The 56,863-nt window shown below is 48.8% G+C and carries 58 protein-coding genes, 1 other RNA gene and 1 riboswitch (1 of these 60 running past the window's edge); of the genes, 17 read left to right on the top strand and 42 right to left on the bottom strand.

Features of this window, described 5'->3' with window-relative positions; all coding sequences use genetic code 11:
* Positions 1–24: the final stretch of an iron-hydroxamate ABC transporter substrate-binding protein gene (locus tag AC1RRX_RS02325; protein ID WP_007410038.1), read on the top strand. Its footprint begins 915 nt before the window's first position; the window shows 24 of its 939 coding nt (coding positions 916–939); the start codon falls outside the window, past its left edge; it ends in the stop codon at positions 22–24.
* A 174-nt stretch (positions 25–198) separates the two neighbouring features.
* Here the strand turns inward: AC1RRX_RS02325 and AC1RRX_RS02320 are convergent, their stop codons facing one another.
* Together AC1RRX_RS02320 and sspJ are read right to left on the bottom strand one after the other, a co-directional pair.
* Positions 199–1,611, bottom strand: a complete 1,413-nt coding sequence (locus AC1RRX_RS02320) for an amino acid permease (protein ID WP_007613722.1) — start codon at positions 1,609–1,611, stop codon at positions 199–201.
* A gap of 110 nt (positions 1,612–1,721) precedes the next feature.
* A riboswitch (Lysine riboswitch) is annotated at positions 1,722–1,902 on the bottom strand.
* 122 nt (positions 1,903–2,024) lie between these two features.
* Positions 2,025–2,165, bottom strand: a complete 141-nt coding sequence (sspJ, locus tag AC1RRX_RS02315) for a small acid-soluble spore protein SspJ (RefSeq protein ID WP_007410034.1) — start codon at positions 2,163–2,165, stop codon at positions 2,025–2,027.
* Positions 2,166–2,348: 183 nt separating this feature from the next.
* Between sspJ and AC1RRX_RS02310 the strand changes: the two genes are divergently transcribed.
* A complete protein-coding gene (locus AC1RRX_RS02310; protein ID WP_003151759.1) occupies positions 2,349–2,831 on the top strand; it encodes a metal-dependent hydrolase in 483 nt (160 codons plus the stop codon).
* Positions 2,832–2,872: 41 nt separating this feature from the next.
* Entirely contained in the window at positions 2,873–4,729 is a 1,857-nt protein-coding gene (locus AC1RRX_RS02305; protein ID WP_144463913.1) for an LTA synthase family protein, read from the top strand.
* Positions 4,730–4,759: 30 nt separating this feature from the next.
* On the opposite strand, the gene AC1RRX_RS02300 is transcribed toward AC1RRX_RS02305, so the two are convergent.
* Positions 4,760–5,686, bottom strand: a complete 927-nt coding sequence (locus tag AC1RRX_RS02300; RefSeq protein ID WP_061862558.1) for a substrate-binding domain-containing protein — start codon at positions 5,684–5,686, stop codon at positions 4,760–4,762.
* Positions 5,687–5,803: 117 nt separating this feature from the next.
* Between AC1RRX_RS02300 and modA the strand changes: the two genes are divergently transcribed.
* The 7 genes from modA (at position 5,804) to AC1RRX_RS02265 (ending at position 12,436) form a co-directional block, all read left to right on the top strand.
* Positions 5,804–6,601: a molybdate ABC transporter substrate-binding protein gene (gene modA, locus AC1RRX_RS02295; RefSeq protein ID WP_040238895.1), complete on the top strand. Its 798-nt coding sequence runs from the start codon at positions 5,804–5,806 to the stop codon at positions 6,599–6,601.
* Positions 6,582–7,265 carry a molybdate ABC transporter permease subunit gene (gene modB, locus AC1RRX_RS02290; protein ID WP_014305804.1) on the top strand — a complete coding sequence of 228 codons (684 nt, stop codon included), beginning with the start codon at positions 6,582–6,584 and terminating at the stop codon, positions 7,263–7,265. The genes modA and modB overlap by 20 nt, the downstream gene beginning before the upstream one ends.
* Before the next feature lie 94 nt (positions 7,266–7,359).
* Positions 7,360–8,007, top strand: coding sequence for a response regulator transcription factor (locus AC1RRX_RS02285; RefSeq protein WP_007410028.1), 648 nt, complete (start codon positions 7,360–7,362; stop codon positions 8,005–8,007).
* 5 nt (positions 8,008–8,012) lie between these two features.
* Positions 8,013–9,116: a sensor histidine kinase gene (locus AC1RRX_RS02280; protein ID WP_186302949.1), complete on the top strand. Its 1,104-nt coding sequence runs from the start codon at positions 8,013–8,015 to the stop codon at positions 9,114–9,116.
* Positions 9,117–9,235: 119 nt separating this feature from the next.
* Positions 9,236–10,171 (top strand): ABC transporter ATP-binding protein, encoded by a 936-nt coding sequence (locus AC1RRX_RS02275; RefSeq protein ID WP_020956334.1) that lies wholly within the window; start codon positions 9,236–9,238, stop codon positions 10,169–10,171.
* 23 nt (positions 10,172–10,194) lie between these two features.
* Positions 10,195–11,289 carry an ABC transporter permease gene (locus tag AC1RRX_RS02270; protein ID WP_039253870.1) on the top strand — a complete coding sequence of 365 codons (1,095 nt, stop codon included), beginning with the start codon at positions 10,195–10,197 and terminating at the stop codon, positions 11,287–11,289.
* Between the two features lies 1 nt (position 11,290).
* Positions 11,291–12,436 (top strand): ABC transporter permease, encoded by a 1,146-nt coding sequence (locus AC1RRX_RS02265; RefSeq protein ID WP_144463911.1) that lies wholly within the window; start codon positions 11,291–11,293, stop codon positions 12,434–12,436.
* A gap of 32 nt (positions 12,437–12,468) precedes the next feature.
* On the opposite strand, the gene AC1RRX_RS02260 is transcribed toward AC1RRX_RS02265, so the two are convergent.
* Positions 12,469–13,299 (bottom strand): aldo/keto reductase, encoded by an 831-nt coding sequence (locus tag AC1RRX_RS02260; protein WP_031378350.1) that lies wholly within the window; start codon positions 13,297–13,299, stop codon positions 12,469–12,471.
* 221 nt (positions 13,300–13,520) lie between these two features.
* On the opposite strand from AC1RRX_RS02260, the gene AC1RRX_RS02255 reads away from it, so the two are divergent.
* Entirely contained in the window at positions 13,521–14,006 is a 486-nt protein-coding gene (locus AC1RRX_RS02255) for a stress protein (protein ID WP_144463910.1), read from the top strand.
* Positions 14,007–14,045: 39 nt separating this feature from the next.
* On the opposite strand, the gene AC1RRX_RS02250 is transcribed toward AC1RRX_RS02255, so the two are convergent.
* From AC1RRX_RS02250 to AC1RRX_RS02230, 5 genes are all read right to left on the bottom strand, one after another.
* On the bottom strand, positions 14,046–16,061 hold the full coding sequence (locus tag AC1RRX_RS02250) for a Na+/H+ antiporter (protein WP_039253862.1): 2,016 nt from the start codon (positions 16,059–16,061) through the stop codon (positions 14,046–14,048).
* Between the two features lie 348 nt (positions 16,062–16,409).
* Positions 16,410–18,125, bottom strand: a complete 1,716-nt coding sequence (gene cysI, locus AC1RRX_RS02245; protein WP_144463909.1) for an assimilatory sulfite reductase (NADPH) hemoprotein subunit — start codon at positions 18,123–18,125, stop codon at positions 16,410–16,412.
* A 27-nt stretch (positions 18,126–18,152) separates the two neighbouring features.
* Complete coding sequence (locus AC1RRX_RS02240; RefSeq protein WP_144463908.1) at positions 18,153–19,961, bottom strand: assimilatory sulfite reductase (NADPH) flavoprotein subunit; 1,809 nt, start codon at positions 19,959–19,961, stop codon at positions 18,153–18,155.
* 174 nt (positions 19,962–20,135) lie between these two features.
* Positions 20,136–22,451, bottom strand: a complete 2,316-nt coding sequence (helD, locus tag AC1RRX_RS02235) for an RNA polymerase recycling motor HelD (protein WP_144463907.1) — start codon at positions 22,449–22,451, stop codon at positions 20,136–20,138.
* 170 nt (positions 22,452–22,621) lie between these two features.
* Positions 22,622–23,230 carry a trimeric intracellular cation channel family protein gene (locus AC1RRX_RS02230; RefSeq protein WP_007410017.1) on the bottom strand — a complete coding sequence of 203 codons (609 nt, stop codon included), beginning with the start codon at positions 23,228–23,230 and terminating at the stop codon, positions 22,622–22,624.
* A 222-nt stretch (positions 23,231–23,452) separates the two neighbouring features.
* On the opposite strand from AC1RRX_RS02230, the gene AC1RRX_RS02225 reads away from it, so the two are divergent.
* Positions 23,453–24,253 carry a zinc-dependent metalloprotease gene (locus AC1RRX_RS02225; RefSeq protein ID WP_007410016.1) on the top strand — a complete coding sequence of 267 codons (801 nt, stop codon included), beginning with the start codon at positions 23,453–23,455 and terminating at the stop codon, positions 24,251–24,253.
* A 33-nt stretch (positions 24,254–24,286) separates the two neighbouring features.
* On the opposite strand, the gene AC1RRX_RS02220 is transcribed toward AC1RRX_RS02225, so the two are convergent.
* The 6 genes from AC1RRX_RS02220 to csoR form a co-directional block, all read right to left on the bottom strand.
* Entirely contained in the window at positions 24,287–24,706 is a 420-nt protein-coding gene (locus tag AC1RRX_RS02220) for a disulfide oxidoreductase (protein WP_007410015.1), read from the bottom strand.
* On the bottom strand, positions 24,696–25,367 hold the full coding sequence (gene bdbD / locus AC1RRX_RS02215; protein WP_032867964.1) for a disulfide bond formation protein BdbD: 672 nt from the start codon (positions 25,365–25,367) through the stop codon (positions 24,696–24,698). The genes AC1RRX_RS02220 and bdbD overlap by 11 nt, the downstream gene beginning before the upstream one ends.
* A gap of 117 nt (positions 25,368–25,484) precedes the next feature.
* On the bottom strand, positions 25,485–27,596 hold the full coding sequence (locus tag AC1RRX_RS02210) for a heavy metal translocating P-type ATPase (RefSeq protein ID WP_144463906.1): 2,112 nt from the start codon (positions 27,594–27,596) through the stop codon (positions 25,485–25,487).
* A gap of 149 nt (positions 27,597–27,745) precedes the next feature.
* Positions 27,746–30,175, bottom strand: a complete 2,430-nt coding sequence (locus AC1RRX_RS02205; RefSeq protein ID WP_136803290.1) for a heavy metal translocating P-type ATPase — start codon at positions 30,173–30,175, stop codon at positions 27,746–27,748.
* Between the two features lie 83 nt (positions 30,176–30,258).
* On the bottom strand, positions 30,259–30,465 hold the full coding sequence (gene copZ, locus AC1RRX_RS02200) for a copper chaperone CopZ (RefSeq protein WP_015240581.1): 207 nt from the start codon (positions 30,463–30,465) through the stop codon (positions 30,259–30,261).
* 75 nt (positions 30,466–30,540) lie between these two features.
* A complete protein-coding gene (gene csoR, locus AC1RRX_RS02195; protein ID WP_003151723.1) occupies positions 30,541–30,846 on the bottom strand; it encodes a copper-sensing transcriptional repressor CsoR in 306 nt (101 codons plus the stop codon).
* Positions 30,847–30,984: 138 nt separating this feature from the next.
* On the opposite strand from csoR, the gene AC1RRX_RS02190 reads away from it, so the two are divergent.
* Entirely contained in the window at positions 30,985–32,025 is a 1,041-nt protein-coding gene (locus AC1RRX_RS02190) for an oxidoreductase (RefSeq protein ID WP_144463905.1), read from the top strand.
* Positions 32,026–32,069: 44 nt separating this feature from the next.
* Here the strand turns inward: AC1RRX_RS02190 and AC1RRX_RS02185 are convergent, their stop codons facing one another.
* From AC1RRX_RS02185 to AC1RRX_RS02140, 10 genes are all read right to left on the bottom strand, one after another.
* Positions 32,070–32,705, bottom strand: coding sequence for an FMN-dependent NADH-azoreductase (locus tag AC1RRX_RS02185; RefSeq protein WP_015240584.1), 636 nt, complete (start codon positions 32,703–32,705; stop codon positions 32,070–32,072).
* A 194-nt stretch (positions 32,706–32,899) separates the two neighbouring features.
* The gene (locus AC1RRX_RS02180) at positions 32,900–34,228 is read right to left on the bottom strand and encodes an LLM class flavin-dependent oxidoreductase (protein WP_144463904.1); all 1,329 of its coding nucleotides are present in this window, start codon (positions 34,226–34,228) and stop codon (positions 32,900–32,902) included.
* Positions 34,225–34,512, bottom strand: coding sequence for a glutaredoxin family protein (locus AC1RRX_RS02175; RefSeq protein ID WP_031378341.1), 288 nt, complete (start codon positions 34,510–34,512; stop codon positions 34,225–34,227). Before AC1RRX_RS02175 ends, AC1RRX_RS02180 begins: the two co-directional genes overlap by 4 nt.
* A gap of 11 nt (positions 34,513–34,523) precedes the next feature.
* Positions 34,524–35,531: an LLM class flavin-dependent oxidoreductase gene (locus AC1RRX_RS02170; protein ID WP_021494132.1), complete on the bottom strand. Its 1,008-nt coding sequence runs from the start codon at positions 35,529–35,531 to the stop codon at positions 34,524–34,526.
* Positions 35,528–36,307: an amino acid ABC transporter ATP-binding protein gene (locus AC1RRX_RS02165; protein WP_015418222.1), complete on the bottom strand. Its 780-nt coding sequence runs from the start codon at positions 36,305–36,307 to the stop codon at positions 35,528–35,530. The genes AC1RRX_RS02170 and AC1RRX_RS02165 overlap by 4 nt, the downstream gene beginning before the upstream one ends.
* Positions 36,304–36,969 carry an amino acid ABC transporter permease gene (locus tag AC1RRX_RS02160; protein ID WP_179960768.1) on the bottom strand — a complete coding sequence of 222 codons (666 nt, stop codon included), beginning with the start codon at positions 36,967–36,969 and terminating at the stop codon, positions 36,304–36,306. Before AC1RRX_RS02160 ends, AC1RRX_RS02165 begins: the two co-directional genes overlap by 4 nt.
* 57 nt (positions 36,970–37,026) lie before the next feature.
* Complete coding sequence (locus AC1RRX_RS02155) at positions 37,027–37,749, bottom strand: amino acid ABC transporter permease (RefSeq protein ID WP_007409997.1); 723 nt, start codon at positions 37,747–37,749, stop codon at positions 37,027–37,029.
* Positions 37,750–37,771: 22 nt separating this feature from the next.
* Entirely contained in the window at positions 37,772–38,584 is an 813-nt protein-coding gene (locus AC1RRX_RS02150) for an amino acid ABC transporter substrate-binding protein (protein WP_144463902.1), read from the bottom strand.
* A gap of 25 nt (positions 38,585–38,609) precedes the next feature.
* Entirely contained in the window at positions 38,610–39,422 is an 813-nt protein-coding gene (locus AC1RRX_RS02145) for an amino acid ABC transporter substrate-binding protein (RefSeq protein ID WP_144463901.1), read from the bottom strand.
* Entirely contained in the window at positions 39,419–39,958 is a 540-nt protein-coding gene (locus AC1RRX_RS02140; protein ID WP_003151702.1) for a GNAT family N-acetyltransferase, read from the bottom strand. The genes AC1RRX_RS02145 and AC1RRX_RS02140 overlap by 4 nt, the downstream gene beginning before the upstream one ends.
* Before the next feature lie 151 nt (positions 39,959–40,109).
* Between AC1RRX_RS02140 and AC1RRX_RS02135 the strand changes: the two genes are divergently transcribed.
* The gene (locus AC1RRX_RS02135) at positions 40,110–41,000 is read left to right on the top strand and encodes a LysR family transcriptional regulator (protein WP_032867938.1); all 891 of its coding nucleotides are present in this window, start codon (positions 40,110–40,112) and stop codon (positions 40,998–41,000) included.
* Between the two features lie 38 nt (positions 41,001–41,038).
* On the opposite strand, the gene AC1RRX_RS02130 is transcribed toward AC1RRX_RS02135, so the two are convergent.
* From AC1RRX_RS02130 to AC1RRX_RS02095, 8 genes are all read right to left on the bottom strand, one after another.
* Positions 41,039–41,833 carry an SDR family NAD(P)-dependent oxidoreductase gene (locus AC1RRX_RS02130; protein ID WP_085342326.1) on the bottom strand — a complete coding sequence of 265 codons (795 nt, stop codon included), beginning with the start codon at positions 41,831–41,833 and terminating at the stop codon, positions 41,039–41,041.
* Between the two features lie 114 nt (positions 41,834–41,947).
* Positions 41,948–42,253, bottom strand: coding sequence for a barstar family protein (locus tag AC1RRX_RS02125; protein ID WP_144463900.1), 306 nt, complete (start codon positions 42,251–42,253; stop codon positions 41,948–41,950).
* Between the two features lie 75 nt (positions 42,254–42,328).
* Positions 42,329–42,691: a transfer-messenger RNA gene (gene ssrA, locus AC1RRX_RS02120) on the bottom strand.
* A gap of 167 nt (positions 42,692–42,858) precedes the next feature.
* Positions 42,859–43,329, bottom strand: a complete 471-nt coding sequence (gene smpB, locus AC1RRX_RS02115) for an SsrA-binding protein (protein ID WP_003151688.1) — start codon at positions 43,327–43,329, stop codon at positions 42,859–42,861.
* Between the two features lie 139 nt (positions 43,330–43,468).
* Positions 43,469–45,802: a ribonuclease R gene (rnr, locus tag AC1RRX_RS02110; RefSeq protein ID WP_012118465.1), complete on the bottom strand. Its 2,334-nt coding sequence runs from the start codon at positions 45,800–45,802 to the stop codon at positions 43,469–43,471.
* An 18-nt stretch (positions 45,803–45,820) separates the two neighbouring features.
* Complete coding sequence (locus AC1RRX_RS02105) at positions 45,821–46,561, bottom strand: alpha/beta hydrolase (RefSeq protein WP_007409986.1); 741 nt, start codon at positions 46,559–46,561, stop codon at positions 45,821–45,823.
* A 118-nt stretch (positions 46,562–46,679) separates the two neighbouring features.
* Positions 46,680–46,910, bottom strand: coding sequence for a preprotein translocase subunit SecG (gene secG / locus AC1RRX_RS02100; RefSeq protein ID WP_003151681.1), 231 nt, complete (start codon positions 46,908–46,910; stop codon positions 46,680–46,682).
* Positions 46,911–47,033: 123 nt separating this feature from the next.
* Complete coding sequence (locus AC1RRX_RS02095; protein ID WP_087920807.1) at positions 47,034–47,219, bottom strand: helix-turn-helix domain-containing protein; 186 nt, start codon at positions 47,217–47,219, stop codon at positions 47,034–47,036.
* 195 nt (positions 47,220–47,414) lie between these two features.
* On the opposite strand from AC1RRX_RS02095, the gene rghR reads away from it, so the two are divergent.
* The 3 genes from rghR to catR all read left to right on the top strand — a co-directional run bounded on the left by rghR (position 47,415) and on the right by catR (position 48,680).
* Positions 47,415–47,825, top strand: coding sequence for a transcriptional repressor RghR (gene rghR, locus AC1RRX_RS02090; RefSeq protein ID WP_039253821.1), 411 nt, complete (start codon positions 47,415–47,417; stop codon positions 47,823–47,825).
* A 24-nt stretch (positions 47,826–47,849) separates the two neighbouring features.
* A complete protein-coding gene (locus AC1RRX_RS02085) occupies positions 47,850–48,281 on the top strand; it encodes a helix-turn-helix domain-containing protein (RefSeq protein ID WP_003151674.1) in 432 nt (143 codons plus the stop codon).
* Between the two features lie 81 nt (positions 48,282–48,362).
* A complete protein-coding gene (gene catR / locus AC1RRX_RS02080; RefSeq protein WP_003151672.1) occupies positions 48,363–48,680 on the top strand; it encodes a catDE operon transcriptional regulator CatR in 318 nt (105 codons plus the stop codon).
* Positions 48,681–48,764: 84 nt separating this feature from the next.
* Here the strand turns inward: catR and AC1RRX_RS02075 are convergent, their stop codons facing one another.
* From AC1RRX_RS02075 to AC1RRX_RS02035, 9 genes are all read right to left on the bottom strand, one after another.
* Positions 48,765–50,168 carry a sensor histidine kinase gene (locus AC1RRX_RS02075; RefSeq protein WP_039253819.1) on the bottom strand — a complete coding sequence of 468 codons (1,404 nt, stop codon included), beginning with the start codon at positions 50,166–50,168 and terminating at the stop codon, positions 48,765–48,767.
* Positions 50,159–50,821 carry a response regulator transcription factor gene (locus tag AC1RRX_RS02070; RefSeq protein WP_039253817.1) on the bottom strand — a complete coding sequence of 221 codons (663 nt, stop codon included), beginning with the start codon at positions 50,819–50,821 and terminating at the stop codon, positions 50,159–50,161. Before AC1RRX_RS02070 ends, AC1RRX_RS02075 begins: the two co-directional genes overlap by 10 nt.
* A 21-nt stretch (positions 50,822–50,842) precedes the next feature.
* Positions 50,843–51,613 (bottom strand): lantibiotic immunity ABC transporter MutG family permease subunit, encoded by a 771-nt coding sequence (locus tag AC1RRX_RS02065; RefSeq protein WP_020956353.1) that lies wholly within the window; start codon positions 51,611–51,613, stop codon positions 50,843–50,845.
* The gene (locus AC1RRX_RS02060) at positions 51,610–52,344 is read right to left on the bottom strand and encodes a lantibiotic immunity ABC transporter MutE/EpiE family permease subunit (RefSeq protein ID WP_015240599.1); all 735 of its coding nucleotides are present in this window, start codon (positions 52,342–52,344) and stop codon (positions 51,610–51,612) included. The genes AC1RRX_RS02065 and AC1RRX_RS02060 overlap by 4 nt, the downstream gene beginning before the upstream one ends.
* Positions 52,341–53,054, bottom strand: coding sequence for a lantibiotic protection ABC transporter ATP-binding protein (locus AC1RRX_RS02055; protein WP_007409980.1), 714 nt, complete (start codon positions 53,052–53,054; stop codon positions 52,341–52,343). The genes AC1RRX_RS02060 and AC1RRX_RS02055 overlap by 4 nt, the downstream gene beginning before the upstream one ends.
* A 111-nt stretch (positions 53,055–53,165) precedes the next feature.
* Positions 53,166–53,843 carry an ABC transporter permease gene (locus AC1RRX_RS02050; protein WP_015240601.1) on the bottom strand — a complete coding sequence of 226 codons (678 nt, stop codon included), beginning with the start codon at positions 53,841–53,843 and terminating at the stop codon, positions 53,166–53,168.
* 18 nt (positions 53,844–53,861) lie between these two features.
* Positions 53,862–54,779: an osmoprotectant ABC transporter substrate-binding protein gene (locus AC1RRX_RS02045; protein ID WP_144463899.1), complete on the bottom strand. Its 918-nt coding sequence runs from the start codon at positions 54,777–54,779 to the stop codon at positions 53,862–53,864.
* Between the two features lie 14 nt (positions 54,780–54,793).
* Positions 54,794–55,447: an ABC transporter permease gene (locus tag AC1RRX_RS02040; protein ID WP_061047073.1), complete on the bottom strand. Its 654-nt coding sequence runs from the start codon at positions 55,445–55,447 to the stop codon at positions 54,794–54,796.
* A 16-nt stretch (positions 55,448–55,463) separates the two neighbouring features.
* A complete protein-coding gene (locus AC1RRX_RS02035) occupies positions 55,464–56,609 on the bottom strand; it encodes a betaine/proline/choline family ABC transporter ATP-binding protein (protein WP_144463898.1) in 1,146 nt (381 codons plus the stop codon).
* Positions 56,610–56,863 lie beyond the last annotated feature (254 nt).

Here is a 56,863-nt window from a genome sequence, read left to right as displayed (position 1 = left end):
ATCACAAAAAGCTTAACGAAGTAATCCCGAAGCCGCTGTCACAGCGGCTTTTTATTACGCTTTACACTTGACCGTTTTTTCAGCGGACGCACTGACCATTTAACCGCATTCGAGACCATTCATTATATACACGCCGTCAAAACGTAACCCGCCGCCGCAAATAAAAAAGACATCTCACAGACGTGAGATGTCTTTTTGTCATACCGATTGTCTGTTGTTTGCAAATTTCTTTGAGACGAAAGGATATAACAGCAAACCGACGAAGAACAGCCCGATACCGAGAATAAAGGTCGTTAAATCGGCCGTTCCGGTAATAATGACATAAAAAGAATAAATGCAGGCAAGGATGGCGATGATACCGTCTCTTACTCTTGAACCCTTTATCTCGTCATACGTTTCACCCGTAAAAATGAGCTTCAGGCTGTAAAACGCTGACACGAGATACGGAATCAGATAAGCGAGCGTCGCCGCCGTCGTTAAAAACGTAAACGCGTCACTGATCGTCCGGGAAATAACCGAAAAGATAAAGATCTGTGACATCACGTTCGTTACGATTAACGACACAACCGGGCTTCCCTGTTTATTCGTTTTTGCAAAAGCAGCCGGAAAGTCTCCTGATTTCGCCGCTTGATACGGAACTTCAGAGCCGAGAAGAATCCAGCCGAGCATCGTTCCGAACAGACACAAAATCGCCAGAATCGCCATGATGACGCTTCCCGCATTGCCGACGATCGCGTACAATACGTCAACAAACGGTTTTTCCGAGCCGACAAGCTTACCATGCGGAAGCACGCCCATCGTAATCAATGTCACGATGATATAGATGCCAAGCGCGATCAATAATCCGGTAATGGTGGCGCGTTTCACATCGCGCTGCGAACGGGCGCGCCCGGATAAAATGACTGCCGATTCAATTCCGACGAACGCCCATAATGTTGAAATCGCCGCATTGTGGATCTGTCCGCCGATTCCCTCAACTGTGTGAGGACCTGTTTGAACCGGAAAATAAAAATGATCGAAAAACGACGTTTGAAACACAAATAAACCTGCAATGATAAAGAAAATAAATCCTAATACTTTTGAAAACGTCGTGACAAAATTTAATTTACTCGCACCGTTAATGCTGGTGACGAGAATCGTGTGAGTGCCCCATAATAAAACCGTACATACGGCAAACGTCAGCAGCTGGCCGAGCGTAACAGCCTGACCGCCGATCGAAAACATTTCACGCTTATCCGTTAAAATCGGGAAAAATGATGTTAAATATCCGGCAAGGCTCGTGATGATCGCCACGTTGCTGATCCAGCTCGCCACCCAGTAGCCCCACACCATCGTGAAGCCCGCTGCATTCCCTTTTTTCCGATCGCTGAACAGCGCACGCGCATAGCTTTGCGGCCCCGCCGTCAGCTCAGGCTTGCGGATGGATAAGTGGCCGAAGACCAGCGCGATCATTAACACACCGGCTCCCGTTAAAAGCCATGCCGATGTGGCGCCGAACGGGCTCGCGATTTTTGCGAGCGAACTCGGAAGCGAAAAGATGCCCGAGCCTACCATATTTCCTACGACAAACGCCGTTAATAACCAAAAACCCCATTTTTTCGTCTGTTCCATTCCTGTACCTCCTGGTTGTTCATTCGTACGGACCAGACCCCGAGACCATATTTACACGCAAAAAAAGCCTGAACAAAAGTCCATGCTTAAAGAAACACACACACCCTTGATCTCCGGATAGCCCTCCGCGAAAAAGCACGCGGCAGTCCTGCACTTATTCAGATACAGTCCCAGCATAAAGAAGGATCGGCTTTCTTTACACTTCGGCGCTGATGCCTTTAACACATGTTTTGCGGCCCCTATCAGCCTGGCATGTGCGACTCATCATCAAGCGCAACCTCTACCTCACCGAGAAAGAGTGAGGATTTTTATCATTCAATTCTACTCAGAGGTTATCAGAGATAAAAAGATCTGTCAAAGGGAAAAATTAGATGGAAAACGGATAGAGCGTTCGCCCTACCCGTCTTATATGGTCAGCGGTTATTTTTTTTCTTTTGAACAGCTTCTTGAAGCGGATCGTCTTTCAGAGCTGCACCGGCGTCTTCAAGCGCGCCTTGAATGACGTTTTTGTTTTTATCGCTGTTTTTTCCTTTTTCTTTGTTAAAGAAAGCCATCTGTATCACCTCTTTATCAAATATAGGTACACCTATAATGTGTCTTTTTCCGCGGCAGAATATGCGGAATCCGCGTCTCCTTCCTTTTGGCGGAACAGGTAAAGTTTGTTGATCAAACATGCATTCTCTTGATATATTTGTAATTCAGGGGATTTTGGCAAAAATAAAAAGGAGAAGCGAAAAATGACAGGAAAAACACACATCATGGGAGGCATCGCTTCTTGTTCCGCAATTGCGTATTATTACGGGTATGATCCGGTCCTTATGACCTCAGCGGGTGCCCTCGGGGCGCTGATTCCCGACATATGCCATACGAAAAGCAAAATCGGCAGAACGCTGCCCGTTCTGTCCAAAATCGTAAGCACGGTGTTCGGCCACAGAACGTTTACACACAGCCTGCTGTTTATGCTTATTATGTTTTTCATTACGGCAACCTATATTCCGAATCCGAGTATTTCCGCCGGACTGATGATCGGAATGGCGAGTCATCTTGTGCTTGACGCATGGACCGTCAACGGCATTAAACTGCTGTTTCCGTCCGCCATCCGCTTCCGTCTTCCCCTTTATATGAGAACGGGGAGCTTTTCGGAGCAGCTTGTGCTGGCCGGCTTAACGATTGTATCCTGCTATTATTTATACGAACTGGTTCACGGCCGCATCTCTTAAACAAAAAGCATCTTTCGCTTTTAGGGTGAGGAGTCATACATATGAAGAAAACCTTTTTCAGCAATCATCGGTTTTTATGCCTGTCCATCCTGTTCATGTGGATGAAAACCTATGCCGTTTATAAGCTCGGTTTTGATCTGCAGAACAATTCGGTTCTTGAGGAATGTCTGCTTCTCATTAATCCGCTGAGCTTCATTGTGCCGCTGTTCGGCATCGCCCTGCTGCTGACAGAAAAAAAACAGCGGATCTTTCTGCTTTCGGCAAATGTGATGCTGACGGGAATTTTAATCGCGAATACGGTGTTTTACGGGTTTTATATTGATTTTATCACCATACCGGTTTTGTTTCAGGCGAGCAATATGGGTGATATGGGAAGCAGCGTCCAAGAGCTGTTTCACCCGCTTTATATCGCTTTATTTTTGGATATTGCGGTTTTGTTTTACCTTGGTAAAAGGCATAAAGCCGATAAAGGGAAAGCCAGCACCCGTACCGTTAAAGCGTATGCGTGGGCATCAGCCGGCCTCATGCTGTGCAACCTTGCGCTGTCTGAGGCTGAGCAGCCGAAGCTGTTCAAGCACCCTTTTGATCGTGAAGCGCTCGTAAAAGGAATCGGCCTGTTCCACTTTCATTTGTATGACACCATTTCGCAGACGCTGAATGCAGGGGCTAAAGCGTTTGCCGACGAAGACAGCCTTGCGGCGGTCGCGAATTACACTCAAGCCGACTACAGCAGGCCGTCCGAATCAAAGTTTGGGCTCGCAAAGGGGCGCAATGTGATTTTTGTAACGCTCGAATCAACCCAGCGTTTTGTAATGGATGAGCGGGTCAACGGACGGGAGATTACCCCGTTTTTAAATAAACTGCGGAAAAAAAGTTATGACTTCACTCATTTTTATCAGCAGACTGAACAGGGAAAAACCTCAGATTCAGAATTCATTACTGCGAATTCGCTGTATCCGTCTTCAAGCGGCGCCGTTTTTTTCACAAAAAGCGGCCACCGGTTCAATACGATGTACCATATGTTAAAAGACCGTCAATACTATTCAGCCGTTCTGCATGCCAATCATAAGGCCTTTTGGAACCGGGATGAGATGTACGGGGCATTCGGAATCGACCGTTTTTTCGACGCGGATGAATTTAAGGTGACACAGGAAAATTCAACAGGCTGGGGCCTGAAGGATAAGGAATTTCTCGAACAGTCAGCGGAAAAATTAAAGAAGCTTCCGCAGCCGTTTTACGCGAGCCTGCTGACTTTGACCAACCATTTTCCTTTTGAAATTGATAAACAGGATCAGCTCATTGAAGAACCGGACACAAGCAGCGAGTTATTAAACCGCTATGTGACGACGGTCCGCTATGAAGATGAGGCCCTGAAACACTTTTTCAAGACGCTGAAAAAAGAAGGACTGTATGACAACGCGATGATCGTCCTGATGGGAGATCATTACGGTATATCCGAAGCCCATAATCAAGGACTTGCCGAATTCTTAGGGAAAGAGGAAATCACTCCGTTTGATACGGTTCAGCTTCAGCGCGTGCCGTTTATCATTCATATTCCCGGGGTGACCGACCGTGCGCCGGAAACGATTGCTTCGGCCGCGGGACAGGTTGATGTAAGACCGACGCTGCTTCACCTGCTCGGCATTGAAACGAAAGGCAGCATTCAGTTCGGCAATGATCTGTTTTCCGGAGAGCGGACCCCGTTTGCGGTGCTGAGAAACGGCAGCTTTATCACGGATGATCATATTTATACGAAAAATACGTGTTACAGCCGTAAAACGGGTGAACCGCTTTCTGACATGAGCGCGTGCAGCGATGAGAAAGAAAAAGCGGAACAAGAGCTGATGCTTTCCGATAAAATATTAAACGGCGACCTGCTGCGGTTTTATAAGCAATAAAAAAATCCCTCCGTTATATGGAGGGATTTTTCATGTTTCATATATGAGCCGTCCGGTCATTTTCGTATCATATCCGGATAATTGAGAAAGCTGAGACTTGAATTCCTCAGAATTGAGAATGTCCTGCACGCTTTGAACAAGCTCCCGGTTTTGTTTTAAGACGACCACATCGTACTGCTCACTGATCACCGGGATAAAGTCCGTGCCCGCCATATGCGCCGCATGCTGCGACCCGACTCCGATATCCGCCTTTCCGCTTGATACTTGTGAAGCCGCTGACAGATGATCCGTGACAATGTCATGATAGCCGGCGACATCAGACGGCGTAATGCCGAAAGATCTGAGCTGTTCATCCAGCAGCACCCTCGCTCCTGATCCTTTTTCGCGATTGACGATACGGACATCCTTTCGGCTCAAATCCTGAAAGCCCTGAATGTTCAGCGGATTTCCCTTTTTCACATATAATCCGGCTTGCCGCAGCACGACATGAAAAAGCGCAAACGGCTCCCCTGAAAGAATGCGCTTCACATACGGGATGTTATACTGCCCCGTCTCCCCATCGTACAAATGCAGACTGACGATGTCACAAGCTCCGCGGTACATCTCGATCAGGCTGTTCAAACTGCCGCTGTACTTGCGGAGCGGAGCCGCCTGTATAGTTTGTTCCAGCTGTTTGCTGAGGAGGTCCATCGACACATCCTGCCCGCTAATGATAACGGACTGCCTTTTTTCCGGCTCCCGCCCGCGGGACGGGTCAGCAGCTTCTGATACGGATGGCTTTTTTGACATTCTCATGTTTGCTTTATATTGTTTTAAGTCCTCTTCATCGACCCTCATCTGTCTTCCGACCCTGTACGCCGGAATGAGTCCTTTTTTTATCAAATCATATACTGTCAGTTTGGAGACCTTCAAAAGGCCCGCAACTTCTTCTATTGTATAGGAAGTGGCTTCTGTCATATTATCACGCTCCGTTTTTATTATAACTGTTCAGATATTGAAAAAAAACCGCACCATCACGTACAATTGCGTTATAATTAGTTTGATCTAATGATATTTAGCTATAAGGGGTGCACAATGTTGAAAAAGAAAGCGACACTACTCACAACTGCGGCTATGGCCGTTTTCCTGGCAACTGCGGGCTGCTCATCCGGACAATCGTCCAAAGGCGGACAAAACGAAAAAGTCACGCTGACCGTTTCTGCGGCAGCCAGCGCTCAGGATGCACTTGAAGAAATCCAGACCAACTACGAAAAATCACATTCAAACGTAACCATTCAAGACAACTTCGGATCATCAGGCACATTGCAAAAACAAATTTCACAAGGCGCGGGAGCTGATTTATTCTTCTCGGCAGCCGAAGATAAATTCGAAAAGCTCGTTCATGACGGAGATATCGACAAAAAGGACAGCACGGATCTTTTGAAAAATGATCTCGTCATGATCGTGCCTGAGAAAAACAGCGCACACCTGACACATCTGAATGACCTGAAAAAAGACAGCGCGGAAAAAATCGCGCTCGGCACGCCTGAATCCGTTCCGGCCGGACAATACGCCAAACAGTCATTGACGGCATTATCCCTGTGGGACAAGGTAAAAGATAAAGTCGTCTATGCAAAAGACGTTCGCCAGGTGCTTTCTTATGTTGAAACCGGAAATGTCGATGCCGGGCTTGTCTATAAAACAGACGCGCTGATTTCGAAAAAGGTGAAAATCACCGATGAAGCGCCGGCGAAAACGCACGATCCGATCGTTTATCCGCTCGGCATCGTCAAGGATACAAAGCACCGTAAAGAAGCAGAAGCGTTTTATCAGTATCTGCAGTCAGATGAAGCAATGAAAGTGTTTAAGAAATATGGATTTACTGCCAAGTAACATTACGGCTTCGGAATTTTTCACCCCAGTCGTATTGTCTTTTGAGGTGGCTTTGGCATCAGGCATCGCCGTCATCATTCTCGGGACGCTTGCCGGCGCCTGGATGGCGAAAGCGCGATTTCCCGGAAAAACGGCTGTGGAGACCCTGTTTATGCTCCCGCTCGTTCTTCCGCCTACCGTTGTCGGCTTCATTCTCATTATTATTTTCGGGAAACACAGCTTTATCGGCCGGGCGATTGAGCGGATTTTTCACCAGCCCGTCATTTTCACGTGGTCGGCCGCGGTGATCGCTTCGGCCATTGTTGCCTTCCCGCTTATGTATCAGTCCGCTAAAACGGGCTTCGCCGCGGTTGATGCTGACATCGAGGGAGCGGCGAAAGTAGACGGAGCCGGCAGGTGGCAGGTGTTCACCCGTATTTCCGTCCCGCTTGCCTTTCCCTCCCTCTTGACCGGAAGCATTCTCAGTATTGCAAGGGCGCTAGGTGAATTCGGGGCGACTTTAATGTTTGCGGGAAATATTCCCGGCGTCACCCAAACGCTGCCGACAGCGATTTACGTCGCGATGGACTCCGGCAATGAAACACTCGCCTGGGTGTGGGTGATCTGTATTGTGATCATTTCTTTCCTGATGCTGTTTTTCATTCAATTGAAAAAACCCGCTTGACCGATCCGCCTTCCGCGCACCTTTCGCCGGAAGGCTTTTTGATTTAAAATCGGATGGTATATAATGAAACAAAAAACACACAAAGGGTGCGGCCATGAAGATTAATGTCATTATCGCGGATGATAATTCTTTCATCAGAGAAGGAATGAAAATCATTTTGCATACATATGAGGAATTTACTGTATCGGCAACGTTGGAAAACGGACTCGAGGCGGCAGAGTATTGTAAACACAATCCCGTCGATATCGCCTTGCTGGACGTCCGCATGCCGGTGATGAACGGTGTCGAAGCCGCAAAACGGATCGCGGAGGAAACGGATACGAAGCCGATGATCCTGACGACATTTGACGACGATGAGTATATTTTAGAAGCGATTAAAAACGGCGCGAAAGGATATTTATTAAAAAATACCGAACCGGAACGGATACGCGATGCGATCAAAAGCGTTTTCAACGGGCACAGCATTCTTCAGGACACCGTGCTGGATAAAATAAAAGACAGCCTTTTCCGGCCGGCGGAAGCCGCGCATCAGATTGATGAAAGCCAGTTTACTGAAAGAGAGCTCAGCATCATGTCGCTTATTGCGAAAGGACTGTCGAACAGGGAAATTTCAAAACAGCTTTTCATTTCTGAAGGGACGACGGCCAATTATATTTCATCTATTTTAGGGAAAACAGGGCTTGAGCATAGAACGCAGATCGCGATTTATTATATCACCGGGAAGGTGGATAACGGGCGTTGAACGGTATGGATTTTTGGATGCTGATGAGCAGACTGATCGCCATTTTTTATACGGCTTTTTTGTTCGTATCGGCAGACCGCCCTTACACGCCGTACGCCGTCTTGTTTCTGCTCGCTTATCTGTCTTTGGGCATTGCGGTCTGCATGATCAGGCCGCCCGTTTGGAGGCGCGGGATCACCCTCATGACGCTGGCATTGACTGCTTGGCTTTCCGCCTTAGGCCATCCGGCGTTTCTATTTCTTTTGCCGCCCGCCATTTTTGCCGTTCTTGCCGAATATCCGGTTCACCGCTATGTGTTCTGCCTGCTCGTGTTTTTGCCGTTTTTATTTATCCCGTACGGCGACCTTCCGACTTATATCGTCATGACCTTGTTCTGCTTGGCGATATTCGTTTTGGCCGCCCGGTCCAGCGACCGGCTGAAAAAATATGAAGAGCAGTCAGACAATATGCGCTCAAGCATTGAAAAACTGACGAAACAGCTGCACAGCAGCACAGAATATATCAAACAATCGGAGTATACCGGCAAACTCGAAGAAAGAAACAGATTGTCCCAAGCCATCCATGACAAAATCGGCCATTCCATGACAGGCGCGCTCATTCAGATGGAAGCGGCGAAGCGGATGCTCGGCTCCCATCCGGACAAAGCGGCTGAACTGCTCCAAAACGCCATTACCATTTCCAAAGAGGGCATTGAGGATATCCGCATAACGCTGAAAAATATGAAACCGCCCGCTGAACAAATGGGCATTCACAGATTAAGAACGTTTATTGATGAATTTTCGGCCAAAAACGGGATGCCGGTTCCGTTTACGTATCAAGGCGATTTGGACAGGCTGACGCAAATGCATTGGAGAGTCATTCAGGAAAACGTAACCGAAGCCTTGACCAATGCAATGAAATACGCCGATGCCACACAGATTTTCATTGATGTCCATGTGCTGAACAAAGCCGTAAAAGCGGAAGTGAAAGATAACGGAAACGGCGCCGGCCGCTTTAAAAAAGGCCTCGGCATGCTCGGTATGGAAGAACGGGCGGCCGTTTTGCACGGAACCGTTATTTTTGACGGCACGGCCGGTTTTTCCGTCACGACATTGCTTCCGGTTGAATAAGTGAATGTTTTCATGTGAAAAATATGAAGATTCTCATGTCAAAGGAATGAACAGCTGCACTAACGGCCGTTCATTCTTTTTTTTATAATAAGAGCATCATAAGACATAGAGGTGGAAACATGAACATTTTGGAGCTCAAACAGCTGAGTAAGAAATTCGGTGATTATGCCGCCGTTGACCAGATGTCGCTTGCCGTAAAAGAAGGTGAGATTTTCGGGTTTCTCGGCGCAAACGGAGCCGGAAAAAGCACGACGATCAATATGATCTCAGGCCTTTTAAAACCTTCAGGCGGAGACATTCTGTTTCTCGGAAAAGATATTTTCAAATATAGCAAAGCAACGAAAATGAATATCGGCATCGTCCCTCAGGACCTCGCGATTTACGAAGAATTAAACGCCTATGAAAATGTGAAGTTCTTCGCCGGGCTGTACGGCCTGAGAGGGGCGGCTCTGAAAGAACGGGTCGAGGAAGCCCTGACATTCGTCGGCTTGAGCGATAAACACAAATATTTGCCGAAGCATTTTTCCGGCGGAATGAAGCGCAGGCTCAATATTGCGTGCGCTCTTGCCCACCGGCCGAAACTGATCATCATGGATGAACCGACGGTCGGCATTGACCCGCAATCAAGAAATTATATTCTGCAATCAGTGAAAAAGCTGAATGAAATGGGCTGCACGATCATCTACACGAGCCACTACATGGAGGAAGTGGAAGAAATATGCACACGCATCGCCATCATCGACCACGGAAAAGTCATCGCAGAAGGCACAAAAGAACAGCTGACCTCCATCATTACCGACACGAAGGACGTCGTGATTGAGCTGTCATCCGGAAACGGCATCAGCCTTGGCGATATTCAGGAGCTGCCAGGCGTCAGAGCCGCCACACTGGAAGAAAACAGCGTGAAAATCAGCTCTGACACAGGGGTCAACAATTTAAACCGCCTGATCCGGTACTTCATGGACAAAGGAATTGAAATCCGCTCCTTGCAGGAACAGGCCCCTGACTTAGAAACGGTATTTCTCACGCTGACAGGCAGAAGCCTGCGCGACTGACCTCACTGAAAGGAGGATTGCAAATGAATATTCTGCACATCGCCGGGAAAGAAATCAAAATCAGTTTCCGCGACAGACGGACTTTTATTTTCATGCTTGCTTTTCCGATCGTCTTCATGCTGATTTTCACTGCGGCATTATCAAACGCCTTTGATTCAGAGGTGACGGTCGGGAACATCGAGGTCGTATATACGGACCAGTCAAACGGCCCTCTTTCTCATGATTTTACTGAGTTTATGAAAGCCGCCAAAAAAGAGCATGTCTATTTTCAAAAAGCGGACACGGAGGCAAAAGGCAAAAACGAGGTTCGAGAAAATCAGGCGGATGCTTTCGTCACTGTAAAAAACACCGGTTTTCAAGTCTTTACAAATGACCGGAGCGGCATAAACGGCACGATCGTCCAAGGCATGCTGACCGCTTTTACCAATCAATACAAAGCAGGCGCCGCCGCTTACAAGGCGCATAAGGCGCCTTCCGCCGGACAAATCAAAAGCGATTATATGAAGCAGACGTCTTTACACAAAGCGAAAGAACCGAAAGCGAAAGATTTTTACGCGATATCCATGACGACGATGATCGGGCTGTACGCCTCGATTTTTGCAAGCACCTTATTCCGCGGGGAAAGAATACGGCACACCGCAGATCGCCTGATCGCCGCCCCGCTCCGGAAAAGCGATATCTTTCTCGGAAAGATGCTCGGCATTTTGGCTGTGAATGTTCTGACGATTCTTGCCGTTGTCGCCTTCAGCAAATTTATCTTAAAAGCGAATTGGGGCAGCCACATGGGACTTGTGCTTTTGATTCTCGTTTCTGAAATTCTTTTGGCCGTCAGCTTCGGGCTCAGCCTGAGCTATTTGACCAGAAAACCCGAAAGCGCCAGATTAATCACCGTCATCATCGTTCAGGTGATGTCCATTATCGGCGGCGCCTATTACAAATATGAAGGCGGAGGAATTTCCGCCCTGTCGCCCTTATCCTGGATCAATAAGGCGATTAACAACATCATTTACGCAAATGATGTATCAGCGGCATGGCCTGCACTCGGTTTAAATACAGCATTGGCGGCACTCTTTTTGCTGATCGCCGCATTTACGTTTCAAAGACGGGAGGGACTGTAATATGAAAAACTTCTGGTGGCTGTTTGCGCACACTCTCAAAGGGATTACAAAAAGCAAAAAACAGCTCATTCTTTATATCGGGGCTCCGCTGATCGGCGTCTTCCTCTCCTTCATGACCAATGCCAACGGCGGAGCCGAAACGCTCAATATCGGCATTCTCGATCAAGACGGCGGAGAAGTGGCGCAGGATACGGCCGCGTTTTTAAAAGGACTGGATCATGTGAAGATTTCGGAGGAAACGGCTGCGTCCGCCACATCAAAAATCGCTTCAGGAAAAATGGAGGCGCTCATTACGTTTGAAAAAGGCTTCTCCCAAAGCGTAAAAGACGGGAAACCGTCTCACATCGGCATGACCTCGCTGAAAGGCGCCCAGGTCACCGGATATGTCAGCTCTTATTTGTACAATTATATGAACAGCATCGCCTCAATCGGCAAATCCTCCGGCGGAGACGCAAAGGCCTTTCAGGCGATGTACGCCGATTTCAAGCATTCTCCCATTCAAACGGAGTCCGCTGTTTTACAAGATACATCGAACCATAAAGAAATGACCTACTCAGTCATCGGGTATCTCATTATCATTATGCTCTATTCCGCCGGCAACCTGACGGAACTGATGATTAAAGAGAGAGAAAACAGGACATACTACAGGCTTCTGTCAACGCCGATCACATCAAAGCAGTATGTATTGGCGAACGCGGCGGTGAATATCATTATCATGGCCGTCCAAATTCTATTCGCCGTTCTCTTTATGGGCGCCGCTTTTCATATTCATCCGTCATTCCCGCTGTGGCAGCTGTTCGTCCTGATGATGCTGTTTGCATTAAGCGCGATCGGGATCGCCTTTATTGCCGTCGGTTTTTCTAACAGCAGCGCTTCGGCATCGGCGCTTTTGAATTTGATCGTCGTGCCGACATGCTTGCTGGCCGGCTGCTTCTTTCCGGGCAATATTATGCCGAAAACGGTGCAGACAATCGCCGAATTTCTGCCTCAGCGCTGGGTGCTCGATACGGTGGATCAATTGCAGCAAGGCCGCACGTTCCAAAGCCTGATGCTGAACATCATCATTTTGGGAGCCTTCGCCGCCGCCCTGTTATTAATAGCCGCATACAGGTTCAGCGTAAAACGTCAGACACAGACATTTATGTAAAGAAAAACAGCCCCGTAAAGGGCTGTTTTTTCTTAGAACAGAAGCTCGTCCGGATTCGGGCCGACACGCTCGTCTTTGTTCAATGCGCTGATCTTTTCCATTTCTTCCTGTGACAGTTCGAAATCAAAAATATCGGCATTTTCTATGATGCGGTGCTCTTTAATCGATTTCGGAATGGTAACGACTTCGTTCTGAAGATCCCAGCGCAAAATCACTTGAGCAACCGATTTGTTATGTTTTTCCGCAATTTGTGACAGCACTTCGTTATCGAGAAGCTGTCCCTGCATCAATGGAGACCATGCTTCCACTTGAATGCCCTGCGCTTTGCAGAAATCTCTTACTTCTTTTTGAGTCAGGCGCGGGTGGAATTCAATCTGGTTGACCATCGGCTTGATTTCAGCATCTTTCAGCAGTTCTTCTAAATGATGCACTTGGAAGTTGCTGACGCCGATGGCGCGGATTTTGCCGTCTTTGTACAGCTTTTCAAGAGCGCGCCATGTGTCTTTATATTTATCCTTGCCCGGCCAGTGAATCAGGTAAAGGTCGAGGTAATCGAGGCCGAGGCGCTCAAGGCTTTTGTCAAACGCGTCAAGTGTCGTTTCGTATCCTTGATCTTCATTCCACACTTTTGACGTGATGAACAGCTCTTCTCTGGCAACGCCCGCAGCTCTGATGCCTTCGCCGACACCCTCTTCATTTTTATAAATAGCCGCCGTATCAATGCTGCGGTAGCCGTTTCTGATTGCCGCTTCGACGGAGTCCGCCGCTACGCTTCCGTTTTCCACCTTGAAGACGCCAAGGCCGAACCACGGCATTTCAACGCCATTATGAAGCTTTACAGTATCTTTTAAGCTTTTTGCCACGTTGAACCATCCTTTCTAGTCATTATGTAAACGGTTATTATTATCTCACATTTCCGCCGTAAGAAACCAATTATACGCTCATCGTTATCACAAAAACCATCTTTAGTGCCCAAGCACCACTTCCGTTATTATTTTCCTATTTTTCAAAAATTCCGGTTAACCGGTTAACTGTCCGGGTAAATCGCTACTGTAGCCACCACACAATTGAAGGAGGAAATCATATGAAACGTATGCGTATCCCGATGTCCGTTGCCCTTGGCGCCGCTTTGTCTCTGACTCCTCTGTCCTTTGTATCCGCAAAAGAAACCCCGTTCCCTCAAAACATGGCACAGCAATCATCAGATGTCTCAGCAAAAGATGTCGGATTAAACATTGACGTTGACCTGCTCGGCATCGGCAATTCGATTGCTGACGCGATTAAGTCGGCGCAAAACCGTGACGGCTTCGTCAAAAACTTAATGGAATCTTCATTCTACGCTTCCGGACAAAAATATAACGTCATGGTGTTTAATTTAAGCCAGGAATATGAAGATCATTTTAACGGTGTTCAGTTTTACGGTTCCGCCGTTTATGACGGCATCACGTACGGCATTTGGGTGTTTGAAGACGGAAGCTTCACCAATAAAGGTGATGGCGGCTGGATCAACTGGGCCTTCAGAGGCTGGTTTGACCGCGACGGCGATCACGTCGAATTCCATCGTCCGTAATCAAAAAAAGTCCGGCGACAGATGCCGGACTTTTTTGATTTATTCATCTCCGTCAAGCATGGCCGCTTCCACATCATTGATGTATTGGCGAAGCTCATGTGACATATCGCGGGAAATTTCCCGCTCTTCGAACAATGTTTGGATTTCGTTGCGGATGGCCTGCACGGCCCGCAGTTTGATTTCGAGTTTTTGATTTTCAAAACGGCGGCTCGGACTCTGTTCGTGATACGAGTGCCCCAGCCTGAAAATCAAGTGATTGTAAAAGGAAATGACGGCAAGCGTCACATCTTTATTTTCTTCAGTCATGTGTTTTTTCAGGCTTTCAATGGCCGCTTTTGCCGTTTTAACCCTTGTGGCGCGGATGAGGCCTTCTTCATTTAAAATCGTCATTTCCGGCTTTTTTTGTTCACCGAAAAAGATCCAGTACATCAGGCGTTTCAGCTTTTTCTTAGATAAGCCGACTTTAAACGGATTCGTATACAGCACTTCCAGTTCATCAAACCGTTCCTGAAGGCTGTCAGCCGTTTCTTCCGGTATGTCGCCCCGCTCAATCAGCCGCAGCAATTCTTCCTGTTCAGCCTGTATCCCTTGGGCGCGGACTTTCCGCTCATCTTTTTTCGTGCGGTTTTTGACGGTGAACTGCTGAAATCTGAGATTTTTCATTTTCTCATTGTATTCGGCAATGACCGCAAAAGAAGCCGTTTTGTTTGTCTCATTCATATTTTCTTTAATGGCGGTTAAGGCAGCTTTTATCAGCTTCCGTCTCGCTGTCAGCAATTTGACTTTCTTCTCTTTCACATTGTCTTCCGGCTTATCTGTCAAAATCGGCAGTACGATTGTCGCCAGCACCAATGTGCACATAATAACACCCGCGGCTAAAAAGAGAATCAAATTCCGTTCAGGAAACGGTGAGCCGTCAGAGAGCACGTAAGGAATGGAAAAGGAACCCGCAAGCGTGACCGCTCCCCTGACGCCTGAAACCGAAATCAGCAGGGTCGAGCGCAGGCCGGGTTTATAAATGCTCTGATCCTTGTTAAAAAACCACTTGCCGTTCCAAAAAAACAGCACCCACAAAAACCTGAGAATCATTAACGTCAGCGTAATGACGATAATGTACCCGATGACCATCATATTGTTAAACGCGGTATCATTAAAGATGACGGAAACTACATCCGGTATTTGCGCCCCTAAAATAACGAAAACAAGACCGTTCAGAATGAACAAAATAATATTCCACGTACTTGAAGAGACGATTTGCAGTTTGACCATCGTTGATTCAAGACGGTCCTGCTCCACCGCATGAGTGATGCCGCCGGCCACAACAGCTAAAATGCCGGAAACGCCGATTTCTTCAGCCGCGAGATAGATGACGAACGGCGTCAGAATTTGAATCAGCATATGCATCGTGACATCCTGCATGCCGAGGCGGCGCAAAAACAGCCGGAAACGGATAATCAAAAAAGAAATGACGACACCGCTGAGTAAACCGCCGGCTGAAATCAGAACGAAACTGAAGGCGGCCTGCGCCAGCGAAAATGCGCCCGTCACGGCAGCCGCAATCGCAAATTTAAAAGCGACCAGGCCGGATGCGTCATTCATCAGTCCTTCTCCTTCAAGGAGACGCAGAATGCCTTTTGGCATCTTCACTCGCCCTGACAGCGCGCTGACCGCGACAACGTCAGTCGGTGACAGAATCGCCGCCAGCCCGAACGCGGCAGCCAGCGGAATGCTCGGAATCATCCAATGAATCGTGTAACCGCCGACAATCACCGTGGCAAACACGAGCCCGAGCGCAAGCAGCAGAATCGGCGCTCTTAAATTCCAAAGTTCCGCACGCGGCGTCCGTTTTCCATCGTTAAAAAGCAGCGGAGCGATAAACAAAACAAAAAACAATTCGGTATTCAGTTCAAAATGAAGTCCCTGCGGAAATGACGCCGCAATGATACCGAGCGCCACCTGAATCAAAGGCACCGGGATAAAGGGGACAAACCGATTTACGATATTTGAGATCGCGATGATGGTTAAAAGTACGAGTACGACTAAAAATATGTCCAAAGCATGACCTCCTTCATCTGCTGCATCATATCATTATTGCCTGTTCTCTGCCTTTGCCAAAGGCCGGAGCCGATGATCGGGCAGATTCAATATATTTTCCGCACGCAACCATTCTTCTTTTATTTTACCCGTTTTTATTTAAAATTTCTCATAACGTGCTCACGGCGAACTTTTTTTGCCTTCAGCTACATTTTTTCTAGAAAAAGAAAAAGCCTGTTTTCTCTGAAAACAGGCTTTTTCGCAAGCTGCGTCATCTGTTTCATGACGCGGTGCAGCGTTTATGCTGCTTAGTAAAGGATAGAGAACGCACCGTCAGTGTGTCTCTATCCTTGGTTTTAAGTGCTCATCTTATTCGTGAAAATTCATGCCGTCTGTCGTCGCTTTAATGATGCCCGCGCGGATGACGAAATCGCCGAAGTGTTCGCCTTCCTCACGCTCTTTCGCGTAGCGCGGGAGAATGGTGCGAAGCTCACTCAGAATTTCCTCTTCACCGATATTTTCCCGGTACATTTTGCTCAAACGGCTGCCGTCAAACGCCGCTCCTAAATACATATTATATTTTCCGGGCGCCTTTCCGATAAATCCGATTTCGCCGAGCGCATGGCGGGCGCAGCCATTCGGGCACCCGGTCATACGGATGGTGATTTCTTCATCCCGCAGCCCGTTTTCGTCAACAATGTCTTCAATCTTATCAATCAATTTCGGCAGATACCGCTCGGCTTCGGCCATGGCGAGCCCGCATGTCGGAAGCGCGACGCAAGCCATTGAACTGCGGCGGAGGGCGGAATGCTGCCGGCCGTCTGTCAGACCGTATTGTTCGATTAATGCGCTGATTTGTTTCTTTTTCTGGCTCGAGACATTGCCGATAATCAGGTTTTGATTAGAAGTGAGACGGAAATCTCCCGTATGGACTTTGGCGATTTCACGTAATCCCGTCATCAGCTTATAATTCTCATAGTCCGTGACGCGGCCGCCTTCGATAAACATCGTAAAGTGCCATTTACCTTTTACACCCTTCACCCATCCGTAACGGTCGCCGTTATGGTCAAAATGATAAGGTTTCTCTTCATCCAGCTGCCAGCCGAGGCGGTTTTCCAGCTCGGCTTTTACGTTTTCCAGCCCGAGACGGTCAACAGTGTACTTGAATCTGGCATTCTTTCTGACGGAACGGTTTCCGTAATCGCGCTGAATCGTAATGGTTTTTTCCGCTACATCATACAGCTGCTCCGGTTTGCAGAAGCCGATGACTTTTGAAAGCTGCGGATAAGTGGCCTTATCGCCGTGCGTCATTCCCATACCGCCGCCGATTGCAACGTTGAATCCGATAAGACGGCCTTCCTCCACGATGGCAATGAAGCCGAGATCTTGAGAAAAGACATCGATATCATTGGACGGAGGCACGGCGATTCCGATTTTGAATTTCCGCGGCAGGTACAGCGGCCCGTACATCGGTTCCGTTTCCGTGTCAGGAGTGCCCGCCACACGTTCCTCATCAAGCCAGATTTCATGATAGGCTCTCGTGCGCGGAAGAAGGTCATCGCTCAATTTCTTCGACCATTCGTATACTTCCGCATGAATTTCAGACTGGTGCGGATTTGAAGCGCACATGACGTTTCGGTTGACATCTCCGCAGGCCGCAATGGTATCAAGCAGCGCCGCATTGATTTTCTGAATCGTTTTTTTCATGTTCCATTTTAAAATTCCGTGCATTTGGAACGTTTCACGCGTTGTCAGCTTCAATGTATTGTTTCCGTATTTTTGCGCCAGTTCATCCATAACAAGCCATTGTTCCGGAGTTGACACGCCGCCTGGCATCCGAACGCGCAGCATGAACTGATAAGCCGGTTCAAGCTTTTGTTTTTGACGTTCATTACGGAGATCGCGGTCATCCTGCAAGTAGCTTCCGTGATGCTTCATCAGCCGGTTGTCATCGTCCGGGATGCCGGCTGAAATCCGGTCGAGCATGACTTCTTTCAATGTGCCGCGCAAATAATCACTTTTTTCTTTAATTTCCTCAACATCACTTGGAGGGCCTTCCGGCGCTTTTAAAATGTTGTTCACCATGCTGAATAAGCTCCTTTCAAACCAAAATCAATATACGTCACGCTGATAGCGTTTTTTCTGCTGCATGTCTGCCAGGAAGCTTTCCGCTTTTTCACGGCTCATGCCGCCTTCTTCCTGAATGATATCGAGAAGCGCCTGGTGCACGTCATGCGCCATATGCTGTTCATCACCGCAGATGTATACGGCGGCTCCCTGCTGCAGCCATTCATAAAGCTCTTTGCTTTGTTCTTTCATGCGGTGCTGCACATATACTTTTTCCTCCGAATCCCGGGAAAAAGCGACGTCCATTTTTGTGAGAACACCGTTTTGCAGCCATTTTTGCCATTCCGTCTGGTACAGAAAATCAGTGACAAAGTGCTGATCCCCGAAAAACAGCCATGTTTTCCCTTCAGCTCCGGTTTCTTCACGCTCCTGCATAAAGGAACGGAACGGCGCGATGCCTGTCCCCGGCCCGACCATAATGACCGGTGTATCCGGATTGTCCGGCAGCTTGAAGTTTTGGTTGTGCTGAATGTAAATCGGAAGCGTATCTCCCGGCTGGAGTCTTTCCGCACACAGAATGCTGCAGACGCCTTTTCGTTCTCTGCCGTGCGCGTCATATCTGACCGCTCCGATTGTCAGATGCACCTCTTCCGGATTCGCTTCTAAACTGCTTGCGATCGAATAGAGCCGGGCCGGCATTTTACGCAGGATGGAAAGAAAGTCTTCCGCTGTCGCTTCCCACGGCCCGAAATCCCGGACGAGATCAAGCAGATCACGGCCGTTGATGTACGCTTTCAGCTGCTCTTCGTTTCCTTCGGCCAAAAGTTCACTCAGCTTTTGGTCAGCCGTAAACTGTGCGGCCTTTTGCAGGAACGGTTTTGTTAAGACGGTTATTTCAAAATGAGAAGTAAGCGCATCTTTCAGCGGGAGGCGCTCTCCTTGTTTATTCACCGCCACTTCCTGTTTTGGGTCCCATTTCAGCTCATTGATCAGCTCATCAACGAGCGCCGGATCATTTTCCGGATAGATGCCGAGGCTGTCTCCGGGCTGATACGCGAGGCCCGACCCTTCAAGCGAAAGCTCGAGATGGCGTGTTTCTTTATTCGAACCGCGTCCGTTCAGATTGATGTTCTCAAGAACCTCCGCCCGAAACGGGTTCGTTCTGGAATAAACGGATTCACCGAGAGCCGGCGTCTCGGCAGGCGCTTCGGCTGTTTGATTTCCCGCTCCTTCGTTCAAACCGCCGATGACCGCGTCAAGCCATTCAGAAAACGGCTCATCATAATCAAGATCGCAATCAACCCGCGGCGCAAGCTGGGTGCCGCCGAGCTCTTGAAGACGCTCGTCAAACTCTTTGCCGGTCTGGCAGAAAAATTCATACGAGCTGTCCCCGAGCGCCAAAACGGAGTAACGGAGCACTTCAAGCTTCGGTGCGCGTCTGCCGTGAAGAAATTCATGAAAGGCCAGCGCGTTATCCGGCGGATCGCCTTCTCCGTGCGTGCTCACCACGATCAATAAATTGTTTACTTTTTTCAGATTATTCAGCTTAAAATCGTTCATCGATGCGACGGTGACCTGGAATCCCCGTTCCTCAAGCGTCTTTACCGTCTGTTTCGCAAGACCTTCCGCATTTCCCGTTTGCGATCCGTATAATACGGTCACTTCTTTCGAGACTGCCGGGCTTTCTGCAGGAGCCGGAGCAGCGGGTGCGGCTGTTTCACCGGATTCGGACCGGGCCGCAGCCAAATAACCGCTCAGCCAGATTTTCTGTGATTCTGTCAAGGTCGGCAGAAGGCGGTTAAGGAGCTCTGCCTGCTCCTGATTAAACGGACTGTTCATGACCTGAAGTTGCAACGATATCCACCTCACAAGGAATTAAACGTAACGTACGTTATTTCTATAGGAATTGTCAAAATAATATTCTAATTGAAACTTTACCGAAAGTTTGTATGTAAGTAAAATATATAATCATGATGACAATGATTAAGATTCCTAATGATAAAAAGCCCTTTGCACTTGGCAAAGGGCTTACACGAATAAGCCGGCGGGCACTTCTTTTATAAAAGGAGAGGGTTCTCCCGGAGACAAAACGGTCAGATGATGCATCGCCCGCGTACAGGCCGTATATAACAGCTTACGGTCATGTTCGCTTTTGTACTGGACAGCAGAGGCGTCAGCGGCAATGACGGCGTCAAACTCAATGCCTTTTGCCAAATAAACGGGAATGACGCATACCCCTTTTTGAAAAGGCTGGTTTTCTTTATTGATCAAGCGGACACCGCTCTCGGCGCTGACTGCCTGAAACACTTTTTTGGCTTCCGCGGCCGTTTTGCAGATGACGGCGACCGTCTCCCAGCCTTTTTGTCTGAGCTCCCGGATTGTATCCGCCAATTGTTCCTGCCGCGCATTTTCTGTATCCGTCCGCAAAACACGCGGTTTTTCCCCGTTCCGGTTAAAAGGCTCAATGTCATCGCCGTCAGCCAGCAGCGCTTTCGTAAATTCAACAATCTGCCGCGTCGATCTGTAAGTCCGCTTCAGGCTGACATACTTTTCTGCACCATTGCGAAAGCAGCCGGCGAGGGAAGAAGGGCCCGTAATGGTGTGGGCATAAATCGACTGGCTGACATCACCGAGCACCGTCATCTTTGCCGCCGGGAAGATGCTTTGAATATACGTGAGCTGAAACGGGGAATAATCCTGAGCTTCATCAATGAAGACGTGCTTCATTTGTGTGTTTTTTCTTTTTCCTTCTAACAGATCCTGCAAATACAGATACGGAGCGGCATCTTCATACGGAAGTGACCGTTCTGCAAATGCGTTTCTGGTCAAAGCGCCGATGCTCTCCCAATGATCGGGCTTTTCATCAGCTCCCCAATCTGAAAACAGCCGGAGATACATCCGTTTTATATCGAGAAAGCCGAGCCGTCTGACGGCCTGCTTAATCGGTTTAAAGGCTTTGCCGACAATAATGGCGCCAAGCAGCCGCTGTTCGCGCTGATGGTCGTCAAATGCAGGTTCATCATCTGCCGCCTGCTTCTTGAGTGTTTGATAAACCTCAGCATAGTCTTCCTTATCAAGCAGCTCGCTCTCCTGCAAGACCCATTCCTTCTTACGCTCCTTTTTTTCGAGAGCGCTGATTTCCGCGAGAAGCCATTCCGCCGTCAGCTCCGCTCTGTTCGGAATCGGCAGCTGCTGATCAAGCGAATAAAAATAGGCTTCAATCCGCTCTTTTGAAATCAGGATGTCTCCCCGGAAGCTGATCTGTTTACACATCAGGCCGGAGACCGAAAGCGATCCGGCATAACGGTCAATCAGGGCCTGGAAAGCTGGTGACGCTTTGTAAGCAATGGCTGCGAGCCTTACGAAAAGTACGTCCTGATTTTGTTCAGTCAGGCAATATTCAAGCTGCTCGTACGGGCTTTCACAATCAAACTTTCGTCCGAGCCGGCGGAGGATATATTCCTGAAAGGTGGCCTGCTCCATATTCTCTTCTCCCAATTCCGGCAATACGGCGGAAACATAACTGTTGAACAAAATGTTCGGGGAAAACAATACAATCTGACGGGCATCAAGCACCCCGCGACCGCGGTACAGCAAGTAAGCGGCCCGCTGAAGCGCCGCGGATGTTTTTCCGCTTCCGGCGGCTCCCTGAACGATGAGATATTTGCTTTTTTCATCCCGGATGATTTCGTTCTGTTCTTTTTGGATGGTTGACACGATGTTTTTCATATGCTGTCCGGAATGCCCGCTCAGCACCTCTTGCAGCATTTCGTCACCAATCGTCATATCCGTGTTAAACATCGCTTTAAGCGTCCCGTTTTTAATGATAAACTGCCGCTTCAGTGTGATGTCTCCTTCTATCGTTTCTTCGGGAACTTCATAGCGGGCTTTTCCCGGGGAATATTGATAGTAAAGAGATGAGATGGGCGCGCGCCAATCATAAATGAGAAATTGCTCGTTGTTTTCATCCATCAAAGAAGTCAGCCCGATATAAATCCGCTCGGAAGAGGACTCCCCTTTTTCCGTAAAATCGACACGGCCGAAGTAAGGAGAGGTTTTCAGCTTTTGGATTTTTTGAAGCTGCCGGTATTGAAGCCGATGCGTCCGTTCACGTTCTGAAAGCATTTCCGCCTGCTGTTTAATGCTTGAAAATGTCTCAGCCGCTTCATGGGCATCATCCATATTCACGGTGACATCATCCCAAAACGTTTTTCTCAGCCCGACAATATCCTGCTTCAATCCGCCCGATGAGGCTTCAAGATGAGTTTGTTTCTGTTCCAGTTCCTTCATGACAAAATTGAGTCTTTCCTGCTCTTCTTTCCACTCTTTATCACGTTTTGCCATCAGCGGCACCTCCGACATCAAGCTGACAAATCCGGCTTTCATCTTACAAACATATATGCAACATATTATTCAGCATTATGGTCAAATACCCTTTTTCTTATCATATCGGGCGTCTTTTTTTATCAGAAGCCGTTATGAAAAAAAACCGATTTCTTTATGAAATCGGTTTTTTACTGATCTATATGATAGGAACGATTCGGCAGGCGCCACCTGAACACATAACTGCAGATGCGGCATGCCACAAGCACAAGAAACAGCACATACAAACCGGCGGCATCCCCGGCCCAGCCGAGGCCCACGATTAACCCTCCGAGCGCGGCCCAGACCGCGTAAATTTCCGCCTTGAGCACAAGCGGCTTCCTGCCCGCGAGCAAATCCCGTATGATGCCGCCCCCGCTGCCGGTGAGGACCGCTGCCGCAATCACCGCACTGAGCGGATGGCCCATTTTCACGGCATATAAAGCACCTTGGATGGCAAACGCCGAAAGCCCGATGGCATCGGATAGGTTGCCCCATTTACTCCAATGCCTTAACAGCAGCTTCGGAAACAAAAAGACAATCGTAACTGATGCGAGAGCGATTTGAAAAAACGCGCCTTGCTCCCACAAGGCGGAGACCGGAACACCAATCAGCAGATTTCGGATCGCTCCTCCGCCGAACGCCGTTACAATCCCCAAGATATACACGCCTAAAATATCATACTCCTCTTCCATCGCAACAATCGCTCCGCTGACCGCAAACGCAATGATGCCGATTACACTAAGCAGCTCCCAGGCCATTCCATATGCTCCTTTTTATTTGTTAAATTTTCTGACGACCATTAGATTTTATAATCGCTTTCTCTTAAAATCAACCTTATTTTTGAAAGATTCTGATTCCTAATCCGGGACAACCTCACTCGCAACGGCTGGGAGCAAGAACATTTACCTATTTTATACTATTTTGGGAGGTTTATTGGAAGTTTCATTGAATACTTTCTCTAACAAAAAGGGGGTTATGAGATGAAAATCAGTTCACTTGTTTTTCCTGTTTTATTGGCCGCCGGATTAATTCCCGGCCTGCCGTCAGCCGAAAGCCATACGCATTCGCACACTCATGCGGAGCCGGCGAAAACGGTGTATACGGACCCGCTTCCGAAAGCCGATCATTTTAAAGATCTGAAGGGCCCGGTCCAAGTCGAACAGACGGTTGACACAAAAATTCTGGATGAAAACGGCAAGCAGGTCGGCACGAAACGATTCAATGCCAATGTCAGTCAGGATAAAGCCTCAACTAAAGCCAGCACGGGCAGCCAGAAGGTCAGAGTGCTGGCGGTGGCGGACGCTGAATACCGCGCCAAATACAGCGACTGGCAAACGCGAATCGTCCAGATCGTGGAGCAGGCGGATGTTGCTTTTAACCGTGATCACAACATTGATTTCGTCGTACAGGCCGTGCAGGCTTGGAATTCCTCCGGCTCAAACAGTTCTCAGATTTTATCGAATCTCCAAGGCAGCTTCAGAAATCAAAATTATCATTTTGTCGTCGGTTTTACCGCAAAATCAAGTTTTGACGCCGGCGGTATCGCGTATGTATATAACGGCAAACCGAGCGGCCCGGCTTTCAGCGTGAACCTTGATCAAGGAACGGCCAACACGGCGAAAGCGGCACAGCACGAGTTTTCCCATAACTTCGGACTTCAGCATGACGCCCAAGGCAGCGGCATCCGCTGCGTCATGAATTATGATTATGCCTATTCCGTGGATATTTGGGACAGCTCCCATAACAGACAGATTGCGACAAACAAAGCTTGGTACAAATAATAGAAAAAGAGCCGCTCCCATGGAGCAGGCTCTTTATTTTGCCGTGCGTTCCGTTTTGACAAAACACATGCAGATAATAATGAGAATAAATGCCGTCAATGCCAGGAAAGGAATGGTAATGAAACCGAACCAGTTAATATATTCAGATGAGCAAGGCACGCCGTAGACACACGGCTTGATGCCGCTGAAACCGGGCACCTTCTGCTCAAGGTAATGCATGATCGATATAAACGCGCCGATGACGGCCATCGGCAGCACGTATTTTTTCACGCGCGTGTCACCCTGGAAGGTGGCGATTCCTAAAATCAGGACAAGCGGGTACATGAGAATTCTTTGATACCAGCACAGCTCGCACGGTATGAATTTTCTGATCTCGCTGAAATAAAGGCTGCCGAGCATAGCAGCAAGAGCAATCACCCAAGAAGCATATAAAAATACGATTCTATTTTTCATTTTTCAGCTCTTTCTTAATCGTTTTTGAAATCTCCTCATATTTAGAGAAGTCATTAATCACTTTGTCATTTACGTAAATCGTCGGTGTCGCCGTAATGTTTAATTTATCATTCAGGTCAGTGTCAGCTTTCAGCTCTTTTGCAAATGTCTCTTTATCAAGGTTTTCCTTCAGCTTGTCAGGATCAACCTTTTTCGCGGTGCTTTTGACCGTTTTTTCAAGCAATGCAGGCGTGACCCATTCCTGTTCGCTTGACGGCTGCTGTTCAAACAGCTTTTCATGGAATGCCCAGAATGATGCCGGGTCTTCTTTCCACACTTCTTCTGAAGCAAGAGCCGCCAGACGCGAGCCGCTTCCGTGGTACATGACGTTCACAAATGAAAATTTCACGTCGCCTTTATCGATAAAATCTTTTTTGATTTTCGGAAAGATATCGCTGTTAAATACTTTGCATGACGGACACTTGTAATCTCCGAATTCAACTACCGTAACAGGGGCGCTGTCTTTGCCGAGCACGGGCTGTCCTTTAATGGAAGGCTGTTCGGCGACTGTTTCGCCCGCTTTTTCCGTTTGGTTGTTAATAATTACGATGGCCGCAAATAAAACGACAACGATTAACGTCAGAATCACCGCAAATTTCGCAGACGATTGTTTCTTTTTCACTCAGACACCTCATTGTTTTTAAAATAAAAAAGAAGCGGATGCCGGATGGCCCGCTTCTCTATTTTACCAAGACAACCTTGTTTAAGAAAACCCTGAAAAACGAATTATCTTTGACAATTATTCCGCTTTCACTCTCATGACGCGCATCGCGTTGGCAACGGCGATCAGCGTGACGCCTACATCTGAAAAGACCGCTTCCCACATGGTGGCGAATCCGAATGCGCCAAGCAGGAGAAAAATGATTTTTACGCCTAAAGCAAATCCGATGTTCTGCCAGACGATCCGGCGTGTTCGGCGTGCAATCCGGATGGCTTCGGCTGCTTTTGACGGCTGGTCTGTCATCAGGACGACATCGGCCGCTTCGACGGCGGCATCAGAGCCGAGAGCCCCCATGGCAGCTCCGATGTCAGCTCTGGCAAGCACAGGCGTATCATTAATCCCGTCGCCGACAAACATCAGTTTTTCATTCGGTAAAAGCGCCGCTTCAAGTTCTTCGACGCGGTCTACCTTGTCACCCGGCAAAAGCTCTGTGTACACGTCATCAATACCGAGCTCTCGGCCGACAGCTTCTCCGGTCTGCTTTGAATCACCCGTCAGCATCACTGTCCGCTTCACGCCGAGCGCTTTTAAATTGGCAATGGCCTGTTTGGCGTCCTCTTTGATTTCATCGGCGATCACGATCGCCCCCGCATACTGCTGATCAACGGCGACATAGACGACGGTTCCGTTGTTTTCAGCTGTACCGGAAGCGATTTGTTCTTTTGCCATCAGTTTTTGATTTCCGGCTAAAATCGTTGATCCGCCGGTTTTCACCCGAATGCCGTGTCCGGGTATTTCTTCATATTCTTCAATCTCCTCAGCCGAGAGCGGTTGATTGTAAGCTTCACGGATGGAAGAAGCAATCGGATGATTGGAATGGGCTTCTGCAAGCGCGGCCGCATGAAGCAGGCTGTCTTTCGTAAACCCTGCCGCCGGTTTGATATCAGTAACGGCGAAATTCCCTTTCGTTAAGGTTCCCGTTTTATCAAACACGGCGTATGCCACCTGATTGAGCGCTTCTAAATAGTTGCTGCCTTTCACGAGCACCCCTGCTTTAGACGCAGCTCCGATACCGCCGAAAAACCCGAGCGGAATGGAGACGACGAGTGCGCACGGACAAGAAATCACAAGGAAAATCAGCGCGCGGTACACCCAGTCGGATAGCGCGGCTGAAGGCACGAGAAGCGGCGGTAAAAAGGCGAGAAGCACCGCAACAATGACAACGGCCGGTGTATAATACTTGGCAAACTTCGTAATAAAGTTTTCCGTTTTCGCTTTGCGTCCGGCCGCATTTTCGACCAGATCCAATATTTTTGACACGGCAGAGTCTTCATATCCTTTAGAGGTTTCAATATGAAGCACGCCGTTCTGATTCATAAATCCGGCCATCACATCTTGCCCCGGCTCCGCTTTTCTCGGCACGGATTCGCCCGTTAAAGCGGATGTATCAACCATCGAAGAACCGCTCAGTACCTTTCCGTCCAGCGGAATCCGTTCTCCGGGATTCACGACGATGACCTGTCCGACTTTGACGTCCTGCGGCGGAACGGCAGTCATGCCGTTTTCCGTTTTCACATTGGCGTACTCAGGACGGATGTCCAATAACGCGCTGATCGATTTTCTGGATCGGCTGACGGCCGCTCCCTGAAACAGTTCACCGATTTGGTAGAACAGCATGACCGCGACGCCTTCCGGATACTGATGAATCATAAATGCGCCGATCGTGGCAAGCGCCATCAGAAAATGCTCATCAAATACCTGGCCGCGGACAATGTTTTTTCCCGCTCTGGCTACGATATCGCCGCCGATGATCAAATACGAAGCAAAAAAGAGCAGAAACTCAAGGACGGCGCCCGTGTGCGCGAAGTAAGCGATGACGGCCAAAACGGCTCCCGCAGCCAACCTCACTAACATCAGCTGCAGCTTTTTGCGGTATTCATCCTCGCCGGGTTTGTCTTCGTGCTTCGAACGAACGGTCACATGAGGATCAATGGACCTTACTTTTTTCGCGACTTCGTCTTTCATCCATTGCTCGTTTTTGCCGCCGGCTGAGACCGTGATGGTGCTTGCCGCAAAATTGACAGCACAGCCGTCTATGCCGTCAATGGCTTTTACGCCGTTTTCTATTTTTTTTGCACAGTTGCTGCAATCAAGTCCGTCTAATACAAATTCACCTTTGGCTGCTTTCATTTTCGACTCACCCTACTTTCCGTAATAGGATTCCCATAACATCAATACAGCTAAACGAATTTATATATATGAACATATACTCATATATTTGTTTTCTCTATTATATGCAGGCTTTGAATAAAGTGTCAATAAAAAAGACAAAACAGGCATCAGCCCATTTTGTCTTTTTTTACCTTCTGTAAACGCAAAGCATTAAGGACGACCGATACTGAGCTGAACGCCATGGCAGCGCCTGCCACCCACGGGGCCAGAAAGCCGGCCGCCGCAATCGGAATGCCGATGCTGTTGTATCCCAATGCCCAGCCTAAATTCTGCTTGATGTTTCTCATGGTCAGCCTGCTCATGCCGATGGCGTCGGCAATGCCGTTCAGGTCACCGCGGATCAGCGTAATATCCGCCGCTTCCATTGCGATATCTGTGCCGGTGCCGATGGCCATTCCGATATCGGCCACAGCCAGCGCCGGAGCATCATTGATGCCGTCACCGACCATCGCCACGCGCCGGCCTTCTTTTTGCAGCCGGGAAATTTCCGCCGCCTTTTGTTCGGGAAGCACTTCGGCGATCACGCTGCCGATGCCCGCGGCTTTTGCAATGGCTTCCGCGGTCTTTTTGTTGTCACCGGTCATCATGATGACGTCAAGCCCCATATCATTCAGGCGTTTCACCGCGGCCGGAGATGTGTCTTTGATTGTATCGGCGACTGCGATAAGCCCCGCCGCTTTGCCGTCTGCCGCAATAAGCATCACCGTTTTTCCTTCCGCCTCCAAGCGGGCCATGTGAGGAAGCAGCGCCTCATGTTCGATGTGTTCCGATTCCATCAGCCGTCTTGATCCGGCAAGAATCGTTCTGCCGTCAGCCTCGGCGTATATTCCCGAACCGATCCGGGCTTGGAACCGGGTGATTTTCGGGATGGCAATCCCCCGTTTTTCGGCTCCTGACACGATGGCTTCTCCAAGCGGGTGCTCTGATCCCGTTTCGGCGGCCGCCGCCAGCCGCAGGAGTTCCTCTTCGTTCATTCCCGCTGCCGGTACGGCATCTGTCAGAACCGGTCTGCCGTTTGTCACCGTTCCTGTTTTATCCAGTACGATGGTCGTCAGACGCTGTGTTTTTTCTAAATGCTCTCCGCCTTTAAAAAGAATGCCGAATTCAGCTGCGCGGCCGGAGCCCGCCATAATGCTCGTCGGAGTGGCGAGCCCGAGTGCGCACGGACAGGCAATGACAAGCACGGCGATGAATTTGCCGATCGCTTCAGAAAACTGTCCCGGCGCGGCCCATACATACCAAATGAGAAAAGTCAGCACGGCCAGCCCCAGCACAATCGGAACGAAAATGCCTGAAATGTGATCCGCGAGCCGCTGAATGGGGGCTTTTGACCCTTGGGCTTCTTCCACGATTTTAATAATGTGTGCAAGCGCGGTATCTTTCCCGACATTCACCGCTCTGATTTTGAGAAAGCCGTTTGCATTGATCGTCGCCCCGGTGACGGTGCTTCCGGGAGACTTATCGACAGGCATGCTCTCCCCCGTAATCATCGATTCATCAATTGCGGAATGGCCTTCAATCACTTCGCCATCGACAGGAACACGTTCTCCCGGTTTCACATATACGATATCCCCCGTCCGGACCTCGTCAATCGGAATCACCTGTACCTTCCCTTCCCGCTCAACCGCCGCCGTCTTCGCCTGAAGCTTCATTAACTTTTTAATCGCTTCTGATGAGCGGCCTTTCGCTTTCATCTCTAAAAGCTTTCCAAGCAAAATCAAAGTCAGCAAAATGGCGCTCGTTTCATAATAAAGCCCCTCTACATGTCCGTCTCGTCCGAGAGACGCAATCGTCATGTACAGGCTGTATGCGTAAGCGGCCGTCGTTCCGAGCGCAACGAGAACATCCATATTGGCGCTTTTGTTTCTCAGCGCCTTGTACGCTCCCATATAAAAAGGCCAGCCAATGACGAGCTGCACCGGGGTGGCAAGCGCGAATTGCAGCCACGGATTCATCAGGATATCCGGCATCCAGATAAAAGAAGTAAAAGAAAAATGGCTGACCATCGACCATAGAAGCGGAAATGAGAGAACGGCAGAAAATATCAGCCTGATCAGCTGTTTTCGCTGCTCTTTCTCCTTTTGGGATAATCCGCCGCCTCCATCAACCGCTTTCTTCTCGTCTAATCTGTAGCCGAGTTTTGCCACGGTCTCTTTCAGCTCTTTCGGTGTCACCTCTTTCGGATTGTATTCAACGGTGACCGTTTCAAGGGCGAAATTCACCGGCGCGCCCACAACGCCCTCTGTTTTGTTCAGGCACTTTTCAATCCGATTGGCGCAAGCGGCGCACGTCATGCCTTCAATCTGAAACTCGGCTTTTTCCGTCACAACATGGTACCCGAGTTTTTCAATTTTATCCTTTATGGCGCCAGCTTCGATTTTGTCAGGCTGATAGGAAATATTTGAGGTCTCAAGCGCAAGATTGACGGAAGCGTCATTGACGCCGTCCATCCGTTTCAGCCCTTTTTCAATTCTTGAAGCGCAGGCGGCGCATGTCATGCCTCCCACTTGAATGGTCATCTCTTTCGGTTCACTCAATGCCCTCACCTCTTCTCACAAACCCCCAGGGGGTATCATTTTCATAAAAGAAAACCGCGCCCGTTCCCGAAGCGCGATAAACCTTATACGACGTCATACCCTTGATCTTCAATCGCGTCTTTTATATCTGATACGGAGACTTTGTTCTCATCAAACGTCACATCCACCTGTCCGGCTTCCAATTTCACCTGAACCGCCGTCACTCCGTTCAGTTCTCCCACTCCGGTCTCTACTGCTTTGACGCAGTGCTGACATGACATGCCTTCGACTTGCAGTGTTTTTTGTTCCATGATGATTCCCTCCACGTCTTGTTTTTTCTTCTTCATGTTACCATACCCCTGTAGGGTATTTCAAAACATTTTATTTTACGATTTTGCGATTTTTTTCACAACATCAAGCAGCTCGGCAATCGCCTGCTCCCCGTTTCCGCTCTCAATGGCGCCGGCTACGCAGTGATGGGCGTGATCTTCCAGCAGATGAAACGCGACTTTCTGCATGGCCGCCTGTACGGCTGAAATCTGCACGAGAATATCCACGCAGTATCGTTCGTTATCCACCATATTCTGAATGCCCCTGACTTGGCCTTCAATCCGTTTCAGCCGGTTCAGGATCTGGTCTTTTTCTTTGGCGCTTTTATGATTTAACGATTGATGCTCGGTATGTTTGTCCATTTTCCACCTCGGTTTTTTTCTTCGTTATCTTCATTATACAGACTTGAAAATCCGGTGTAAAAAATTTTCAACACACAAGTTTTACCAGTACACCCGCGGGGTATATAATGTTATCACATATCAAGAGGGGGAAATTCATTGAAAACGTTACAAGTCGGCATATTGGGATATGGTTTGTCGGGTAAAGTCTTTCATGCGCCGCTTTTGGACGTCCTTGATGATTATCAGATCAAAAAAGTCATGACGTCCAGAACGGATGAGGTCAAACGTGATCTGCCGGGGGCTGAAGCCGTGCGCGCGATTGAAGACATTACCGGTGATCCTGACATTGATCTCGTCATCGTCACGACACCGAGCGGAATGCATTATGAATCAGCGATGAAATGTCTCCTGGCGGGAAAACACACCGTCGTGGAAAAACCGATGACGGCGACTTCAGCAGAAGCGGAGGAGCTGAGAAGAACGGCTGAAAATAAAGGCGTCTTGCTGAGCGTGTATCACAACCGGCGCTGGGACAATGACTTTTTAACGATACAAAAGCTGATTCGGGACGGGGCGCTTCAAGACATTCATACATATCAAGTCAGCTACGATCTATACAACCCGGTTGTACAGGAAAAATGGCGCGAAATGAACGGACCCGCCACGGGAACGCTGTATGATCTCGGTTCACATATTATTGACCAGACACTTCTGCTTTTCGGAATGCCGGAATCCGTCACCGCACATGTGATGAAACAGCGGGACAACAGTGAAACCGTTGATAATTTTCTGGCCGCGCTCCATTACGGCAAACTTCAGGTCATTCTTCAATCCGGCTCCATGAATGCGGCAAGCGGCCCGCGCTATCAGATTCACGGACGGAATGCAAGCTTTATCAAATACGGAATGGATGGACAGGAAGATGCGCTTTCAGCGGGCAAAAAGCCGATTGACGACAGCTGGGGCGCCGATGATCCTGACAACTTCGGAGAGCTGACAATCGCAGCGGATGAGAAAAGGCATACAGAAACAATCCCCTCTGAGAACGGCTCTTACCTTACGTACTACAAACTGCTGGCAGACAGCATCTTAAACGGAAAACCGCTTCCCGTTACGGCAAAAGAAGGCATCGATGTCATCCGTGTCATTGAAGCCGCAATGAAAAGCAGCAAACAAAAACGGACGATTGCCCTTTAATATGAAAAACCTTCCAGCCGTACGGCGGGGAGGTTTTTTTAAGATCAGAATGATTTTCCGGCTTCTTTCGCGCGGGCAATCGCATCTTCTTTAATTTGCTGTGCTTTATTCGGTTCAGCATTATGGCCTTCAACGATTAAACCGTCAAAAGAAGGAACGCCGAAGAAGTTCATCATGATGCCGATGTAACGGTGGCCCATTTCCATGTCAGCCGCCGGCCCTTCAGAGTAATAGCCTCCGCGCGCCTGAATGTGGAGCGCTTTTTTGTCTGTCAACAGACCGATCGGGCCTTGCTCTGTATATTTGAATGATTTTCCGGCTACAGCCACAGAATCAAGGTACGCTTTCATAACAGGCGGGAATGAAAAGTTCCAAAGCGGTGTGACGAATACGTATTTGTCAGCTGCCGCGAATTGATCGCTCAGCTCGTTCAGACGGCTGACTTTCGCTTTTTCGTTTTCAGAAAGCTCTTCAAAACCTGTGCCGGATTGAAGTTTTCCCCAGCCGCTGAATACATCCGCGTCGATATGAGGAATGTTCTCTTTGTAAAGGTCGATATGTACAACCTCATCATTCGGGTTTGATTCTTTATAAGAATCGATAAACGCTTTTCCTGTCGCCATGCTGTAAGATGTCTTTTCATCATGAGGATGAGCAGTTATATAAAGTACTTTTGCCATTGTAAACAGCCCTTTCGTTTTCAGATTACACACACATTTATTATGAAATATGAATGTTTTTTTATACTGATCAGTTCTGTAATAATTATAGTTACAAAAAAATCTTTTCGCAACAATAATATCTCGAAATCAGTGTATTTTTTTGAAAAGGCTGCAATGACGGGAATGACAAGCAGCGGAAAAAGCAGAAACATTTAGTTTCTGCTCAAAATCGGATTGGGTCTGCAGGCCGGAATATCCAACCCGAGATTCCCCCGCAGTGTATCCGCCGGATAGCTTTTTCGGTACAGCCCCTTTTCCTGGAGGATCGGTATGACATGATCCACAAAAGCTTCAAGCATGCCGGGGATGTCAGAGTGAATGATAAACCCGTCCGCCGCTTCCCGCTGAAACCATGTTTCAATTAATGATGCCACATGTTCCGGTGTGCCGATAAAATGGGTTCGCGGAAACGCGGCTTCGCGCGCCACTTGACGCAGCGTAAGATTCCGGGCTTTCGCCTCCCTTTTGATACGGTCTGTCGTGCTTTGAAACGCGTTTTTCCCGACGTCGCCCAAATCAGGAAACGGCTCATCCAGCGGAAAACGGCTCAGATCATAATCGTCAAAAAATCTGGCCACATATTTAACAGCGTTCTCTATCGGAATCAGCTCGGCGAATTCTTGGTATTTCGCTTCCGCTTCTTCTTGTGAGCCGGCTATAATCGGACTGATTCCCGGAAAGATCCGCAGCTTGGTAGCGTCCCGGCCGTAATCCGCCGCCCGCTTCTTCACATCATCATAAAAAGCCTTCGTTTCCTCAAGTGAATTGGAGTGCGTAAAGACTGCATCTGCATTCCTCGCGGCAAACGACCGGCCGGTTTCTGAAGACCCCGCTTGGAAAACGACCGGCTCTCCCTGTTTGGACCGGCCGATATTCAGCGGACCCTCCACTTGAAAATACTCGCCTTTGTGATACAGGCGATGCAGTTTGTCAGGGTCAAAAAATTGCCCGGTTTCTTTGTTGCGGACGAAGGCATCTTCTTCCCAGGAATTCCACAGACCGCGCACCACGTCCACATGTTCCTGGGCGATGGCGTAGCGCCGGCTGTGGTCGGGAAGGCTTTCTTTGCTGTGATTGCGCGCGGCTCCCGCCTGCGGAGAGGTGACGAGATTCCAGCCCGCCCGGCCGCCGCTGATATGGTCAAGAGACATCAGCTGTCTTGCGATGGTGAACGGCTCAGTGAACGATGTGGAAAATGTGCCGATTAAACCAAGATGGGTTGTAGAGGCGGCAAGCGCCGATAAGATAGTGATCGGCTCAAACCGATTTAAGAAATGCGGGATGGACTTTTCAGAAATGAACAAGCCGTCCGCAATAAAAGCAAAGCTGAACAGCCCTCTTTCAGCAGTCTGCGCTTTTTGCCTGTAAAACGCCGCATTCGTGCTTGCTGTCGGATCGGCGTCGGGATGACGCCAGCCGTCCGTTGTGCCGCCGACACCGTGAATCATGGCTCCGAATTGAATTAGATCCGTCCGGCTCATTTTCTCTCCCCCTTTTTCCCCTCGTAATCGGCAAGCGCCCGTTCTACATGTTCAATGCCGACTTGAGTAACGGCCTGATACACACGGCTGTCACCGCTGCCGAGTTCAACGACGGGGACATGACGGATTCCGTATTTCATCTGCAGCACGTCACGCAATTCGTCCCGCTCTGTCACATCAATTGTTTCGTACGCAATGGCCTTTTCCCGCAAATATCCTTTCACTTCATCGCAATACGCACAGCCCTGTTTGCTCCAGACCACAACGTTTACTTCATGACTCATGTTCATCCCTCCTATAATTGTGGGGCCGGCTGCACCGCTTCGCTTAACAGCCGGTAAGACAATCGTTTTTCCTCAGCGTTTTTGATAGGCGACAAAATCACAAAATCAGTAATGCTGTACTGAACGGATAATCGTCGCAGCTCGGCGGCAGTCTCTTCTTTTGTCCCGGCAATCACACCCGTCTTTTGTGTAATCAGCTTATATGGCTGCGTGACTTGTTCAAGAAACGCTTCCGCTTGTTCCCGGGAACCGACATTCACCTTTTTGCCGTCTTCGAGAATGATTTTGACCGACTCACGCGATACGACGTGTTTTTCCGCTTCTGCTTTTGTATGCGCGGTAAATACCATCGGCGCAAGGTGAAATTCCGCCTTCGATCCTTTCGGCAGATGCTCGTCAAAGGCGTGGCGCGCTTTTTCTAACGCAGCCTCTTCACCGTTTATGAAATAGGCGAAAACGAAGGAAATGCCGAGTTTGGCCGCGGATATCGCGCTTTCCGCGCTGCCGCCGAGCAAAAAGAGGTCAGGCGCATACTCAGTATGCGGCGCCGGCCGCAATGACGCATAGCGGTGTGAGTCCGGAAAATCATTTCGGATGAAATGAGTCAGCTCCTCAAGCTTTTCTTCAAATAAACGGGCGGGCTGGATAAGCTCCCGCTGCAGCGCATCGGTTGACAGCTGAAATCCGCCGGGCGCTTTGCCGACACCAAGCGCCACACGGCCGGGAGCAAGAGCGGACAAAACCCGGAACTGCTCCGCCACTTTATAAGGACTGTAATGCTGCAGCATCACCCCGCCGGATGCGAGACGGATTTTTTTCGTGCTTGCGGCAAGATACCCCAGAACAATTTCCGGCGCTGATCCCGCTATCTCTTCATTGTTATGATGCTCCGCCGCCCAGAAACGGTCATATCCGTATTGTTCAGCCTCCTGAGCCAATTTCACCGTTTGCCGCAAGGCTTCTTCTGCGGTTTGGTTTTCCGCGGTGACACTTTGGTCTAAAATGCTTAAACGAATCATACGACAGGCTCCTTTATGCGCTCTTTTATGTCATAACCGTAATCAGGCAGCACGCGGCGGAGGAACTTCTTCGTTCTTTCTTTTTTCGTCTTGTAAAAGACTTCCTCAGGCGTTCCTTGTTCCACGATTGCTCCTTCATCCATAAACACAATTCGGTCGGACACTCTTCTGGCGAATTCCATTTCATGAGTAACAATGATCATGGTGGCGCCGGTCCGCACAATGTTAAGCATCACCTCGAGCACCTCGCCGACAAGCTCCGGATCGAGGGCTGCGGTCGGTTCATCAAACAGCATCACATCAGGATGAATGGCAAGCGCCCTGGCAATTCCAACCCGCTGCTTTTGTCCTCCCGACAGCTGATTCGGATAGGCGTGCAATTTATCCTGAAGCCCCACCTTGGCCAGTTCCCGCTCGGCAATGGCGTACGCATCTGTTTTTTTCATTTTCCTTGCGATCGTCAGGCCTTCCATAACATTTTGAATCGCCGTTTTATGCGAAAACAAATGATATTGCTGAAAAACCATCGCCGTCTGTTTCCTCAGTCTGAGAATGTCTTTTTTGGCAGGCTTTTTGCAGTTAATGACTTCACCGTGCAGCGAAATGGCGCCTTCATCCGGCCGCTCAAGTAAATTAAGGCAGCGCAGAAAAGTGGTTTTCCCGGAACCGCTCGGACCGATGATGGTCACGACTTCTCCTTTCCGGACACTTAAATTGATGCCCTTTAGCACGTGATGACTGCCAAAATGTTTCTGAATGTTTCGGATTTCGATCATAATGCGCCTCCTTGATATCTGGCTGCCCTTTTTTCCGCCAGACTGTTTACAGCTTCGAGAATCAGCGTTAATCCCCAATAAATCACGGCAGCCCCGATAAATGCTTCCAGAAATGCATAGTTATCGGATGCCGCAATCGTCGCCGTTCCTGTAATTTCAGGCACCGCAACAATGGCCGCGATGGAAGTGGTATGCAAAAAGCCGATGCCTATGTTGGTGAAGTTCGGCAGCGATATCATGAACGCCTGCGGCAGAACCACACGCCGAATCATCTGGCCCCGCGTCAAGCCGATTGAATATGCCGCCTCCGCCTGCCCCGTATCGACGGCCATGATCCCGGATCGGAGAATTTCCGTCATATAAGCGCCTGCCGTTAATGACAGTGCCATGATGACAAACACGGCGACCGGAATCTGATTGGCCGACCAGCCGAGATGAAACGCGCGGCTGAATTGATCGGCAATCAGCGGAACCCCTAAATAAATCAGCATAATATGGAGAATCGCCGGGGTGCTGCGGAAAAAAGACACGTAAAACGCTGAGCAGGCCAGCAGCCATTTGATGCGGAATATACGCACCGTGATATTGCCGAGAGCTATGAAAAATCCGGCAATAATCGGAATGACCGTCATCGCCAATGTAAGCGGAACGGTTTTCATCATTTGTTTGATCGCAGTGCCGATAAATGAAATGTCCAGCTCCACTGTTCTCCCTCCTTTTCAGCCGTGCGCGCTCATGTCAAAAACCGTCACAAGGCGCGTCTCATCTTTCTTGATTCGTTTTTCGGCCCATCTGAAGACACATTCAAATAAAAGGGCGGCCGCATAATACAGAACAGAAAGCGAGATATACACTTCTAAAGAATGATTGCTCGATGTAATCAAGGTCTGTCCTCTGCCCGACATATCCATCACCCCGATCGAAAAAGCGAGTGATGTATCTTTTAAGAAACCGATTACCATATTTCCGATGTTGGGAAAGGCCTGCACAAGCGCCTGCGGCAGAATGATGCGCCGGAATGTCTGCCCCCCGTTCAGCCCGATGCTGAAAGCCGCCTCCGCCTGCCCGCGGTCGACGCTGTTCACACCTCCCCTGATGATTTCGGCCGCTCTTGCCGCGCTGCTCAGCGCATACGTGGCGATGGCCGCATACAAAGGGTCCATTTTAGAGGTATCGATTCCGGCGAGCGCCGTGAGTGCCGGAATGCCGTAAAATACAATGAACAGCTGCACCATGATGGGCGTTCCTCTGAAAAAAGAGATATACAGCTTCGCAAACTGATTCAAAACGGGAATGCGATAGATGCGGGGCAGCGCCAAAAGCAGCCCCAATAGAAAGCCGAACAGCAGAGACACCGCCAATATATACAGCGTGACGGGCAAATACCCGAGCAATGTCGGCACAAAGGACGCGATCATACTGATATCAAACGCTTTTTCCATTACCGATCCCTCTCTTTTTCACTTAATATTGCTCCTTTGAATAATCCGCGCCGAGCCACTTTTCACTCAGCTTTTTAAGCGTGCCGTCATCAATGATTTCCTTGAGGGCTTTATCAATGTCATCGCTCAGCGCTTGTTCATTTTTGTTAAACATAAAGAACACTTTGGCATTTGACAGCACCCCGCCGACCGTTTTTTCTTTGATCGCGCTCGTTTTGTTTTGGAAATCGACGGCAAACGGCGTAGAAATCGTCGCATCGGCGCGGCCGGATTTCAGCTGATTGGCCGCATCGTCTGAACCTTGGCCCGCATAAGCGATTTCAAACGGACTGCCGTGTTTTTCATTCCATTTTTTCAGCACAAGCGCGCCGTTTGACGTCGGACTTGTAATGACCCGCTTTCCTTTCAAGTCATCAATGCCGTGAATGTTCCCGTTTTCTTGAAGCACCGTGATTTTCAGCGGGAAGTTGTTATACGCGACTTGATTGAACAGAAATTTTTTCTCCCGTTCGGCGCTTTTCTCCATTTGATGGGCTACGATATCGACTTTATGCTGGCCGAGGCTGACAAGCAGGTTGGAGAAATCCATCGTTTTAAAAGTGAAACGATAGTCCGGCAGGCGCCTGTCAAGCTCTTTCACCAGCTCAACGTCGTATCCCGTCAATTTGCCTTTATCATCAATAAAGCAAATATTCGGAAATTGAGTTCCCGTGCCGACCGTGATGTTCTTCACGTTTTTCTGATTGCCTGATGCCGCCTCCCCGCCCGCGCCGCAGGCTGATAACGCCGCCGTTGCGGCAATTGTTAATGACATGACCGCCAATCTTATTTTCATGTGATCGCCCCGTTTTCTGCTTCAATTATTTCGTGAAACTTGATTTTGAATAATCCGCGCCGAGCCATTTTTCACTCAGTCTTTTCAATGTGCCGTCCTTCTCCAGCTTTTGAATCGCCCGATCCGTATCGTCCGCCAGGGTTTGGCTGTTTTTATTGAAGATAAAATACACCTCGGTATCCAGCAGCACATCACCGACCGTTTTTTGTTTGAACGCGTGCGTCTTATTTTGAAAATCGACGGCAAACGGCGTGGATACGGTGGCGTCAGCGCGTCCTGTCTCTATTTGGTTTGCTGTATCATTGCTGCCCTGCCCGGCGTATTTCAAATGTATCGGGCTGCCGTGGGTTTTGTTGTATGCCGTCATATAATCCGCCGCGTTTGATGTCGCGCCGACGATGACGGTTTTCCCTTTTAAATCCCGGAGCGTGTGTATCGCGTCATTATCCGCCTTCACCGTGATGTACATCGGCGAGTAGTTATACGGGATTTTGTGATACAAAAAGCGTTTCTCCCGTTCCTTATTTTTCGCCATATTGTGCGCGATCACGTCAATTTTCCGGTTTCCGAGACTTGTAAGCAGATTCGAAAAATCCATCGTCTTAAAGACAAATTTGTATTGCGGCAGCTGTTCATCAATGGCTTTCATCACTTCAATGTCATAGCCGGTCAGCTCGCCTTTTTCATCCATAAAAGCAATGTTCGGAAAATCAGTTCCCGTGCCGACAATGACGGTCTGCACGCCGCTCCCCGCTTTTGTGCTTTCTCCTTGCCCGCACCCGGCCAGCACGCCGAGCAGCAGAAGCAGACAGCCGTTTCTGATCCGTTTTTTTATCATTGCGCCCAGCTCGGTGTGCCTAACAGCGACGCGTCAAACCGCTCCGGTATGAGCACCTTTCTCATCATGACTCCGATGTCTCCGTCTTTCTCCTGCTCAAAATACACTTCATACCCCCTCCGTCTGTACATATCTACAAGCCAGGGATGTTTGCGCGCCGAAGTGCCGAGCGTGATGGCCGGGGCCTTCAGCGTATCCCGCAGCACGTGTTCCTCCACATAAGTCAAAAGTTTGCTGCCGATGCCCTGCCCCTTCAGCTCAGGAAGCGTCGCAAACCACCAGACGAACGGATATTTTGACGGAGGCGTGTCACTCTCCCACGGAAAACGGATCGTAATTGTTGAAAGGAGCCGTCCGTCCCGTTCGAGCACGACGGCTGAATGATTTTCAATATTTTCTGTTACCATATCGATGTCGGCCCGCGCCGACGGCCAGTCAATCTCCAAATTGCGGATCGGCTGAAACGCGCTGTACAGCAGCTCTAAAAACTCCGGCGCATCCTTTTTCTCAGCCAATCGAAATATGTCTTCACTCATTCCGGTCACTCTCCCCGCAAAAATATATAATTCCAATTTGTTTACTAAGCTTTGATTGTTTATACTATAAAGCAAACTGATTTATTTGACTAATCAAAAAAAGTAAAGGAAAGGTTCAAGAAAATTAATGAACAGCCGGGAGGGGATTTCGTTGGAATTACGCACCATTAAAACGTTTCATACGATCGTACAGTCAGGCAGCTTTTATAAAGCCGCCGAAATTCTGAACTACTCACAGCCGACGATTTCAATGCGGATTAAACAGCTGGAACAGGATGTAGGCGCGCAGCTGTTTGAACGGGGAAAGAAGCTGAAGCTGACAAGGGCGGGGCGGCTGTTTCATGAGCGGGCCGGGCAGCTTCTCGCGCAATACGAGGTGCTTGACCATACTCTGGCCGATATCAGACAGGGGCAGGCCGGCCTTATTCAGATCGGCATATCCGAACCGACGGCAAGCCTGATCTTCCCTGCCGTACTGCGGGGTTTCTTAAATGATTATCCGGACATGTCGGTCAATGTCAGCGTGGATGACGCCAATACATGCAGCCGCAAACTGCTGGAAGGCGCCATTGATTTTGCCGTATGCGGCGAGCCGGAGCTGATTCTGGAGAATTATTTCGATCCGTTTTTTCATGACTCGCTCAATGTCATCGTGTCAGACAGACATCCCCTTGCCGCCAAAGCAAGCGTCAATCTCGAGGATTTAGAAAATGAATGCCTGATTTTTACGCCCGCCAATTGCCCGATCCGGATTCAAATTGAACAGCACCTGCAGCGGTCCATCGGCAGCCGCTATCGAAAAATGGAGCTGACCAGCAGCATGGCTCACCAATACTATGTCAGGGAAAATATCGGCGTCTCAATCTTTACGGCGACGGCGCATTCAGAACCGATCGAGGGCACGAAGGTCATTCCGATCCATAACTTAACAATTTCACCGCCGGTCGGGCTGTTGACAAACCAAAAAGAAGAGCATTTTGACTCCGCCACAAAAGATTTAATCAGCAGGATCATCAGCCGGTTTCAGCGTGATCCACATTAAAAAAACCCCCGCTTTACGGGGGTTTTTGTACGTTCATCTTATATAATGCTCCGCACCAAGCCGCCGTCGATCCGCAATGCAGATCCGTTAATGGCAGACGACAGCGGGCTGCTTAAAAAGGCGACAAAGTGGGCGATTTCTTCCGGACGGATCAATCGCTGAATGATCGACGTCGGACGATTTTCCTTCATAAATCGTCTCTCCGCCTCCGCCGCGGTCAGGTTTTCACCGGGATAAAGCGACTCAAGCATCGTTTCGACGCCCTCTGTTTTCGTGGAGCCCGGCATGACCGTATTCACCGTCACATTCGTCCCTTCCGTGAGCTCGGCCAGACTGCGTGACAACGACAGCTGCGTCGTTTTCGTGGCGCTGTAGTGGGCCATTTCCTGAGAAGGCATGACGGCCGCTTCACTCGCGATAAAAATAACCCGCCCTTCCTTCCGTTCAATCATCCGCTTTGCATACCGGCGTGTCAGCCTCACGCCGCTCATGATATTCACCTCGAAAAACCGGAGCCACTCTTCGTCAGGAATATCAAAGTATTCCGCAGGTTCAAAGATTCCTAAATTGTTGACGAGAATATCCACATCCGGATACTGCTGAAAAATCGCCCCGCATCCTTCCGCCGTGCCTAAATCAAATGCGGCCGGATAGAGACGGGCATCCGGCGTCTGTTTCTCTAGTTCCCGGATCGTTTCGTTCACCTTTTCTTCACGGCGGCCGTTAATGATCACGGCCGCACCTTCTGCAATCAGCGAAGCCGCAATCGCCTTCCCGATGCCTGACGTAGATCCCGTCACAAGCGCCGTCTTCCCTTTCAACCGCAAATCCATCATCCATTCCTCCCTATCGCAAGTCTCTTCTTATATATGGACTGAAATCGAAAGCCTGAAACCCTCCGTCCCTATTATCGGATAGAAAAATGGATGAGGGGAAGTACGCACTTTTTAGTGCCTGTCCGTTGTCCCAGCTGACGGCTGATCGATTTGAATGACAAACCGATTCCCTAACTCTTCTTGAGCCTCTTGAAACAGCTCCAAGACATCATCAGCATCCGAACCCAATTCCTTCTGACTGATGTCAAAATTCTTCCACACCAAAGTCAGCGGAAGTTCGATCCAGCCTGTCAGACAATCCCATAAGGCATTCAGATTTTCACCATAAAAGTCCGGGAAATCTAATTGATCTTTTAAGATTCGGTGTAAAGCTTCTGTGCTTGTAACATCTTTTCCGTCTATGATGACGACTATCATTCAAATGGACTCCTTTATTTCGGCATGAAAAAACCGCAGTGCGGTCAAGTGACGGCACTGCGGTTCCTCTGTTATGTATGGAGACGGTGGGAGTCGAACCCACGTCCAGAAACATCGATTACTTAAGCGTCTACGAGCGTAGCCTGCATATTTCGTGTTTCACTCGTCTTCGTGCCTGCGGGCGGGCCTTCCGAGAGCTAGTCTGTCAGTCTCTTCTTACGTTCTCAGACGGGAACGCAAGCGTAGCCTACTTGGATGTGCTCTTCACGGACACATAGGCAATGTCAGGAAGAGCTCGCTGCGTTTATTAGGCAGCTAGTGCTAAGTTTTGGTTAAAACTTTTAGTTTTGCCAGTTATATTTAGGTGCGTGTTAACGAGATCGCCTCTCGGCTCGCAGCTCAAGCTCGATCCATCCCTGTCGAATCCGTAACGTCCCCTTGTTAAGGGTATACGGGAGATCTATCAAGCTCTTGCTCAACTGGCTGTACTGTTATTATACCATGATCACAGGCAAATTCAATTGGGAATGTCTTCAATAAACAGCCTGTGAATCTGATGTGTGAACAGTATAGCATACGGCAGTTATCACATCAAGGCTCAGGCATCAGAAGCCTTTTTGTCTGTCTCTGAACGCTCTTTCGATTTCTCTTTTGGCGTCTTTTCGTTTTAAATCTTCGCGTTTATCGTATGTTTTCTTCCCTTTTCCGAGGCCGATTAACACTTTGGCAAAGCCGTTTTTCAAGTACAGCTTCAGCGGCACGAGAGAATAACCTTTCTCTTTCGTCAGGCCGATCAGCTTATTGATTTCTTTCCTGTGCATCAAAAGCTTTCTCGTCCGGAGCGGGTCGTGGTTATAGCGGTTTCCCTGCTCGTACGGGCTGATGTGCATGTTGTGGAGGAACACTTCGCCGCGCTCGATTTTCGCAAAGGAATCCTTCATGTTTACGCGGCCGGCGCGGATGGACTTAATCTCCGTCCCCTGCAGCACGATGCCTGTTTCATAGGTTTCTTCTATAAAGTAATCATGGTTTGCTTTTTTGTTTTGTGATAATACTTTGCCTGATCCTTTTGGCATGCCTTATCCTCCTCTCTCCGCAAAAACCGTTCATGTGTGCGATACGCTTTATTTTAGCAAATGGAGCGTTCCGCGACAATGAAAATGCGGCTTGCGAAAGAAAGCAAACAGAGCATTTTGCCCCATTTGCTTTTCGCATTTACTTCTTCTTTTTGCGTTTTTGTTTCGGCGCGTTTTGGAAACCGCGTTTTTTCTTTTTCTTCTTCGGTTTTGTAAACCATTCCCCTTTTTCCTCCGATTTCGGCGGTGAAGCCGGGGTATTGCTGTTTAACACGCGTTTCCTCGCCGGTCTGCCGCGTTTTCTGCGGTCGCCTGTCGTTTCTCTCGGACGGCGGGTGCCTTTCATGCCGACAATTTCAAAGTCGATGTTTCTCTCATCTTTATTGACGTCGACGACTTTGACCGTGATTTCGTCTCCGATCCGGTAAACGTTGCCCGTGCGTTCGCCGATCATGGCGAAATGCTGCTCGTCAAAACGGTAATAATCATCCGTCATAAAGCTGACGTGCACAAGACCTTCAATCGTATTCGGCAGCTCGACAAACATTCCGAAATTCGTGACGGAACTGATCATGCCGTCAAATTCCTCGCCGATTTTATCAAGCATATATTCCGCTTTTTTCAGATCGTCCGTTTCCCGCTCTGCATCAACGGCGCGACGTTCCATCGTTGACGTATGATCAGCGATTTCCGGAAGGCGTTCGGCCCACTTTTCTTGAGTCGCTTCGTCCGATTGTCCGTTGATCAAATACGTTCTGATCAGCCTGTGAACGATTAAGTCAGGATAGCGGCGGATCGGCGATGTGAAGTGCGTATAAAATTCAGTCGCCAGCCCGAAATGGCCCAAGCTTTGCGGGTCGTATTTCGCCTGCTTCATGGAACGGAGCATGACGGTTGAAATCACCGTTTCTTCCGGACGGTCCCGCACTTCGTCAAGAATGCTTTGCAGCGCGCGCGGATGAATGTCTCCGGCTTTCCCTTTGACGATATAACCGAATGTCGTGACGAACTCCAAGAACTTTTGCAGTTTTTCGGCGTTCGGCTCTTCGTGAATCCGGTAAATAAACGGCACGTTCATCCAATGGAAGTGCTCGGCCACCGTTTCGTTTGCGACAAGCATGAATTCTTCAATCAGCTTTTCCGCTACTGAGCGCTCTCTGATGACGACGTCTTTAACGGCGCCTTCCTCATCGACGAGCACTTTCGCCTCTTTGAAATCAAAATCCACGGCGCCGCGGTCCATCCGTTTCGCCCGGAGAATTTCCGCCAGACGTTCCATGTCTTTAAACATCGGGACGAGCGGCTCATATCTTTCTTTCAGCTCGGCGTCGTCTTCTGTGAGGATCCGGTTGACATCTGAATAGGTCATTCTTTCCGTCGTTTTAATGACGCTTTGGAAGATCTCGTGCTCTGTCACCTGGCCCTGCTGGTTGATTGTCATTTCGCAGGAAAGCGTCAGCCGGTCGACCTTCGGATTTAAAGAACAGATTCCGTTAGACAGTCTGTGCGGAATCATCGGAATGACCCGGTCAACCAAGTACACGCTTGTCCCTCTTTCCAGCGCTTCTTTGTCAATCGGGGAATTCTCCGTGACGTAATGGCTGACGTCGGCAATATGGACGCCGAGCTTGTAGCTGCCGTTATCAAGCTTTGTCACGGTGACGGCGTCATCCAGATCCTTCGCATCCGCGCCGTCAATGGTGACAATGACCTGATCGCGGAGATCACGGCGGTCTTTGATGTCTTTTTCATCGATGGTATCCGGCGTGCTTGTTGCCTGCTCCATCGCTTCAGCCGGAAAATCTCCCGGCAGGCCGTGCTTATGGATAATTGATAAAATATCGATGCCCGGATCATTTTTATGGCCGAGTATTTCAACGATTTCTCCTTCGGCGTTCATTCTGCCTTCAGGGTAGCTTGTCAGTTTGACGACGACTTTATGGCCTTCCGCAGCGCCGTTATTGGCATGTTTCGGAATAAAAATATCACTCGTGATTTTCTTATCATCCGGGATGACAAAACCGAAGCTTTTCGTTTCTGTGTATGTGCCCACGACGCGGTCGATGCTTCTTTCCAGGATGCGGATGACCGTGCCTTCCTGTCTCGATCCGCTTGACTGGGAATTGAGCCGCACCATGACGATATCGCCGTTCATGGCCGTATTCAGCTCATTCGGCGGAATAAACACGTCGCTTAAAGAGGTATCCTCCGGCAATAGAAACGCGAATCCCTTTGCATGCGCGGAAATTTTTCCTTTTACTAAATTCATTTTTTCCGGAAGCCCGTAGCGGTTGCTTCTGGTGCGGACGATCTGTCCCGTCTCCTCGAGCGCCACCAGCGCTTTTACCAGCTCTTTAAATTCATCTGCTTCCGTGATGTTCAGCATCTCCTCAAGTTCCTGAACGGTAAGGGGCTTGTACGCCTCTTCCTTCATAAACGCGAGAAGACGGTCCATAAACGCTTCTTTTTCCATTATTCGACCTCCTGTTTGTTACCAATCGAGTTTCTCTAAAAATTCGTACACATCCTGATGAACGAGGTCCCGTTCTTTATCGAGCGTAATGACATGGCCTGATTCTTCATACCATTTCAGCTGTTTGTCGTCCGTTTCCACCTCGTTGTAAATGATGTTCGCACTTTCTGTATTAATCATATGGTCATGCCGTGCCTGAACCACAAATGTCGGGGAATAGATCATGTCGACGTTTTTGCGCACATCGGCAATCAGCTCCTGAAGCGATTTGAGCGTATTCATCGGTGTTTTTTCAAACTCCTTCATTTCCTTTTCAATCTGCTCCGGCTGTTTTCCTTCGAATTTTTTATAATTGCGCGCGTAGGAGAGAACTCCTTCGTACATAACCTCTTCACTTTTAATGTGCATCGGCGCACACATAGGAACAATTCCCTTTATGGGTACAGTGTAACCCAATTTCAATGAAAAAACCCCGCCAAGCGACAGTCCGCAGGCCGCAATGTTTTCATAGCCTTCAGACCGTAAATATTCATAACCGTCCATGACGTCTTTCCACCAATCTTCAGGCCCCGTATGTACCAGTTCTTCCGGCGGAACGCCGTGCCCTTTATATTGAGGCGCGTGACAAGTGTAGCCGCGCTCATTCAAGTAGCGGCCGAGCATTCTGACGTCTGCCGTATTTCCCGTAAATCCGTGCAGCAGAAGCACCGCTTTGTCTCCGCCTTTAAATGTAAATGGTTTTGGTGTCACAATTTTCATGCTCATAACCCCTTTTTTGCACATTCAATTTAGTTTTCCACAGTTTTGCGAGAAACAAACGCCGTCTCTCAACAAGAAAAAGGCCTGATATTAAATCAGACCTTATACAAACATTGCCTTATACGATATACGCCAGCGAAATCGTCAACACGAAAAACAAGACTGCCAGCACAACGGTTGTGCGGTGAAGAATCAGATCAAGGCCCCTTGCTTTCTGTTTTCCGAAAAGCTGCTCCGCCCCGCCTGAAATTGCACCCGATAAACCGGCGCTTTTGCTGGTTTGAAGCAATACGACAATAATAAGTGCAATACTGACGATGACCAATAAGGTAATCAATAATGTGTGCATCCCATACACCTCCAGACTGACTGGCCTACATTGCTTCTATTTTACATGAAAAACAAAGGCATGTCACGCCGTATCGGTGCACATCATGTCAGAAAAACGGAAATGCGTTTGAATCTTCCATCATCATTGACTTTTGTCAACAAAGTCGTAGTAAAAAAGATCTTCAAATTTCATGTCAAAGTAATAGAGCATTTTTCCGATGACCAGCTGGCCCGGCCTCCGCTCTCCATTCAGTACACGGCTCAGTGTGGCGGGAGATATTCCGATCTCCAGGGCGAGCTGGTTTAACGAGTAGTCATTATTGACCATATACTGCAGCACATAATCTCTTCTGATCTGTATCTTTTCGACCACTTTCTTCACCTTCCGTTCTGTCAAATACTTTCTTTCTTATACATAAGATACGGCTTTTGTTAACTTTTGTCAATACTTTTCCAGCCTGGCTATTCCCTTTAGTCAATAAACATACTAGAATATAAATAGACCGCGGGAGGGGGAAAGACTGTGGAAAGCTTCGGGAAACAATTGCGGACATTGCGGGAAAAAAGGCATCTGACAGTGAATCAGCTGGCAACGTATTCAGGCGTCAGCGCCGCGGGAATCTCGCGGATTGAAAACGGCAAACGCGGGGTGCCGAAACCTGCAACCATTAAAAAGCTCGCAGATGCGTTAAAAATCCCGTATGAGGAACTGATGCAGACGGCGGGATACATAGAGACCGTTCAGGAAACGAGAGCCCCGTACGACACGGGCTGCACCTTGCTGGAAAAAGCCGAAACGTTTGAGCTGCATGATTTATCCCTGTTGGAGCGGGAGAACTGGCGGCACCTGTCGAAAGAAGACTTGGTTCTGCTTGATAAATACTTTGCGTTCTTATCGGCTGAAGCCAAAAAAAGAACAAATGAAGACTCATGACTTTGCACATGTGAGGCGATCTTATTGAACACATTCGGAAAGCAATTAAGAGAGCTGCGCCGCGCCCGGAAGCTTACCGTCAATCAGCTTGCCGTCTATTCCGGCGTCAGCTCGGCGACCATTTCCAGAATTGAAAACGGGCACCGCGGCATTCCTAAACCCGCGACCATCCGAAAATTGGCGGACACATTAAAGATTCCGTACGAGGAGTTAATGGCGCGGGCCGGACACATCAAGGCATTTCAGGAAGAAATCCGCGAAACCTCCGAAAGCTATCAATCCATCTGCGCCATCTATCAGACCGCCGTTGACAGAGGCGCGGAGCATCTGCCGCTGTTTGACAGCAAAAAGTGGCAGCACTTCACAAAAGAAGATATTGAAAGCGTCAGCAAATACTTTGATTTTATCGCGGCTGAAGCGAAAAAGCGCTCCCCGGATTCCTCATCCTCTTTTTGATCCTCTCCTCAACTTAACAAGCGCCAGACGTACGTTCCCTCCGATTTTGCGGTATAATAGCAGAAGACGAGGTGAAAAAGCATGAACCAATCAGAAATGTGCCCCAGATTCGAAAAAGCGGTCGACATCCTAAGTAAACGCTGGGTGGCTCTAATCGTCTTTCAGTTATTGAACGGACAGCAGCGATTTAGCGAAATTGAAGCGGCGCTTCCGAATTTAAGCGGAAGAGTCTTGTCAGAACGTCTGAAAGAACTTGAAACAGAAGGTGTCATCAAACGGGATGTTATCCCCGAAACGCCTGTCCGCATTGAGTATTCTTTAACGGAAAAAGGCTGCGCATTAGCCCCTATTTTAGAGGAAATTTCCAAGTGGTCTTCAACATGGATTGATCCTTCCTGATAAACTCTTTTCCGCATAAGCGGCTGATCTCTCAAACGGACAGCCGTTTTTATTTTTGCTTTTCTTAAACAGAAGAACAAGCCCTCAGGCGTGCAGGGCTTGTTTTTGTCTGACGCCTTCCAGCGGAATTCGAATCTCCGCCCGGGCTCCTCCAGACTCCTGATTTTCAAGTATTAATTCGCCGTGGTGAAGATGTACGACATGATGGGCGAATGTAAGCCCCATGCCGTGATGCCCCGCCGAATGTCTGCTTTTATCCTCCGTGTAAAAAAGCTGTGTCGCTCTTTTCAGCGCTTCCGGCGAGAACCCGCTTCCGCTGTCGGATACGGCGAGATGGAGGGCGGAATCGGTGCACAGGACGTCCACACGGATTTCCCCTCCTTCCGGCGTATAGTCGACGGCATTTGCCGCGATATTCATGACCGCCCTGTGGAGCAGCTCATGATCGATCGGCGCTTCAATTCGGTCAATTCCCCGTTCGCTGAGGACGAGATCAATCTGTTTCGGCCCCGCAAGCGCCGCCGCGTCACGATATATGTTTTGAATCCACTCTTTGAGGTCGGTATATTCCACATGAACGGCAACTGCCTCCTCCGCTTTAGAAAGCTGGATCAGCTGTCCGACATAATGCTCGATTTTGTTTCCGGCATCCAGAATATACTGCGCATATTCCGCCTGCTCCTCATCAGGCTCTGTTAACTGAAGCAGCTCGGCATTTCCTTTAATGATCGTTGCCGGAATTTTAATATCATGCGCAAGCGCGCCGATTTGTTCTTTCTTTATCCGCTCCGCCTCCCATTGCGCCGCCAGAGATGCCTGAAGCGCGTCTTTCATTTTCAGCAGAGAGTCAATGACATCGTCAAATTCCTTTATGCGCGACCTTTTTGGATTGATATTTAAATTCTGTTTTTGAATGCTTGCCGTAATGGAGCTGAGTGTGCTGAAATGCCGTCTCAGCTGATTGGCGAAACGCGTCGTCACGATAAAAACGGTCAAAAGAAGCAAAGTGATCAGAATCGTAAGACCCGTCCATTCATAATTCGGCAGATAGCGCCTTAACAGCGGCGACTGAAATTCCGACCTAAGTGAATATTGGAGAACGCCATATTCATCTTTCCGATTTATCACCATGAATCCTTTTTGAGCATAATTAAAATACGGCTGATGCTGAATCTTTTTTCTGGCGTTGGCCGCATCTTGTTCCGTCATCGTTCCTTTTGTCATCCGCTTTGTTTTTTTATCAAAAACAGCGTATGTCATACCTGCGGGGATCATGTCTTCGGTTATCTTTTCCGTTGATTTCAGGCGGGGTTTGATCTGTTCCGCCTCATGCTCGCTGTAGTTTGCGGGCAGGATCGCTCCGGCATTCATGGCAATGGCATTTAAGGCGACACATAATGCCGCCACCCCCATCGTGCTCAGACACAGTGTGATCGTAAATTTGACAAGCTCTTTGCGGATGCTGGATTTTCCTTTTGCTATTCCCATTTGTATCCGACACCCCACACCGTTTTGATCGGATCAGCCCCGTGTTCTTTACATTTTTTCCGGATGGTTCTGATAAACTCCGTAATGGTTGAATAGAGCGCATCGCCGTCCAAGCCGTACACTTCCTCGTAAATCTGCTCCCGTGAGAATGTTCTGTTTTTATGCTGTGCCAGACATTCAACGATTTTATATTCGTTTTTCGTAAGAGGAAGTTTCCGGTCATCAATCCATACTTCTTTATTGTCAAAATCAAACATGAAGCCTGATATCAGCCGTTTCGTCTGATGCTTTTCCCGCCGTTCCCTTCTGACATGCGCGTTTACCCTTGCCATCAATTCCTGTATGCCGAACGGCTTTGTGATGTAATCATCAGCGCCTGTCATGAGGCCTTTCACAATGGATTCTTCGTCAGACTTTGCCGTTAAAAACAGGATCGGGCTGTCCACCAGCGGGCGAATCCGCCGGCAGAGTTCAATCCCGTCTGTTCCGGGCATCATGACATCAAGAAGAATCAAATCATAGCCTTGAAAAAAATCCAATGACTGATCCTCCGCTTTTTCCAGAATCGTTACTGTATGCTGATCACGCTGTAAAATGTTTCTGATCAGAACGAGAATATCTTTTTCATCATCAATTGCTAAAATGTTTGCCACCGGCCGAATCGCTCCTTGCCTTTATTCATATGAACGCCGCCCTTCCCATCTTCTGCACCAATAGAGGCCGGCCAGACATAATATCACTATAGAAAAATATAACATTATTTCTCCGAATCTCATATCGTATCTTACATAAGGGAGGAACTCTTTTTTGACTTTGTCAAAATGCAGCAGTCCTGCAAGGCCTGAAAGCCGTACGCTCCATGCCCACGGGAAAAAACGCCAGATGGTATCGCCAAGTCCCGTATTCATGAGCGCCGCCATTAATAAACCCGCTCCCCCTAAAAGCCCGGACGGTCCCATGCCGTACTTTATGCCGACAAAAAAAGACATCATATAAAGCGGAATACTGCCGGCAATCAGCCACGCCCCTCCTTTTAAAAAGAGAAGATACGGGAGATCATTGATGTGAAGAACAAATTTCATCCCCGCCAAATAAAGACAGATGGCGAGACCTGCCGATAACACATTCAATAGGAGCAGCAAAAGCAGCTTACCCGCAAAACTGATGATTTTAGAATGCGGGACCGCCAGCATCATCTGAAAATGGCCCGCCTGTTCCTCAACCGAGGCAGACATGCCGCAGACAATACTGATGATTAAAGGGTATAAAACGGCAATCGCGCTGAAAAACACACTGTACAGCATATAAGGCTCCTGAACCCTTCCATACATATACAACAGGAAAAATCCCGCGCATAAAACCGGCGCCGCAGCATGCATCCATATGAGCGGCGTACGCTTCATTTTTAATACATCGGCCCACATATATCGTAAAAGCACGGTCATGACCGGTTTCCCCCTTTTGAAAAAGACACGGCGGAAACAAAACTTACCGCGATAAAAGAAAGAATAGAAAGAATAATAGCCGGAATGATCACGTTTCCGTTTAATAAGCCGCTGTTTGCAGGAAGCGGAATTCCGTTCGGATGGATCCCGAGAATCGGTGACATCAGCCGGACTGACCAGCTCCATGGACTCAGCCACCACAATGAGCCTGACGCCGGCACAATGCCTAAAACAAAGGCGGCGATCATATTCATGAGGATCACTGCCGTAAACCCGAACTGTCTGGCAATCCATAAGCAGAACGGAATTTCCCAAAGCGTAGACAGCCACAGAAGGGAGCTTGCTTCAATACCTTTCAGCTGAACCGCAGCAATTGCCGGAAACACAAGGCCAAGAAAAAACATGATGACTAAAAAGACGATTTGCGACAGGAGTGAATACAGCGCGATCAAGCTTATTTTTGAGAACCATATGCTCTTCAAGTCAGCCGGCAGTGAGTACACCGCACGGTCATTCGCTGATTTTTTCTCTTTTTTAACAGATAAACCGCACATTAGAGCAATCATGAGCGGCATGAAAATAACCGCCCACCAATTGAACGTGCCCGTCATAAAATAGGCGGCATTCAGCAGAAAAGAAAAAGCCGTGTTCAGAAGCGGGATAAGAATGATCAGCTTTCTGATAAATGTTCTTTTAGATGTAAGATGTTCCGCCTGCATGTACTGAATCATTTCCCAGTCCCCGCTTTCTCCCGTGTTGATTTGACAACCTCCAGAAACAGCCGCTCCAGATCGTCTTCCCGGCTGATTTCTCCCTGATATCCTAAAACGCCGTCACTGATAATTCCGATATGGTCTGCGATCTGCTCGACTTCTGATAACAGGTGGCTAGATAAAATAACCGTCATTCCCTGTCCGGGCAGGGAGCGGATAAATTCCCGCAAATCCTGAATTCCCATCGGGTCCAATCCGTTTGTCGGCTCATCAAGAATTAAGAGCGACGGACGGTTTAATAATGCCAACGCAATGCCGAGACGCTGCTTCATTCCCATAGAAAATTGTCCGGCGCGCTTTTTTCCGGTTCCCGTTAATCCCGTGATTTCCAGCACTTCCGCAATTCTTGAATCAGGCAGTCCGAGCATCACGCAGCGGACTTTCAGATTTTCAGCGGCTGTCAAGTTGCTGTAAAGCGGCGGCGCTTCAATCAGGGAACCGATGCTTTTCAAATCTTCGCGCTTCCATGTATGTCCGTCGAACAGAACCTCGCCGGATGTTTGCTGCAAGATTCCGGTCAATATTTTAAGAGTCGTTGATTTTCCGGCGCCGTTCGGACCGAGCAGGCCGTATATACTGTTGCGCTTAACCGATAGAGACACATCAGCCACTGCCTGTTGTCTGCCGAATGATTTTTGCAGCTGTCTCGTTTCTATGATGTTGCTCATTTGATTACCCCTCTGCTTTGTTATTTGATAAGTAAGACTTTACAGCGCAGTTATCAAAATTTAATCAAGAAATCAAAAAAAAGCATCCTTCACGCGGAAGAATGCTTTTTTTCATGAGGCTGAGCGTACGATCAGCTTTCTTTTTTGTTTTTTCACCGGGCTGAGGGCTCGTTCCAGCCACGCCATCAGCAGGTCTGCGGCTACCGCCATCAGCGCGGTCGGGATGGCGCCCGCCAAAATAATGGCGGTTCCGTTTGTCGCGTTCGACCCTCTGACGATCATATCGCCGAGGCCGCCCGCCCCGACGAAGGTGCCGATCGCCGTGATGCCGATGGCAATGACGAGCGCCGTTCGGAGACCCGCCATAATGACGGAAAGCGCAAGCGGCAGCTCCACCATACGAAGGATTTGGTATTTCGTCATGCCCATCGCCTTTCCCGACTCGAGATAAGCGTGCTCGATATTGATAATGCCCGTGTGCGTATTTCTGAGAATCGGCAGCAGTGAATACAAAAACAAAGCCGTGATGACCGTATTGGCGCCGAGTCCCATGACGAGCATCAGGACGGCGAGCATCGCAAGCGCCGGAACGGTTTGAATCACGTTCGCCACAGCAAACACCCAGCCGGCGAGACGCCCGTGCCTTGCTGTCACAATTCCGGCCGGAATGGCGAGAACGGCGGCGAAAACGACGCCGTACGCCGACATGAGAAAGTGCCGCCAGCACTCATACAGAACATAACTGCCGTTTTGAGCATAATACGTAAACAGCTCCTTCATCGTGTCCATCCGCACATCTCCTTTCCGTTATTCAAAGTAATGATGTTTTTCTAAATATTCCTTGGCCACGACGGACGGCTCTTTTAATCGGCCGTCAACTTCGTAATTCATTTTCTGCATCATCTTTGTATCAATCGCGCCGATCATTTTATGGATCACGCCCTCCAGTTCGGGATGCTCTTTTAATACTTGATCCGGAACGACGGGTGAACAGTCATACGGAGGAAAGAACCGCTTATCATCCTTCAGCGTTTTCAGTCCGTAAGCGATGATTCTTCCGTCGGTAGAATAAGCGAGCGCGATATCCATCTTTCTGCTTTTCAGCGCGTCGTAAACGAGGCCGATCTGCATCGGATACGTGCCTTCAAATGACATTCCGTATGTGTTCATAAAATCCTGATATCCGTTGCCTCTCAGCTTCATCCAGTAGTTATCTACGCCGAATTTCAGATGAGACGCTTCTTTTTTGACATCGGATACCGATTCTAAATGGTACTTGCGGGCAAGCTGTCCGGAAACGGTAAAGACGTATGTATTATCAAAGCCGTAAGAATCAAACCATTTCATGTCATATCTGTTTTGAAATTCACGCTGAACGAGCCGCAGCGCTTTGTCCGGGTCTTTTTCCGGCTCCATGCGAAGCGTCCCGGTCAGCGCGTCTCCTGTATAGCGCGTCGCGGCGATATCAATATCACCGTTTATCAAGGATTGCTGCTGTACGGCATTGGAGCCGAGATTTTTAATAACGGATGTTTTCAACCCGCTGTGATGTTCGATCATCTGTCCGAGCATGCTCGCGATGATTTCTGATTCGGTCATGCTTTGCGCGCCGATTTTAATGGTGTCCTCCGATGCGGCGCTCAATCCCGGGAGCGAGCATCCGCCAAGGAGCAGCATGCCGATACAGGCGATTGCGAGCAGCCGTTTTTTGCATCTATTCCCCATGAGAGACCTCCTCCTTATGAAGCGTCCTTTATGCTTTTCAGCCCGTCAGGCGTGACTTTCCGTTCTGTCATCCCCAGCATGTAATCGACGGCTGCCGCCAGCACTGTGACCGGAACGGCGCCTGCGATAATATACTCCGGCTGATAAAGGTTCAAGCCGATAAAAATGTAATCTCCCAGCCCGCCTCCGCCGATAAAGGAGGCGAGCGTCGCCCAGCCGATTAAATAAATCGAAGACGTCCTGATGCCCGCCATGATGACCGGAGCGGCAAGCGGGAGCTCTACAAGCCTGATCTGCTCCCATGCCGTCATGCCGATTCCTTTTCCCGATTCCAGAAGATGCCGATTGACGCCGAGAATCCCCGTATACGTGTTTCTGAGAATCGGCAGCATGGAATAGAAAAACAGCGCCGCAACGGCCGGGACCTTTCCTACGCCTAAAAGCGGAATAAAAAACGCAAGAATGGCAAGGCTCGGCAAGGTTTGAATGATGTTGACGATGCCGATGACGGCGCCGGCTCCTCTTTTCATCCTCGTCAGCACGACGCCGAGCGGAACGGCGGCGAGAATGCCCGCCATGACGGCGATTAATGAGATGTACAGATGCTCCCATGTTTTATAAAGCATCTCTCCTCCATTTGCCTGTAAAAATTGCACGGTCTGATTCATATCAATTGAAGCCTCCTCATAACATCACCGCGAGCTGATTCTCTTCTCCCCAGATGGAGTCATAGACGATGTCAACGAGGCTTGCCCTTGTCACGATTCCCGTTAGCCGGCCGGCTTCATCAAGGACCGGCACAAATTTCATGCCTCTTTTTAAAATTTTATGGACGGCGTCGCGGAGCAGAGTGCCGCTTCTGACCGTGTACAGATCCCGGTCAAGCACTTCCGCGACGGTTACCGCTTGTCTTCGATTGCGGTCAATCATCTCCACATCGACATAACCTTGGAGAACGTTCTTTTCATCAATGACGAGCAGCGAATCCACCCGCTCGGCACGCATCAGCTGAATGGCGGCTGACAGTGTTTTCTCAGGTGTTACCGTCACGGGATCGGGATTCATGATCTGCTCCACCCGTTCAATATCAGGGCTGGATGATTGGATCAGCCGTTCCTTGCCGATAAACTCCTCAACAAATTCATTCGCCGGAAATCTGAGAATCTCATCAGGCGTTCCGGCCTGGACGATTTCTCCCGCTTTCAGAATGACGATTCTGTCCGCAAGCTTGATGGCTTCGTCCATATCATGGGTAACAAATACGATGGTTTTATGTAAGGTTTTTTGCAGTTTTTTAAATTCTTCCTGAAGGGAATCTCTCGTAATCGGGTCAAGTGCCCCGAACGGTTCATCCATTAAGATGAGCGGCGGCTCTGCGGCAAGTGCCCGTAATACACCTATTCGCTGCTGCTGTCCTCCGCTCAGTTCATGAGGGTAACGGTCTAAATATTCAGGCCCCATATCAACGAGCTTTAAAAGCTCCCGCGCCCGTTCCTTCCGTTTTTCGGCAGGATGCTTTAAAAGCTTCGGAACGAGCGTAATGTTCTGCTGAATGGTCATATGCGGAAACAGCCCGATCTGCTGGATGACATAGCCGATGCTTCTTCTGAGTTCCACCGGGTCTTGTTCCATAATGTTTCGGCCCTCTATCAGGATTCTGCCTTCTGTCGGTTCAATTAAGCGGTTGATCATTTTCATCGTCGTCGTTTTGCCGCAGCCGCTCGGCCCGATAAAACAAATAAATTCGCCTTTGGCGATATTCAGGTTGATGCTGTTGACGGCTTTTTTCCCGCCTTTATACATTTTCGAGACATTTTCTAATGTCAGCAAACACTCACACCTCCACGATTAAGTTTATTCAATTCGTTAAATTCAAATTTAACTTTTCAGACAATTGAACGTTTTCCATTATAAATTAAACTTTGTAAATTAAAAAGTTTACAATTTGTCCATATTATATATAAAGGTTGTGTAAGCACTGATTAACCCGTATTGACCGGCAAAGTTCTTCTTATTGCTCCGGATTACTGCCAAATTCTCTCGGAAGAGCATTTCCGCCGGTTTAAAAATGTGGTATATTGACA

It is taken from the genome of Bacillus sp. GW821-FHT11D08, from assembly GCF_058808515.1.
Note: the sequence above shows the minus strand (reverse complement) of the source record. Positions and strands in the feature narration are given on the sequence as shown.

Excerpts from the sequence above, each read along its gene's own strand:
- AC1RRX_RS02310 (WP_003151759.1), top strand. The coding sequence starts at position 2,349 with ATGACAGGAAAAACACACATCATGGGAGGCATCGCTTCTTGTTCCGCA.
- AC1RRX_RS02225 (WP_007410016.1), top strand. The coding sequence starts at position 23,453 with ATGAAAATCAGTTCACTTGTTTTTCCTGTTTTATTGGCCGCCGGATTA.
- AC1RRX_RS02155 (WP_007409997.1), bottom strand. The coding sequence starts at position 37,749 with ATGGAAAAAGCGTTTGATATCAGTATGATCGCGTCCTTTGTGCCGACA.
- modB (WP_014305804.1), top strand. The coding sequence starts at position 6,582 with ATGGATTTACTGCCAAGTAACATTACGGCTTCGGAATTTTTCACCCCA.
- AC1RRX_RS02220 (WP_007410015.1), bottom strand. The coding sequence starts at position 24,706 with ATGAAAAATAGAATCGTATTTTTATATGCTTCTTGGGTGATTGCTCTT.
- AC1RRX_RS02130 (WP_085342326.1), bottom strand. The coding sequence starts at position 41,833 with ATGGATTTGCGGTTGAAAGGGAAGACGGCGCTTGTGACGGGATCTACG.
- csoR (WP_003151723.1), bottom strand. The coding sequence starts at position 30,846 with ATGGACAAACATACCGAGCATCAATCGTTAAATCATAAAAGCGCCAAA.
- AC1RRX_RS02170 (WP_021494132.1), bottom strand. The coding sequence starts at position 35,531 with ATGATTCGTTTAAGCATTTTAGACCAAAGTGTCACCGCGGAAAACCAA.
- AC1RRX_RS02095 (WP_087920807.1), bottom strand. The coding sequence starts at position 47,219 with ATGGTCAATAATGACTACTCGTTAAACCAGCTCGCCCTGGAGATCGGA.
- cysI (WP_144463909.1), bottom strand. The coding sequence starts at position 18,125 with ATGGTGAACAACATTTTAAAAGCGCCGGAAGGCCCTCCAAGTGATGTT.
- secG (WP_003151681.1), bottom strand. The coding sequence starts at position 46,910 with ATGCACACATTATTGATTACCTTATTGGTCATCGTCAGTATTGCACTT.
- AC1RRX_RS02165 (WP_015418222.1), bottom strand. The coding sequence starts at position 36,307 with ATGATCGAAATCCGAAACATTCAGAAACATTTTGGCAGTCATCACGTG.
- AC1RRX_RS02285 (WP_007410028.1), top strand. The coding sequence starts at position 7,360 with ATGAAGATTAATGTCATTATCGCGGATGATAATTCTTTCATCAGAGAA.
- AC1RRX_RS02180 (WP_144463904.1), bottom strand. The coding sequence starts at position 34,228 with ATGAGCCGGACGGATCTAATTCAATTCGGAGCCATGATTCACGGTGTC.
- AC1RRX_RS02160 (WP_179960768.1), bottom strand. The coding sequence starts at position 36,969 with ATGATGAAAACCGTTCCGCTTACATTGGCGATGACGGTCATTCCGATT.
- AC1RRX_RS02075 (WP_039253819.1), bottom strand. The coding sequence starts at position 50,168 with ATGGGAATAGCAAAAGGAAAATCCAGCATCCGCAAAGAGCTTGTCAAA.
- AC1RRX_RS02320 (WP_007613722.1), bottom strand. The coding sequence starts at position 1,611 with ATGGAACAGACGAAAAAATGGGGTTTTTGGTTATTAACGGCGTTTGTC.
- AC1RRX_RS02105 (WP_007409986.1), bottom strand. The coding sequence starts at position 46,561 with ATGAAAATTGTGACACCAAAACCATTTACATTTAAAGGCGGAGACAAA.
- AC1RRX_RS02265 (WP_144463911.1), top strand. The coding sequence starts at position 11,291 with ATGAAAAACTTCTGGTGGCTGTTTGCGCACACTCTCAAAGGGATTACA.
- AC1RRX_RS02065 (WP_020956353.1), bottom strand. The coding sequence starts at position 51,613 with ATGACCGTGCTTTTACGATATATGTGGGCCGATGTATTAAAAATGAAG.
- AC1RRX_RS02280 (WP_186302949.1), top strand. The coding sequence starts at position 8,013 with ATGGATTTTTGGATGCTGATGAGCAGACTGATCGCCATTTTTTATACG.
- AC1RRX_RS02300 (WP_061862558.1), bottom strand. The coding sequence starts at position 5,686 with ATGACAGAAGCCACTTCCTATACAATAGAAGAAGTTGCGGGCCTTTTG.
- sspJ (WP_007410034.1), bottom strand. The coding sequence starts at position 2,165 with ATGGCTTTCTTTAACAAAGAAAAAGGAAAAAACAGCGATAAAAACAAA.
- AC1RRX_RS02185 (WP_015240584.1), bottom strand. The coding sequence starts at position 32,705 with ATGGCAAAAGTACTTTATATAACTGCTCATCCTCATGATGAAAAGACA.
- modA (WP_040238895.1), top strand. The coding sequence starts at position 5,804 with ATGTTGAAAAAGAAAGCGACACTACTCACAACTGCGGCTATGGCCGTT.
- AC1RRX_RS02040 (WP_061047073.1), bottom strand. The coding sequence starts at position 55,447 with ATGAATCAGACCGTGCAATTTTTACAGGCAAATGGAGGAGAGATGCTT.
- AC1RRX_RS02230 (WP_007410017.1), bottom strand. The coding sequence starts at position 23,230 with ATGGCCTGGGAGCTGCTTAGTGTAATCGGCATCATTGCGTTTGCGGTC.
- helD (WP_144463907.1), bottom strand. The coding sequence starts at position 22,451 with ATGGCAAAACGTGATAAAGAGTGGAAAGAAGAGCAGGAAAGACTCAAT.
- AC1RRX_RS02125 (WP_144463900.1), bottom strand. The coding sequence starts at position 42,253 with ATGATAGTCGTCATCATAGACGGAAAAGATGTTACAAGCACAGAAGCT.
- AC1RRX_RS02175 (WP_031378341.1), bottom strand. The coding sequence starts at position 34,512 with ATGAGTCATGAAGTAAACGTTGTGGTCTGGAGCAAACAGGGCTGTGCG.
- AC1RRX_RS02255 (WP_144463910.1), top strand. The coding sequence starts at position 13,521 with ATGAAACGTATGCGTATCCCGATGTCCGTTGCCCTTGGCGCCGCTTTG.
- AC1RRX_RS02140 (WP_003151702.1), bottom strand. The coding sequence starts at position 39,958 with ATGAGTGAAGACATATTTCGATTGGCTGAGAAAAAGGATGCGCCGGAG.
- AC1RRX_RS02210 (WP_144463906.1), bottom strand. The coding sequence starts at position 27,596 with ATGAAAGCAGCCAAAGGTGAATTTGTATTAGACGGACTTGATTGCAGC.
- copZ (WP_015240581.1), bottom strand. The coding sequence starts at position 30,465 with ATGGAACAAAAAACACTGCAAGTCGAAGGCATGTCATGTCAGCACTGC.
- AC1RRX_RS02305 (WP_144463913.1), top strand. The coding sequence starts at position 2,873 with ATGAAGAAAACCTTTTTCAGCAATCATCGGTTTTTATGCCTGTCCATC.
- AC1RRX_RS02270 (WP_039253870.1), top strand. The coding sequence starts at position 10,195 with ATGAATATTCTGCACATCGCCGGGAAAGAAATCAAAATCAGTTTCCGC.
- catR (WP_003151672.1), top strand. The coding sequence starts at position 48,363 with ATGAACCAATCAGAAATGTGCCCCAGATTCGAAAAAGCGGTCGACATC.
- AC1RRX_RS02145 (WP_144463901.1), bottom strand. The coding sequence starts at position 39,422 with ATGATAAAAAAACGGATCAGAAACGGCTGTCTGCTTCTGCTGCTCGGC.
- AC1RRX_RS02045 (WP_144463899.1), bottom strand. The coding sequence starts at position 54,779 with ATGGGGAATAGATGCAAAAAACGGCTGCTCGCAATCGCCTGTATCGGC.
- smpB (WP_003151688.1), bottom strand. The coding sequence starts at position 43,329 with ATGCCAAAAGGATCAGGCAAAGTATTATCACAAAACAAAAAAGCAAAC.
- AC1RRX_RS02150 (WP_144463902.1), bottom strand. The coding sequence starts at position 38,584 with ATGAAAATAAGATTGGCGGTCATGTCATTAACAATTGCCGCAACGGCG.
- rnr (WP_012118465.1), bottom strand. The coding sequence starts at position 45,802 with ATGGAAAAAGAAGCGTTTATGGACCGTCTTCTCGCGTTTATGAAGGAA.
- AC1RRX_RS02060 (WP_015240599.1), bottom strand. The coding sequence starts at position 52,344 with ATGATTCAGTACATGCAGGCGGAACATCTTACATCTAAAAGAACATTT.
- AC1RRX_RS02055 (WP_007409980.1), bottom strand. The coding sequence starts at position 53,054 with ATGAGCAACATCATAGAAACGAGACAGCTGCAAAAATCATTCGGCAGA.
- AC1RRX_RS02275 (WP_020956334.1), top strand. The coding sequence starts at position 9,236 with ATGAACATTTTGGAGCTCAAACAGCTGAGTAAGAAATTCGGTGATTAT.
- AC1RRX_RS02050 (WP_015240601.1), bottom strand. The coding sequence starts at position 53,843 with ATGGACACGATGAAGGAGCTGTTTACGTATTATGCTCAAAACGGCAGT.